The sequence below is a fragment of the Pedobacter psychrodurus genome (assembly GCF_032678585.1).
In the GTDB taxonomy this organism is placed as follows: domain Bacteria; phylum Bacteroidota; class Bacteroidia; order Sphingobacteriales; family Sphingobacteriaceae; genus Pedobacter; species Pedobacter psychrodurus_A.
In genome coordinates this window covers 1-57,671 of the sequence record NZ_JAVTSN010000027.1, presented here as the reverse complement: position 1 = coordinate 57,671, position 57,671 = coordinate 1, and the positions used below count along the sequence as shown (strand labels likewise).

Annotated in this window: 54 protein-coding genes and 2 tRNA genes (1 of these 56 running past the window's edge); 26 read left to right on the top strand and 30 right to left on the bottom strand. The window is 38.9% G+C overall.

Going from position 1 to position 57,671, the window contains the following annotated elements; all coding sequences use genetic code 11:
• From R2S57_RS17870 to R2S57_RS17860, 3 genes are all read left to right on the top strand, one after another.
• On the top strand, nt 1–1,478 hold the 3' portion of the coding sequence (locus tag R2S57_RS17870) for a 2-oxoglutarate dehydrogenase E1 component (protein ID WP_316846313.1). The gene continues 1,318 nt to the left of window position 1, outside the view; 1,478 of the gene's 2,796 nt are visible here — the last part of the coding sequence; the start codon falls outside the window, past its left edge; its stop codon occupies nt 1,476–1,478.
• An 85-nt stretch (nt 1,479–1,563) separates the two neighbouring features.
• Entirely contained in the window at nt 1,564–2,805 is a 1,242-nt protein-coding gene (gene odhB, locus R2S57_RS17865; protein ID WP_316846312.1) for a 2-oxoglutarate dehydrogenase complex dihydrolipoyllysine-residue succinyltransferase, read from the top strand.
• Nucleotides 2,806–2,885: 80 nt separating this feature from the next.
• Complete coding sequence (locus tag R2S57_RS17860; protein ID WP_316846311.1) at nt 2,886–3,245, top strand: DUF2809 domain-containing protein; 360 nt, start codon at nt 2,886–2,888, stop codon at nt 3,243–3,245.
• A gap of 186 nt (nt 3,246–3,431) precedes the next feature.
• On the opposite strand, the gene R2S57_RS17855 is transcribed toward R2S57_RS17860, so the two are convergent.
• From R2S57_RS17855 to ileS, 5 genes are all read right to left on the bottom strand, one after another.
• Nucleotides 3,432–4,115: a DUF1080 domain-containing protein gene (locus tag R2S57_RS17855; RefSeq protein WP_316846310.1), complete on the bottom strand. Its 684-nt coding sequence runs from the start codon at nt 4,113–4,115 to the stop codon at nt 3,432–3,434.
• Between the two features lie 202 nt (nt 4,116–4,317).
• On the bottom strand, nt 4,318–4,836 hold the full coding sequence (locus R2S57_RS17850; RefSeq protein WP_316846309.1) for a DUF4269 domain-containing protein: 519 nt from the start codon (nt 4,834–4,836) through the stop codon (nt 4,318–4,320).
• Nucleotides 4,837–5,350: 514 nt separating this feature from the next.
• On the bottom strand, nt 5,351–5,953 hold the full coding sequence (locus tag R2S57_RS17845) for a lipoprotein signal peptidase (protein WP_316846308.1): 603 nt from the start codon (nt 5,951–5,953) through the stop codon (nt 5,351–5,353).
• The gene (locus tag R2S57_RS17840; RefSeq protein WP_109930839.1) at nt 5,953–6,336 is read right to left on the bottom strand and encodes a TraR/DksA family transcriptional regulator; all 384 of its coding nucleotides are present in this window, start codon (nt 6,334–6,336) and stop codon (nt 5,953–5,955) included. The genes R2S57_RS17845 and R2S57_RS17840 overlap by 1 nt, the downstream gene beginning before the upstream one ends.
• Before the next feature lie 30 nt (nt 6,337–6,366).
• A complete protein-coding gene (ileS, locus tag R2S57_RS17835) occupies nt 6,367–9,768 on the bottom strand; it encodes an isoleucine--tRNA ligase (RefSeq protein ID WP_316846307.1) in 3,402 nt (1,133 codons plus the stop codon).
• An 83-nt stretch (nt 9,769–9,851) separates the two neighbouring features.
• Here ileS and R2S57_RS17830 point away from each other — a divergent pair, with 83 nt between their 5' ends.
• The 8 genes from R2S57_RS17830 to R2S57_RS17795 all read left to right on the top strand — a co-directional run bounded on the left by R2S57_RS17830 (nt 9,852) and on the right by R2S57_RS17795 (nt 16,922).
• A complete protein-coding gene (locus R2S57_RS17830; RefSeq protein ID WP_147303077.1) occupies nt 9,852–10,040 on the top strand; it encodes a hypothetical protein in 189 nt (62 codons plus the stop codon).
• Entirely contained in the window at nt 10,037–10,309 is a 273-nt protein-coding gene (locus R2S57_RS17825) for an isoleucyl-tRNA synthetase (protein ID WP_316846306.1), read from the top strand. Before R2S57_RS17830 ends, R2S57_RS17825 begins: the two co-directional genes overlap by 4 nt.
• Nucleotides 10,310–10,735: 426 nt before the next feature.
• Complete coding sequence (locus R2S57_RS17820; protein WP_316846305.1) at nt 10,736–11,401, top strand: DUF6134 family protein; 666 nt, start codon at nt 10,736–10,738, stop codon at nt 11,399–11,401.
• 1 nt (nt 11,402) lies between these two features.
• A complete protein-coding gene (locus R2S57_RS17815; RefSeq protein WP_316846304.1) occupies nt 11,403–12,407 on the top strand; it encodes an SDR family NAD(P)-dependent oxidoreductase in 1,005 nt (334 codons plus the stop codon).
• Between the two features lie 137 nt (nt 12,408–12,544).
• Nucleotides 12,545–13,336: an SDR family NAD(P)-dependent oxidoreductase gene (locus R2S57_RS17810; RefSeq protein WP_316846303.1), complete on the top strand. Its 792-nt coding sequence runs from the start codon at nt 12,545–12,547 to the stop codon at nt 13,334–13,336.
• 201 nt (nt 13,337–13,537) lie between these two features.
• On the top strand, nt 13,538–14,104 hold the full coding sequence (locus R2S57_RS17805) for an RNA polymerase sigma-70 factor (protein ID WP_316846302.1): 567 nt from the start codon (nt 13,538–13,540) through the stop codon (nt 14,102–14,104).
• A 4-nt stretch (nt 14,105–14,108) separates the two neighbouring features.
• A complete protein-coding gene (locus R2S57_RS17800) occupies nt 14,109–15,059 on the top strand; it encodes a FecR family protein (RefSeq protein WP_316846301.1) in 951 nt (316 codons plus the stop codon).
• A 6-nt stretch (nt 15,060–15,065) separates the two neighbouring features.
• Nucleotides 15,066–16,922 carry an STN and carboxypeptidase regulatory-like domain-containing protein gene (locus R2S57_RS17795; protein WP_316846300.1) on the top strand — a complete coding sequence of 619 codons (1,857 nt, stop codon included), beginning with the start codon at nt 15,066–15,068 and terminating at the stop codon, nt 16,920–16,922.
• Between the two features lie 83 nt (nt 16,923–17,005).
• Here R2S57_RS17795 and R2S57_RS17790 read toward each other — a convergent pair whose 3' ends face one another.
• Entirely contained in the window at nt 17,006–19,357 is a 2,352-nt protein-coding gene (locus R2S57_RS17790; RefSeq protein ID WP_316846299.1) for an efflux RND transporter permease subunit, read from the bottom strand.
• Nucleotides 19,358–19,477: 120 nt separating this feature from the next.
• Between R2S57_RS17790 and recO the strand changes: the two genes are divergently transcribed.
• The 3 genes from recO (at nt 19,478) to R2S57_RS17775 (ending at nt 20,506) form a co-directional block, all read left to right on the top strand.
• On the top strand, nt 19,478–20,203 hold the full coding sequence (recO, locus tag R2S57_RS17785; RefSeq protein WP_316846298.1) for a DNA repair protein RecO: 726 nt from the start codon (nt 19,478–19,480) through the stop codon (nt 20,201–20,203).
• A 94-nt stretch (nt 20,204–20,297) separates the two neighbouring features.
• Nucleotides 20,298–20,375, top strand: a tRNA-Val gene (locus R2S57_RS17780).
• A gap of 56 nt (nt 20,376–20,431) precedes the next feature.
• A tRNA-Val gene (locus tag R2S57_RS17775) sits at nt 20,432–20,506 on the top strand.
• Between the two features lie 147 nt (nt 20,507–20,653).
• Here R2S57_RS17775 and R2S57_RS17770 read toward each other — a convergent pair.
• Entirely contained in the window at nt 20,654–21,061 is a 408-nt protein-coding gene (locus R2S57_RS17770; RefSeq protein ID WP_316846297.1) for a VOC family protein, read from the bottom strand.
• Nucleotides 21,062–21,523: 462 nt separating this feature from the next.
• Here R2S57_RS17770 and R2S57_RS17765 point away from each other — a divergent pair, with 462 nt between their 5' ends.
• The 4 genes from R2S57_RS17765 to R2S57_RS17750 all read left to right on the top strand — a co-directional run bounded on the left by R2S57_RS17765 (nt 21,524) and on the right by R2S57_RS17750 (nt 25,652).
• Nucleotides 21,524–22,861 carry a DUF3472 domain-containing protein gene (locus R2S57_RS17765; RefSeq protein ID WP_316846296.1) on the top strand — a complete coding sequence of 446 codons (1,338 nt, stop codon included), beginning with the start codon at nt 21,524–21,526 and terminating at the stop codon, nt 22,859–22,861.
• A gap of 121 nt (nt 22,862–22,982) precedes the next feature.
• Entirely contained in the window at nt 22,983–23,894 is a 912-nt protein-coding gene (locus R2S57_RS17760) for a hypothetical protein (RefSeq protein ID WP_316846295.1), read from the top strand.
• A gap of 161 nt (nt 23,895–24,055) precedes the next feature.
• A complete protein-coding gene (locus tag R2S57_RS17755; protein ID WP_316846294.1) occupies nt 24,056–24,697 on the top strand; it encodes a class I SAM-dependent methyltransferase in 642 nt (213 codons plus the stop codon).
• 58 nt (nt 24,698–24,755) lie between these two features.
• The gene (locus R2S57_RS17750) at nt 24,756–25,652 is read left to right on the top strand and encodes an NAD(P)/FAD-dependent oxidoreductase (protein ID WP_316846293.1); all 897 of its coding nucleotides are present in this window, start codon (nt 24,756–24,758) and stop codon (nt 25,650–25,652) included.
• Nucleotides 25,653–25,667: 15 nt separating this feature from the next.
• Here R2S57_RS17750 and R2S57_RS17745 read toward each other — a convergent pair whose 3' ends face one another.
• Nucleotides 25,668–25,832: a hypothetical protein gene (locus R2S57_RS17745; protein ID WP_316846292.1), complete on the bottom strand. Its 165-nt coding sequence runs from the start codon at nt 25,830–25,832 to the stop codon at nt 25,668–25,670.
• A gap of 205 nt (nt 25,833–26,037) precedes the next feature.
• Entirely contained in the window at nt 26,038–27,492 is a 1,455-nt protein-coding gene (locus R2S57_RS17740; protein ID WP_316846291.1) for an amino acid permease, read from the bottom strand.
• Between the two features lie 674 nt (nt 27,493–28,166).
• On the opposite strand from R2S57_RS17740, the gene R2S57_RS17735 reads away from it, so the two are divergent.
• The 5 genes from R2S57_RS17735 (at nt 28,167) to R2S57_RS17715 (ending at nt 36,087) form a co-directional block, all read left to right on the top strand.
• On the top strand, nt 28,167–28,502 hold the full coding sequence (locus tag R2S57_RS17735; protein WP_055903176.1) for a PadR family transcriptional regulator: 336 nt from the start codon (nt 28,167–28,169) through the stop codon (nt 28,500–28,502).
• Nucleotides 28,503–28,517: 15 nt separating this feature from the next.
• Nucleotides 28,518–30,257 carry a PspC domain-containing protein gene (locus tag R2S57_RS17730; protein WP_316846290.1) on the top strand — a complete coding sequence of 580 codons (1,740 nt, stop codon included), beginning with the start codon at nt 28,518–28,520 and terminating at the stop codon, nt 30,255–30,257.
• A 45-nt stretch (nt 30,258–30,302) separates the two neighbouring features.
• On the top strand, nt 30,303–32,756 hold the full coding sequence (locus R2S57_RS17725; protein ID WP_316846289.1) for an outer membrane beta-barrel family protein: 2,454 nt from the start codon (nt 30,303–30,305) through the stop codon (nt 32,754–32,756).
• 203 nt (nt 32,757–32,959) lie between these two features.
• On the top strand, nt 32,960–35,410 hold the full coding sequence (locus tag R2S57_RS17720; protein ID WP_316846288.1) for a TonB-dependent receptor domain-containing protein: 2,451 nt from the start codon (nt 32,960–32,962) through the stop codon (nt 35,408–35,410).
• A gap of 314 nt (nt 35,411–35,724) precedes the next feature.
• Nucleotides 35,725–36,087 (top strand): hypothetical protein, encoded by a 363-nt coding sequence (locus tag R2S57_RS17715; RefSeq protein ID WP_316846287.1) that lies wholly within the window; start codon nt 35,725–35,727, stop codon nt 36,085–36,087.
• Nucleotides 36,088–36,818: 731 nt separating this feature from the next.
• Here the strand turns inward: R2S57_RS17715 and R2S57_RS17710 are convergent.
• From R2S57_RS17710 to R2S57_RS17665, 10 genes are all read right to left on the bottom strand, one after another.
• Entirely contained in the window at nt 36,819–37,103 is a 285-nt protein-coding gene (locus R2S57_RS17710) for a hypothetical protein (RefSeq protein WP_316846286.1), read from the bottom strand.
• A 1-nt stretch (nt 37,104) separates the two neighbouring features.
• Complete coding sequence (locus R2S57_RS17705) at nt 37,105–37,527, bottom strand: hypothetical protein (RefSeq protein ID WP_316846285.1); 423 nt, start codon at nt 37,525–37,527, stop codon at nt 37,105–37,107.
• Complete coding sequence (locus R2S57_RS17700) at nt 37,518–40,235, bottom strand: DEAD/DEAH box helicase family protein (protein ID WP_316846284.1); 2,718 nt, start codon at nt 40,233–40,235, stop codon at nt 37,518–37,520. Before R2S57_RS17700 ends, R2S57_RS17705 begins: the two co-directional genes overlap by 10 nt.
• A gap of 176 nt (nt 40,236–40,411) precedes the next feature.
• Nucleotides 40,412–41,164, bottom strand: a complete 753-nt coding sequence (locus tag R2S57_RS17695; protein ID WP_316846283.1) for a hypothetical protein — start codon at nt 41,162–41,164, stop codon at nt 40,412–40,414.
• Between the two features lie 27 nt (nt 41,165–41,191).
• On the bottom strand, nt 41,192–41,743 hold the full coding sequence (locus R2S57_RS17690; RefSeq protein ID WP_316846282.1) for a hypothetical protein: 552 nt from the start codon (nt 41,741–41,743) through the stop codon (nt 41,192–41,194).
• A 12-nt stretch (nt 41,744–41,755) separates the two neighbouring features.
• Nucleotides 41,756–42,142, bottom strand: coding sequence for a hypothetical protein (locus R2S57_RS17685; RefSeq protein WP_316846281.1), 387 nt, complete (start codon nt 42,140–42,142; stop codon nt 41,756–41,758).
• Between the two features lie 62 nt (nt 42,143–42,204).
• Nucleotides 42,205–43,179: a hypothetical protein gene (locus R2S57_RS17680; protein WP_316846280.1), complete on the bottom strand. Its 975-nt coding sequence runs from the start codon at nt 43,177–43,179 to the stop codon at nt 42,205–42,207.
• A gap of 65 nt (nt 43,180–43,244) precedes the next feature.
• Nucleotides 43,245–43,721, bottom strand: coding sequence for a hypothetical protein (locus tag R2S57_RS17675; protein ID WP_316846279.1), 477 nt, complete (start codon nt 43,719–43,721; stop codon nt 43,245–43,247).
• Between the two features lie 4 nt (nt 43,722–43,725).
• A complete protein-coding gene (locus R2S57_RS17670) occupies nt 43,726–44,142 on the bottom strand; it encodes a hypothetical protein (RefSeq protein ID WP_316846278.1) in 417 nt (138 codons plus the stop codon).
• A gap of 419 nt (nt 44,143–44,561) precedes the next feature.
• On the bottom strand, nt 44,562–45,716 hold the full coding sequence (locus R2S57_RS17665; RefSeq protein WP_316846277.1) for a TlpA disulfide reductase family protein: 1,155 nt from the start codon (nt 45,714–45,716) through the stop codon (nt 44,562–44,564).
• Between the two features lie 371 nt (nt 45,717–46,087).
• On the opposite strand from R2S57_RS17665, the gene R2S57_RS17660 reads away from it, so the two are divergent.
• Nucleotides 46,088–46,660, top strand: a complete 573-nt coding sequence (locus R2S57_RS17660; RefSeq protein ID WP_316846276.1) for a dihydrofolate reductase family protein — start codon at nt 46,088–46,090, stop codon at nt 46,658–46,660.
• Between the two features lie 170 nt (nt 46,661–46,830).
• Here the strand turns inward: R2S57_RS17660 and R2S57_RS17655 are convergent, their stop codons facing one another.
• The 9 genes from R2S57_RS17655 to R2S57_RS17615 all read right to left on the bottom strand — a co-directional run bounded on the left by R2S57_RS17655 (nt 46,831) and on the right by R2S57_RS17615 (nt 54,763).
• Nucleotides 46,831–47,019: a hypothetical protein gene (locus R2S57_RS17655; protein ID WP_316846275.1), complete on the bottom strand. Its 189-nt coding sequence runs from the start codon at nt 47,017–47,019 to the stop codon at nt 46,831–46,833.
• A gap of 932 nt (nt 47,020–47,951) precedes the next feature.
• On the bottom strand, nt 47,952–48,704 hold the full coding sequence (locus R2S57_RS17650; protein ID WP_316846274.1) for a hypothetical protein: 753 nt from the start codon (nt 48,702–48,704) through the stop codon (nt 47,952–47,954).
• A gap of 77 nt (nt 48,705–48,781) precedes the next feature.
• Nucleotides 48,782–49,333 carry a DUF2199 domain-containing protein gene (locus R2S57_RS17645; protein WP_316846273.1) on the bottom strand — a complete coding sequence of 184 codons (552 nt, stop codon included), beginning with the start codon at nt 49,331–49,333 and terminating at the stop codon, nt 48,782–48,784.
• Nucleotides 49,334–49,900: 567 nt separating this feature from the next.
• Nucleotides 49,901–50,449, bottom strand: coding sequence for a hypothetical protein (locus R2S57_RS17640; RefSeq protein WP_316846272.1), 549 nt, complete (start codon nt 50,447–50,449; stop codon nt 49,901–49,903).
• A 310-nt stretch (nt 50,450–50,759) separates the two neighbouring features.
• Nucleotides 50,760–51,350 carry a hypothetical protein gene (locus R2S57_RS17635; RefSeq protein ID WP_316846271.1) on the bottom strand — a complete coding sequence of 197 codons (591 nt, stop codon included), beginning with the start codon at nt 51,348–51,350 and terminating at the stop codon, nt 50,760–50,762.
• Between the two features lie 24 nt (nt 51,351–51,374).
• The gene (locus R2S57_RS17630) at nt 51,375–51,992 is read right to left on the bottom strand and encodes a hypothetical protein (protein ID WP_316846270.1); all 618 of its coding nucleotides are present in this window, start codon (nt 51,990–51,992) and stop codon (nt 51,375–51,377) included.
• Between the two features lie 808 nt (nt 51,993–52,800).
• Nucleotides 52,801–53,568, bottom strand: coding sequence for a DUF2310 family Zn-ribbon-containing protein (locus R2S57_RS17625; protein ID WP_316846269.1), 768 nt, complete (start codon nt 53,566–53,568; stop codon nt 52,801–52,803).
• A 141-nt stretch (nt 53,569–53,709) separates the two neighbouring features.
• Nucleotides 53,710–54,450 carry a DUF6261 family protein gene (locus R2S57_RS17620; RefSeq protein ID WP_316846268.1) on the bottom strand — a complete coding sequence of 247 codons (741 nt, stop codon included), beginning with the start codon at nt 54,448–54,450 and terminating at the stop codon, nt 53,710–53,712.
• Nucleotides 54,451–54,529: 79 nt separating this feature from the next.
• Nucleotides 54,530–54,763 (bottom strand): hypothetical protein, encoded by a 234-nt coding sequence (locus tag R2S57_RS17615; protein ID WP_316846267.1) that lies wholly within the window; start codon nt 54,761–54,763, stop codon nt 54,530–54,532.
• Nucleotides 54,764–55,559: 796 nt separating this feature from the next.
• On the opposite strand from R2S57_RS17615, the gene R2S57_RS17610 reads away from it, so the two are divergent.
• A complete protein-coding gene (locus R2S57_RS17610; RefSeq protein WP_316846266.1) occupies nt 55,560–55,970 on the top strand; it encodes a helix-turn-helix transcriptional regulator in 411 nt (136 codons plus the stop codon).
• 206 nt (nt 55,971–56,176) lie between these two features.
• Here the strand turns inward: R2S57_RS17610 and R2S57_RS17605 are convergent, their stop codons facing one another.
• Together R2S57_RS17605 and R2S57_RS17600 are read right to left on the bottom strand one after the other, a co-directional pair.
• Nucleotides 56,177–56,632, bottom strand: a complete 456-nt coding sequence (locus tag R2S57_RS17605) for a hypothetical protein (protein WP_316846265.1) — start codon at nt 56,630–56,632, stop codon at nt 56,177–56,179.
• A gap of 100 nt (nt 56,633–56,732) precedes the next feature.
• Nucleotides 56,733–57,173 (bottom strand): hypothetical protein, encoded by a 441-nt coding sequence (locus tag R2S57_RS17600; protein WP_316846264.1) that lies wholly within the window; start codon nt 57,171–57,173, stop codon nt 56,733–56,735.
• A gap of 128 nt (nt 57,174–57,301) precedes the next feature.
• Between R2S57_RS17600 and R2S57_RS17595 the strand changes: the two genes are divergently transcribed.
• Nucleotides 57,302–57,472 (top strand): hypothetical protein, encoded by a 171-nt coding sequence (locus tag R2S57_RS17595; RefSeq protein ID WP_316846263.1) that lies wholly within the window; start codon nt 57,302–57,304, stop codon nt 57,470–57,472.
• Nucleotides 57,473–57,671 lie beyond the last annotated feature (199 nt).

The window sequence follows — 57,671 nt, the reverse complement described above, 5'->3', positions numbered from 1 at the left end:
AACCTAAATTCACTCAGCCATTATTGTACAAAACAATTGAAAAACACCCTAATCCAAGGGAAATCTATATTGAGCAGTTAACAAAAGAAGGTAAGCTTGAAGCTGGTTTGGCAAAAGAAATGGAAAAAGATTTCCGTAATATTTTGCAAGAGCGCTTAAACGAAGCAAAAGAATATGTTGCAGGCAGTACCGAAGTTAAATTTGGTGGTGCATGGGCAGATTTGCGTATGGCTACCCCTAAAGATTTCGAAACTTCGCCGGTTACTGCGGTTAAAAAATCTACTTTATTAGAAATTGGTAAACGCATTACAACGTTGCCAACCAATAAAAAGTTCTTCAAAAAAATCGAAAAACTATTTGCTGAACGTAGCAAAATGGTTAACGAAACCAATATTTTCGACTGGGCAATGGGCGAGCAACTGGCTTATGGTACTTTATTATCAGAAGGCAAACGTGTTCGTTTAAGCGGTCAGGATGTAGAAAGGGGAACTTTCTCTCACCGTCATGCTGTATTAACGCTTGAAGATAGTGAGGAAGAATATGTACCGTTGGCAAATATTTCAGATCAGCAGGCACCATTCGATATTTACAATTCGCACTTATCAGAATACGGTGTTTTAGGTTTCGAATATGGTTATGCGATGGCAAATCCAAATGCCTTAACCATCTGGGAAGCACAATTTGGCGATTTCTTTAACGGAGCACAAATTGTTGTCGATCAGTATATTGCAAGTGCTGAAACCAAGTGGCAACGCGAAAATGGTTTGGTAATGTTATTGCCACACGGTTACGAAGGCCAGGGACCAGAACACTCATCAGCACGTATTGAGCGTTTTATGGAACTTTGCGCCGATTATAACATGCAGGTAACCAACTGTACTACTCCTGCAAACTTCTTCCATGTATTGCGCCGTCAGTTTAAACGCGATTTCCGTAAACCATTGGTGGTATTTACACCAAAAAGTTTATTGCGCCATCCGGCTTGTGTTTCTAAATTAGAAGAATTTACAGATGGTGGTTTTAAAGAAGTAATCGACGATGTAAATGTTAAAGTTGCAGAGGTAACCCGTATTGTTTTCTGTAGCGGTAAAATTTACTACGAGTTGTTAGAGAAACAACAGGCTGATCAATTGAAACACGTTGCAATTGTGCGTGTAGAACAATTATATCCAACGCCTGTTGATCAGATGGAAGCGATCCAGAAAAAATATAAAAATGCAAAAGAAGTTTTCTGGGTACAGGAAGAGCCAGAGAACATGGGCGCATGGCCATATTTATTCCGCAGGTTGTATAAAACAGCTTTAAAAGGTATTGATGTAATTTCGAGAAGAGAAAGCAGCAGTACGGCTACTGGTTTTGCTAAACAACATGCCAATCAACAAGCTTATATTTTGGCGAAAGCTTTAGAAGTTTCGGTAACGGAAGATGTAAAGGATATCGCTAAAAAAGCAACAAAAAAATTAGTTCAAATCGATTAAGCAAATGGCGCTAAGCGTTTAGAGCATGGCGTTTAATAATTGGAATAAGATCATTAGAAGATAAAAAAACATAACATTACAAAAAATGAGTTTAGAGATAAAAGTTCCACCTGTTGGTGAATCGATCACCGAAGTTGTTTTATCAAGATGGGTAAAAAACGATGGCGATGTTGTTGAAATGGATGAAGTGATTGCCGAACTAGAATCGGATAAAGCAACATTCGAATTAACCGCAGAACAAGCTGGAACTTTGAAAACCATAGCAGCCGAAGGCGATACTTTAGCCATCGGTGCAGTAGTTTGTAAAATTGAAGATGGTGGTGCTGCTGCTAGTCCTAAGTCAGAAGCCGAAAGCCCTAAGTCTGATGCACAAGCACCAGCCGCAGTAGCTGAGGTTCCAAAGACTCAAGACTCAGGACTACCGACTAAAGACTCTTATGCAAGTGGAACTCCTTCTCCTGCTGCAGGTAAAATTCTTGCAGAAAAAGGAATTGATGCTGCTGCTGTAAAAGGTACTGGTGTTGATGGCCGTATTACGAAAGATGATGCTGTTAAAGCTGAGGCAGGTAAAAAACCTGAAGCACCTAAAGCAAGTGCTCCGGTTGCAGTTGCTGCTCCTGCAGGTAGCCGTGGCGAGCGTCGTGAGAAAATGTCTCCACTACGTAGAACCGTTGCTAAACGTTTAGTTGCTGTTAAAAATGAAACCGCAATGTTAACCACATTTAACGAGGTTAACATGAAGCCGATTATGGATTTACGCGGAAAATATAAAGACCAGTTTAAAGAAAAATATGGTGTTGGTTTAGGTTTCATGAGCTTTTTCACTAAAGCCGTTACCGAAGCTTTAAAAGATTTTCCTGCTGTTAATGGCCGTATTGAAGGCGAAGAGTTGGTATACAACGATTTCGCTGACATTTCTATTGCAGTGTCTGCACCAAAAGGTTTAGTGGTTCCGGTAATCCGTAATGCAGAAAGTATGAGTTTAGCTCAGATCGAGAAATCGGTTTTAGAATTGGCTTTAAAAGCGCGCGATAGCAAATTAACATTAGAAGAAATGACCGGTGGAACATTCACAATCACTAACGGTGGTGTGTTTGGTTCAATGATGTCGACTCCGATTATCAACGCGCCACAATCAGCTATTTTAGGTATGCACAACATCGTTGAGCGTCCGGTAGCCGAAAAAGGTGAGGTGGTGATCCGTCCGATGATGTACGTAGCTTTATCATACGATCACAGAATTATCGACGGACGTGAGTCAGTTGGTTTCCTGGTTCGTGTGAAACAATTGTTAGAAGATCCGGCTAGATTATTATTGGGTATATAGACCTAAATATATTTTATAAAGAAGTCAAGTTTTAATGGCCAATGTGCTATAAAAACTTGACTTCTTTTTTTACCCAAAAAATGAAATTAACGTTTAACTCAAAATTCCTTTTTATTTTTCTGGTCATCTTCGTAATCGAAGTCTTAATTGGAAAATATCTTCATGACGCATTTATACGCCCTTTTGGTGGCGATGTATTGGTGGTTGTATTGATTTATGCATTCCTTCGGGCCTTCCTAAAAAACAATAATAAAAAACTGGCCTTAGGTGTACTGATTTTCTCTTTTGTTATCGAGTTTTTGCAGTCAGTTCATTATGTTACCTGGTTTGGTTGGGAAAACAATAAACTGATGAGCACGCTTTTGGGTACGTCCTTTAGTGTGTATGACCTGCTGGCCTATTTTGTTGGCTATCTGATCTGTCTGTGTTTTAAGGATTGAATTGATCATTTTGTGTGTTGATCAGGATTTGCAACCTAATTTAACAGTTAGCTTAATGAATATATTTTCCAGAGATTAAAAATCCTTAGTTCGGAAGAAATCTGTCTACACAGATTTCTTCCCGCCCGTACGGGCAGGCATTTCGCTAAGCTTCATCCGATAGCTATCGGATCGAGATGACGAAGGCTATTTAGACAATGCTTTAATCGGTTTTAAATCCAATTGTTTAAATTCTACTTCGCTGCCTTCTGCCTGTAGTGCAATCTGTCCGCTATTTACGGTACAATTTGTGCCATAGTTTACCAAGGTATTGTTTACCCAAACTTTAACCTCGTTATTCAAACACTGTATCACCATGGTATTCCACTCGCCAAGTGGTTTTTCGCTACCATCAGTTAAATTTTTAATCCGGCGGAGTTTATCTCCATTTATTCCCCAATTTTCTTTTGGCCCACGTCTGGCAAGCATATCAGGTACCGTGATATCTTCTTCAATACACCAGAAATCGCCTGCATCCTGATGTTGCATCTGAACTTCCAGCGATTTTGGAAACATTCCATACAGCGCCCTTGGTGTTGATGCATGTACTAAAACGCCACAATTGCCTGGTTTGCCTGCGAAACGATACTGCACGGTTAATTGGTAATTTTTATAAATCTTATCGGTTATTAAATGTCCACCTGGTGTGCCTAAACTTACCAGCATACCATTACGGACTATAAATGGATTGATGGTATCGGGTTTTTTGTCCATTGCGGGCACATCTACATGCCAACCATTGAGGTTTTTTCCGTTAAAAAGGCTTTTTTGGGCAAATGCTGAACTACCTAAGGTAATGAGCAATAAAAGGGAATAGTATAATTTCATCATATTTGGTTTTGTATTCCAAATATATCAAATATAAATGCAGAATAATTGTGAGAAGGTTCGTCATTTCGACTGGATCGGACAGCTATCGGGTGCAACGGAATGCCTGCCCGTAAAGGCGGGGGGAAGTCTATAAAACGGTGTTCCTAGATCTCTCCACTGCGGTCGGGACGATACCTCGCAGTCTGACATGGCCTTGGAAACTCTAATACTCCAATTTCAGCAATTCTTCATAAGCATTACCCTCAATCCCTAATAGCTTAGCAAACACCGGTTCTGTTTTATATCCCTGTTTTTTTAAAGCGACAATTTCCTGCCTAAATTTCTCTCCTTTTTCTAAAAGTAATCTGTGCTCAATCAGCATGTGGCGATAAGCATTTTGTTGTACAGTGCTTATGTTTTGTCCAAAGATTTCTATTTCAAAGCTATCGACGATAAAATTTGCTTTAATGGCATCAAATTGAGTGCTTTTAGCAATTGTAAAGTCTTTTTCAGATCCAAATAGTGTATTTAAGTGGGCAATAAATTCATCTTTATCCGAAATTTCACAGACAATATCCAGGTCACTGTTTTCGATATCGATGTTGATTGGAATGGTACCTACAAGGATTGCACGATAAGCGCTAAGTTTCTCTAAAATTTGATTGTCAGTTAATAGCTGGTAAGCTTTCTGTTGCCTTTCATTGCCAGACTTTAAATAAGATATATTGAGGAAGTTGATCATTATTTTGCTTTTATATTTAGCGTGAAAGATCCTAAAATAAATCCGATAGTTATCGGATCAGGATGACGGGTAGACAATTGATTTTTTCTTACTAAACCCGATAGTATAAATGCCAAATGCGTTTTAATTCTATATTGGTTTTTGAAGAAGAACCAGACCAACACAATTTTATTGCAAATATATTTTGTGGCATTTTTTTATGTGGCATAAAAAAGTGCCACAAGAAAAAGTGCCACAAGTTTGTGGCAATATTTTTAGTGGCCAAAAAAAGTGCCACAACTTAAAGTGCCACAATCTAAATGCTTTCAAAGAAATTTAAGAAATCTATAGTCGTCCATACTCTCGAACGCTAACAAATATCGCTTTACTGAAAAGTTGTGGCAGGCAGTCGGCTGGAAAAGCTACCCGAAATAACAAGATTTAAAAAACAAGAGCCCATTTCTTAATTAGAGATGGGCTTTTTAATATTATTGACAAAGATGCTGAAACAAGTTCAGCAGGACGATTCACTTTTTTAATCTTCTACGATCTCACTGTTGATGCTCACCTCATCCTTTACATCTTCTTTAAAGTAGTTTTTCTGGAAGATCAGGATCAATATCACTCCAACTGAAATGGCAGCGTCTGCGAGATTAAAAACAGGTCTGAAGAATACAAACTCATCGCCTCCCCAAATGGGTAACCAGGTAGGGAAATGCCCTTGAGCAATGGGGAAGTAGAACATATCTACCACACGGCCATGAAACCAGCCCTCATAACCATAAATCTTTCCATAAAATACAGAGTCGATAATGTTTCCCAATGCACCCGAAAAAATTAGGGCAACATTCAGGATCAAACCACGGTGGTATTTATGTTTAATTAAGTAGTGTAAACCATAGCCAATCCCAGCTACCGCCGCAATGCGGAAGAGCGATAAGGCCAGTTTACCAAACTCACCGCCAAATTCCATTCCAAAGGCCATTCCATTATTTTCGGTAAAATGGATAATACACCATTTACCAATAATATTGAACTCCTGACCAAGGTACATGTGTGTTTTAACCCAGGTTTTAACCAGCTGGTCGGCCAGTAAAACCAAAAAGATTATAATTAAAGGTTTTGTATAGCCTTTCATTAACTCTGCTTTAATTTGGCTTCCATGCTTAAAGTGGCATGAGGTACAGCGCGTAAACGTTCTTTTGGAATTAACTTGCCTGTTTCGCGGCAAATACCGTAAGTTTTGTTCTCAATACGTACCAATGCATTCTCCAGGTTATCAATAAATTTTTTCTGACGGGCAGCCAATTGATTGATCTGTTCTTTTTCCATTGTTGCAGAACCGTCTTCGAGTGTTTTATAAGCACCTGAAGTATCCTCTGTTCCATTTGCATTCGGGTTGCTTAAAGAAGTGGTTAACGAGTTAAGTTCTTCTTTAGAACTGCGTAATTTATCTTGAATTAATTCTTTAAATTCTTGTAATTCACTGTCTGAGTAGCGTGTTTTATTGCTGTTTTCCATGTTCTTTTTCTAATTTTCTAATATATGGATTTATATTTTATTTACTGAAATGCTTAACTCAACATCATCGATCACGATTTTGTTTGCATTATTTACAGTATCTGTTAATTCAAATTCATCGGCCAATATTTCCGCGCAAATGTAATCCTTGTTTTTGGCAACTGCATTGGCCACCAAGTTATCATTTTGTAATGAAACTTTAATCCTATCGGTTACTTCAAAGTTTAATTCTTTCCGTAAATTCTGGATGCGGTTAACCAGTTCGCGTGAGATACCTTCCTGTTTCAATTCTTCTGAAATAGTAACATCCAGGGCAACGGTTAAGCTACCCAGATTGGTCACCTGCCATCCCGGAATATCTTCAGCAAAAACTTCTACATCATCATTTAAATTGATGGTAAATTCTTCACCATTATTACCAACTACAATGATGAAGCCATCATTTTCTAAACGTTGGATATCATCTTGATTTGAATTTTCCAAAGCCTCTTTAACCAGACTCATCTCTTTTCCAACTTTTTTACCCAACGATTTGAAGTTCGGTTTAAGTTTTTTCTTCACGATGCCATGCGTATCGGTAATAAATTCGATATGTTTTACATTCGTTTCAGAAAGGATATAATCCGCTACTTTCGATATCTTTTGTTCGAAATCGCCACTTAATGATGGGATTAAGATTTTCTCCAAAGGTTGACGCACATTGATGCCCGATTTTTTACGCAGCGATAAAACCATCGATGAAATATCCTGAGCGTAAACCATTCTTTCGTTCAGGTCTGTGTCGATTAAACTTTGATCAGCCTCTTTCCATAAAGTTAAGTGGACAGATTGCTCCGCATACGCATCGGTAATGGTTAAGTTTCTGTATAACCAATCGGCAAAGAAAGGCGCAACAGGACTCATCAGCTGAGCCAGGGTTTCTAAACAGGTATAAAGCGTTTCGTAAGCAGCACGTTTATCATCGGTCATTTCGCCTTTCCAAAAACGGCGGCGGCTTAACCTGATATACCAGTTGCTCAAATGCTCATCAACAAAAGCCTGGATGGCACGCGTAGCCTTGGTTGGCTCGTAAGTATTGTAACTTTCATCAACTTCGTTGATTAAGGTTTGCAGTAACGATAAAATCCAACGGTCTAATTCCGTCCTGTCTTCAACTTTGCTCAGGTTGTTTTTATCGATCTCAAATTTATCGATATTGGCATACAAGGCAAAGAAAGCATAGGTATTGTAAAGTGTTCCGAAGAATTTGCGGCGCACTTCAGCAATTCCATCAATGTCAAATTTTAGGTTATCCCAGGGATTTGCATTGGAAATCATATACCAACGTGTGGCATCAGCGCCATATTCGTTAATGGTTTGGAATGGATCAGCGGCATTGCCCAAACGTTTAGACATTTTTTGTCCGTTTTTGTCTAGTACCAGTCCATTCGAAACCACATTTTTGTATGCTACCTTATCAAAAACCAATGTAGATATCGCATGTAGGGTATAAAACCAACCACGGGTTTGATCTACGCCTTCGGCAATAAAATCTGCAGGGAAATCTTCATTTCCATCAATGGTTTCTTTGTTTTCAAAAGGGTAGTGCCATTGCGCATAAGGCATAGCACCAGAATCGAACCAAACGTCAATTAAATCACTTTCGCGGCTCATTGCTTTGCCCGATGGAGATACCAAAACAATTTTATCAACTACATTTTTATGTAAGTCGATCAGGTCATAGTTTTCTTCAGACATGTTCCCGATCTCGAATCCTTTAAAAGGATTTTCTTTTTGGAAACCAGCGGCTATAGATTTTTCAATGGCATTGTAAAGTTCTTCAACAGAGCCAATTAATACTTCTTCTTTTTTATCTTCTGTTCTCCAGATGGGCAAAGGAATTCCCCAATATCTCGAACGTGATAAATTCCAGTCGTTGGCATTTTTCAACCAGTTTCCAAAACGCCCCTCACCGGTTGATTTTGGTTTCCAGTTAATGGTTTCGTTAAGATCAAACATTCTGTCTTTAACATCTGTAACCTTAATAAACCACGAATCTAAAGGATAATATAAAAGTGGCTCATCAGTTCTCCAGCTGTGTGGGTAACTGTGAACATATTTTTCTACTTTAAAAGCTTTATTTTCTTCTTTTAATAAAATAGCGATTTCTACATCAACCGATTTTTCAGGTGCTTCACCAGCACTGTAATATTCGTTCTTTACATATTTGCCTGCAAAAGGACCAACATGTTTGGTGAATTTACCCTGTAAATCTACCAATGGAACGGGAGTCTCATTCTCGTCTAATACCAACATTGGCGGTATTTCCGGAACGGCTTCTTTAGCTACTTTCGCATCATCAGCACCAAAAGTAGGAGCGGTATGTACTATACCCGTACCATCTTCAGTGGTTACGAAATCTCCTGAAATTACCCTAAATGCATTTTCAGCATTTTGGTATGGTAACGCGTAAGTTAAAAGTTGTTCATATCTAATGCCAACCAACTCGCTTCCTTTGCATTCGGCAAGTATTTGGAACGGGATTTTTTTGTCGCCAGCTTTAAAATTTGTAAAATCTTCAGCTTCATTGCTTTCAAAGAAAACTTTACTAAACTGCTTTCCAACCAGGTTTTTTGCCAAAATTACATTTGTTGGCAAAAACGTATATTGGTTAAACGTTCTGACTAAAACATAGTCGATTTTAGGGCCAACTGTTAAAGCAGTATTTGATGGTAGCGTCCATGGAGTAGTGGTCCACGCTAACAAATAGATATCGCCAAAGCCCTGCAAGAAAGAGGGTAACGTATCAAGCAATGCTTTAAACTGAGCTACAATTGTAGTATCGGTAACATCTCTATAGGCTCCGGGCTGATTTACCTCATGCGAACTCAATCCTGTGCCAGCTTTTGGAGAATAAGGTTGGATGGTATAACCTTTATAGATCAATCCTTTATCGTAAATCTGTTTCAAAAGCCACCACACCGATTCCATGTATTTCGACTTGTAGGTAATGTATGGATCATCCATATCTACCCAATAGCCCATTTTTTCAGTCAGGTCGTTCCACACATCAGTGTAGCGCATAACTGTTTTTTTACAGGCTTCGTTGTAGTCTTCAATAGAAATGGTTTTACCAATATCCTCTTTAGTAATTCCTAATTCCTTTTCCGTTCCAAGCTCAACAGGTAAACCATGCGTATCCCAGCCAGCTTTTCTTTTAACCTGATAACCCTTGATTGTTTTATAGCGGCAAAAAATATCCTTAATTGCGCGCGCCATTACGTGGTGAATCCCCGGCATGCCATTGGCAGACGGTGGTCCTTCGTAAAAAGTAAACGGATTAGATTTTGGGCGGGAAGAAATACTTTTTTCAAAGATATTTTCCTTTTTCCAAAAATCCAGTATTTCTTGCCCTATTTTGGCAAGTTCCAATTGTTTAAATTCGCTATACATCAATCAAGTACCTCAAAAAATTAAGGTTGCAAAGTTAACAGAATTGACTGAATTTTGGTAGTTTTGGTGTAAATACTTTTATCGTGAAATTATTTAATATCGGGCTTACATTGATGATTGTTGCCGTAATTGCCTTGCCAATTGTTGCGGTAATCAATCCATCTAACCGGGATTTCGTACTTTATACTTTTTATTTCTGTGGCTTGCTCGAACTAATCGGGCTTATTTTTGTTTTAATCCATATTGTAACTCTAAAAAGAAAGAACCCATGATCAAGCTGTTAAAATTGCAGAAAGCCGTTTTCGTCCTTATCGCAGGCGTTCTTTCGTTTATTGCCTACAAAATTTTAGATGCTTACGAAGTTAAAGGAAGTATTTATTTCCAGATGCTCGCCGGTGTACTCATTATTATTGGGGCATTGTGGCTGTTATATCCAATTTTATTCGCCAAAAAAGATAATGATGGCAATGCTGAAATTATTACCGATCCAACGGTCGAAGTTCCGGTAGATGAGGAAGAGAAAAAACCCGCAACCGAATAAACCTCACCCTGTTTACGTTTTTGCTTGATCTTCTGTATTAGTGTACCTCTCCTTGAGGAGAAGGAAACATAGTGCGCGCTTTTAACCATGATACTTAGTAAAGGTTTTTGAAAAGCAATGCCTGCATTTCATTTTAATGTTCGTCCTGCTGTTTGCTTTATCCCGATGAAAGATCGGGGCCGCTGCCATCAGGTTTAGGTAACTGGGGTTTGGGTAAGGAATTCCTGCCGCAATCAATCCCTGCTTTACGTCCTGCTGAACTTGTTTCAGCATCTATATTGCAATAAAACCCTACGATTCCGCTAAGAATGGTGACCTCGCTTAAGGCTACTTTTACTGACAAGAAATATAAATAAAAAATAAAATTCACGTAGGGGTAAATCTCCTGTGAGTTGTATTAGCTCTAAATTAACAAATAGAGATACTATGATTCCTGCATTAATTATTTGGCTCTGCAAGAAATATCTTGCTCCAAAAACCTACAAAACCTTCTCTTCTAAAAGTCCGGTCAATCCAAAAAGTGCTGCCACGGTTCTTTTTATGGTCTGTTCATTTTCATCTGCTTTTGCACAGCAAAGTAAATTTAACATCAAACGTAATGGCGAGATAATTGGCCAGATGTATTTTCAGCAAAAAGAGGAAGGCGATAATGTTTACCTAAAAATTACTTCAAAAGTACAAACCCGCTTTGTTTTTAAAATCGATGTAGAAACAGAAGATGTCGCACATTTCAAAAATGGCAAACTGCTTACTTCAAACGTAAACAGGGTTGTAAATGGCAATGCCAAAGAGGCTAAGAAAACAAATTGGATCAATAATGTTTATCAGCTTAAAACAGGTACTAAAACCAGTACGATCAATCAGCCCATCAGCTACAATATGATGCTTTTGTACACTAAAGAACCTGTAAATATTCCTGAAATCTATTCTGATAACTTTCAGTGTTTTATTCCTATTGAAAAAAATGGCGCACACCAGTACCGGATCAATCTTCCCGATGGGAACTACAACGATTACCATTTCGAAAATGGGCTATGTAAACTGGTCATTGTAAATCATTCCTTGTACACCATAAGAATGGAAAGGGTTTAATATGGAAACAGTAGCGAATAAATACCTAAGGGTTTTGGTTACCGGAGCATCAGGTTTTATCGGTCGGAAATTATGTTTTGCGCTGGCGGAGATGGGTTATGATGTAATTGCACTTTGCAGAAACGTAAATCATCCGTTTCTGATTCAGCACCGAAATATCCAGTTTGTAAAAGGCGATGTTTTAAATCCTGAAAGTTTGGAAAACGCAATGAAAGATTGTTATCAGGTTTATCATACCGCGGCTATGGCCAAAATGTGGTGCAAAAATGAACAGGATTTCTATGATGTAAATGTAATCGGTACAAGGAATGTGCTCAATTGCGCAGTAAAAATGGGTGTAGAAAGGGTGGTGCATACCTCCACTTGTGGGGTATGGGGACCAACATTAAATTTACCAGTTTCGGAGAACGACCCGAGGGCTGTAGGTTTCCCGATCAGTTACGAACGTACAAAATACCTGGCCGAGTTAGAAGTGAAAGAATTTGTGAAAAAGGGTTTGGAAGTGGTGATCGTAAATCCATCAAGAGTATATGGCGATGGGCCGATTACCGATAGCAATACAGTAAGTAAAATGGTTACGGGTTACCTACAGGGTAGCTGGCATTTTATTCCAGGTGATGGAAAGGCAATAGCCAATTATGCTTTTGTGGATGATGTAGTAGATGGACACATCGCAGCCATGCAAAACGGCAGGAATGGCGAGCGGTACATCCTGGGCGGTGTTGATGTTTCTTTTAATGGGTTTTTTGGAGCTTTAAGGCACATTACGGGAAAAAGAAGAAATCTGTATAAAATTCCGGTCGGTGTGATTAAAGCATATAGTTTGCTGGAATCGCTAAAATCGAGACTCTTTAACCTTACGCCGTTTTTTCTGCCAGAATTTGCTGATAGGTTAAAATGTAATCAGCAATATTCGAGCAATAAAGCCATAGCCGAACTCAATTACCGGATAACACCTTTCGTGATTGGTTTAGGTAAAACCATTAATCATTTTAAGCCTAATTAGATTAAGATTATCGTCTTCGTTTGTAACGAGGACGCAAGAGAATGTCGATTATATCGACTTTAGGACTTCGATAATCCACATTGCAAATGTAGATCTCAACTATCCCCATTACAAACGAGGACGATATAAAAATATATATGAAACAATTAACCGTATTAATTACAGGTGCAAGTGAAGGGTTAGGCAAATCTTTTGCTATCGAATCGGCCAAACGCGGGTTAGGCTTGGTATTGGTTTCGTTGCCCAACAGTGGCCTGGAACATTTGGCAAATTACCTGCGTGTAAACTTTAACAGCAGGGTATTCTGTATCGAAATAGACTTGACAAAAAGCAGTTCAGCAAGCGAAATATTTGAGAAACTAAAGGAACATAAGATCGAAGTGAATGTTCTAATCAACAATGCTGGCTTGGGCAACTGGAGCTGGTTTGAAGATAAAAATGTTGAGTTTTATAGAACGCAGATTGATTTAAACATTACAAATACAGTGTTGCTCACACGATTATTTTTAAATCATATTGATAAAAGTAAGGCAAGTTATATTTTAAATGTTGGCAGCTTGGGCGGGCATTTTATCGTACCCAAAAAGCAGGTTTATGGGGCAACCAAATCCTTTGTCGGTTATTTTACCCGTTGTTTACAGCTTGAATTGAGTGGCACCAATGTGCACATCAGTTTGCTTAGTCCAGGTGGTATTAATACCAAACCAGAATTATTGGTGATGAACAATGAACTGAAAGGTTTTGCCAAAGCCACTATTTTAGAAGCCGATTATGTTGCCCAGATAGCCATGGATGGCATGTTGAAAGGCAAAAAAGAAATAATACCGGGTTTTGCCAACCGCTTTTTACTTCTCTTGGATAAAATTATACCAGGCTTTTTAAAAGAAATTATAATTAGGCGTAAATTGAAAGCGATTTTAACAACATAACATGTGGAATTTAATCACGGATAAAAAGGATGAACACAGATAGTATTTTTGGCTAAAACCATTGGCTTAGACAAAGCATGAGCATCATCTGAGCGTGATGAGACATTGTTCGGATGGATTGTTGAATTGATTAAATCGTATCCGTGTGCATCAGTGTTCATCTGTGGTTAAAATATATAGATAGAAACATCATTAAGAAGTTTGGAAAGTAACGATACCCATCTTATCGGATTAATTAAAAGCGGAAATAAACAGGCTTTCGACGAAGTGTTTTTAAAACATTTCAAAAGCCTGCATGCTTATGCTTTTACCATAATTAAAGAAAGAGATGATGCTGAAGAGATCGTTCAAAACGTGTTCGTGCGTATCTGGACAAAAAGGATGCAGCTTAAAGAGGATGGATTTTTGAAATCATTTCTCTATCGTTCGGTACACAATGAAAGTCTAAATTACCTCAAACATCAAAAAGTAAGATCGAATTTTAATGTTCATTACGCTGATACCGTAAAAAACGAGATGGGGAATTTAAATACGGAGATTATGGCTACAGAACTGGAAAAGAATATCCATTCAGCAATAAACGACCTGCCCGAAAAATGCAGAAATGTATTTCAGTTGAGCAGGTTCGACCAGATGAAATATCAGGAAATTGCCGATGCGCTGAACATTTCTATCAAAACTGTCGAAAACCAAATGGGGAAAGCCCTAAAGATCTTACGCCTCAGGGTGGTCGATTTTCTGATCCTCATTTTTATTTTATTGAAATAAGCTTATGGATAAAAACTATACCCATATTAATGATGATATGCTTGCAAAATACTTGCTGGGGGAGGCTACTGTGCCCGAAAATGAGCAGGTTGAAGCGTGGGCGCAAGCAAATCCCGATCACCTTAAGCGATTGGAAGATTTCAGGACAATACTGGAGAAAAGTAAACTGCAGATTGATCCTGGGCTTAATGAATATCAGGCTTTGGAACGGTTAAATGCCCGTTTAGAAAAAGAAAAAAAAACAATCAGTTATACATTCATTTTACGGTGGGTAGCTGTGGTATTTATATTTTTTAGTGCCGGCATATTTCTCTACAATAATTTAATCGGCAATAAAATAAACGTGCGGAGTGGCGAAAACACGTTAACACAGCTATTGCCCGATGGATCTACCGCCATATTGAATGAACAATCTTCAATAGCCTTCGTTGGTGGTTTTTTTAATAAAACGCGCGATGTTAAACTAAAGGGGGAAGCTTTTTTTAAAGTTAGTGCCGATAAATCGAAACCATTTATCATCAGTATTAATGATGTTCGGATAACTGTAGTAGGTACAGCATTTAATGTGAAAAGTGATGGAAAAACCGTTGTAGTCGTAGTAGAAAGCGGTATCGTAAAGGTAAACAATCAAAAAGATAGCGTGCGTTTAACTGCAGGAGAAAAAGTAGAAGTGCTTCAAAATCAAGCTCACCTCTCCAAAGGTGAAAGCCAGGGCAGGTTGTACAATTACTATTATACGAATGAGCTGGTTTGCGATGGAACGCCGCTTAGTGATCTGGTTCCGGTATTGAATGAAAAATTTAAATCCAATATCGTTATTGTAAATCCTGGCTTAAAAGCACTCCAAATCAGTACAACTTTTAAAAATGAATCGCTTAAAGAAATCCTGGATGTAATTGCAGAAACCTTTAAAATTAAGGTTGAATATGGACAGGGTATGATTAAACTTAAATAATGATTAATGCGTACGCTCAAAATTACTTTTCTGTTTCTCTTCGTTTTTAGTTCACTGATAAAAGCGCAATCCAATTTAGCCAGAAGTATTTCCTTAAATATTGAACAGCAAAAGTTAAGTTCGGTATTGGCCATGATAGAAGAGAAAGGTGGCTTTAGATTTTCTTATAACAGTAATATATTACCTGTTGATAGCTTGGTAACTATACACGAAAACAACTTAAACATTGCCGAAACGCTTGATAAACTATTGAACCATCGTTTTGAATACCGTCAATCGGGCAATTTTGTAATCATCAGATATGCACCACTCGAATTGCTGTTATTGGTCAACGAATCGGTGGGTAACCCCGAACTTTATACCATTACCGGTCAGGTAGTAGATAAACGAAGCAATAAACCTATAGAGGATGCCAGTATCTACGAAAAAAACCTGTTGGTTTCCGAATTGTCAGATGGAAACGGTTATTTTTCGATGCGCTTAAAAAACATTACACAGCCCATCTCCTTAACGGTAAGTAAAGAGAATTATAAGTCTACCATTACCCATTTCCTGGCTGAGGTAAATATTACCAATAGAAAAGAAGGTTCCGCCGAAAGGTTTATCAGCGGAAACCTGGGTGATATAGAAAAAACCTGGTTGGGCAATACTTTGGTTACCGCACAACAAAAAATCCAGTCGATTAATATTGGTGGTTTTATCTCAAAAGCCCCGTTCCAGTTTTCGCTTATTCCTGGTTTAAACTCTCATGGCTCCTTGAGTGGTCAGGTCGTGAATAAATTTTCGTTTAATGTTGTTGGTGCTTATAGCGCGGGGGTTGATGGTGGTGAAATTGGTTTGGGTTTCAATATCAACAAAAGTGATGTCCAATATTTTCAGTTTGCCGGAGGTTTCAATCTGGTTGGGGGAAATGTTCGTGGCGTGCAGATTGCCGGTTTTTTTAATGGCGTAATCGGCGATGTTCGTGCAGCCCAGGTTGCCTTAGCCTATAACCGGGTAGGTAAGGGTTTCGAAGGTTTCCAGGTAGGTGGAATTTATAATCACGTTAATCAGGATGTGAAAGGTATTCAACTTTCATTAGGACTTAATACTATAGGTGGAACCTTAAAGGGTTGGCAAACAGGTGCGTTAAATCTGGTTAATAAAGAGACGAAGGGTGTTCAGATTGGAATTGGCGGTAACATCGTAGCTGGTAGAACAAGTGGAGTACAGGTGGGGGGTATTGCCAATATCAACAAAGAAAGCAGTGGAGTAAATCTTGCCATGCTTGCCAATTTGACCGGACAAACGGCTAGCGGACTTCAAATTGGCGCAATTAATTACGCTAAAAAGTTAAAGGGTGTTCAATTGGGGATACTAAATGTTTCGGGTCAAAATGATGGCTATTCAATCGGACTGGTCAATATTGCTTTAAAAGGTTATCATAAATTCAGTTTTGGCACTAATGAAAGCACAACGTATAATGTAGTATATAAAGGAGGAAGTAAGCGGCTTTACAATATGCTCATGTTCGGCACAAATAAAAAGTCAGCCGAAAAAATATACACTGGCGGCTTGGGTTTTGGCAAGGAGATGAAAGTATTCAGAAGTGTTTCCTTAAATCCGGAAATAAGTAGCCAATATGTGTACCAGGGCAGCTGGGATTACCTTAACCTGCTGAATAAATTTGAACTTCCGCTAAATATCAGGTTAAATAAATGGCTGGCCATACAGGGCGGTCCATCGGTTAATGTGTATTATACCAAACAAAACAACAAAATTGGTGAGTTTGGGCTGTTGCAGGAAAAACATAAAGATTTCGCTTTCAACGATCCAAGATATACAGGATGGTTAGGCTGGAATGTGGGATTGGTAATTTTATAAAAAAGCCTTGGGTTTAAACCCAAGGCTAATAATATCGATTTATTTAGGCATCCGGAACTCCTAACTGAAAACTCCAAACTCAATTAATGGTCAAACTCACCAGCATTCTTCGCCGATTCTTCATCTGAAACCAGTTTTCTTACTTTCTTTTTATCCAGCCATAAAACCAGTGCAGGCAACAGTGTTAAATTGAAAATTAACGCCACCAATAAGGTGATAGACAGGAGCAAGCCCAATACTACTGTTCCTCCAAAAGTAGATGCTGTAAAAATGCCAAAGCCAAAGAATAAGATCAAAGCGATGTGCGTCATGCTCACGCCGGTTTCAGTAATCGTATCGGTGATCACTTTGGGCACGCTGAAATTGGTGAGATTTAATTCCTGTTGATAACGCGTTAAGAAATATATAGTTTGATCTGATGCTAAACCAAAGGCAATAGTAAAAATTAATATGGTGGAAGGTTTTAAGGAAATCCCAAAATAACCCATTATTCCCGCAGTGATAATCAAGGGTACAATATTTGGTAATAAAGAGATGAACATGATGCCCAAACTTTTAAACTGTGCCAATCTTAATATGGAAATTAACACGATGGCAAGGGCAATACTTTCTACCAAATGCCTTAACATATAATCAGTTCCTTTGGAGAAGATAATGCTCGATCCGGTAAGTTCTACATCAAATTTAGATGGAGGCAAAATACTGTCGATTCGTGGTTTTAATTCGGCCATTATGGCGTCTAAACGCTTAGAACCCACATCAGCCATCTGGAAACTGATCCGCGTACTTTGATTTCCTTTACTGATGAAATTGGTTAATAAACTCGCATTTCCTTTACCGCCATTAGCAATATAGGCCAGAATAAAGTTCTTCTCTAAGTTATCAGGCAGACGGAAAAAGGTAGAATCGTTATTGTAAAACGCCTGGGTAGCATATTTCAACCCCATATTTACCGAAATGGAACGCGAAAACTCAGGATAAGCAGAAATCATCTTTTCCAGTTTTTCCATTCTTTTCAGATTGGTTAAATTGAAAACGCCATTTTTTTTCTTGGTATCCACACTTACTTCCAATGGTAAAATGCCCTCAAAATTTTTCTCAAAGAATTTTAAATCCGTTAAAATTTCAGAGTTTTTAGGCAGATCATCAACCACATATCCATTAACGTTGATCTTCATCACGCCGATAAAAGCAATAATGGAAATGATGATGGTTCCGATATAGATCAATCCACTTTTATTTTGAACGAGAATATCCGTTTTTACCAATAGCTTGTGCAAAAAGCCCTCTTCAACATGGGTTTGTGCTTTAAGTTTAGGCGCAGGTAAATAGCTGAAGATAATCGGGATTAAACACAGGCACATTAACCAGGTAATCATAACGTTTATAGAGGCTACGCTACCAAACTGCATTAAAAGTTCGCTTCCGGTAAAGTATAAAACACCAAAACCTATTGCTGCGGTAATGTTGGCAATTAGGGTAGTAATAGCAATTCTTTCTATTGTTACGCTTAAAGCGCGTTGTTTGTCGCCATCTTTTCTAAGTTCGTTCTGGTATTTGTTTAATAATAAAATACTGTTCGGAATACCGATAATTACAATTAGCGGTGGAATTAATCCTGTTAAAATAGTAAGTTCAAAGCCAAATAACACCAATGTTCCTATACTCCAGATTACACCCATTACAACCACCAAAATAGGGAAGAACACGGCATAGAATTTCTTGAAAAAAAACAGGAGTATTAATGCCGAAACGAGGATTGATAAGCCTAAAAACAATACAAATTCGTTACTCACCAATTTACTCACCGCAGTACGGATGTAAGGTAAACCCGAAATATGCACCTGGATTTTGGTAGCTGATTGAAAAGCCTTCGCTTTAGCTTCAATTTCCTTCAAAATAGGGTTACGCGCTGCAGTATTTAAGATTTTGGTATCAAAGGTAATCGCCATTAAAGTTGCATTCTGGCGGTTGTAAACCAATCCTTCGAAAAATGGATTGCTATAAATGGCATTCTTGATCGAATCCATTGCTATATCAGTTTTAACCAATCCACCAGGCAATGGCTTTAATATAAATTTTTGGTTTACAGTATCTTTTTCCAGTTGAAAAATCCTCCCTGAAGATAATACCTGTTTAATGCCTTTAAGCTTTTGGATATCATTAGAAAGCTGTACCCATTGGTTGTAAACCTCTTTTTTGAAAATCTCCGGCGATTGTATCCCTACCACCATCACACTTCCATCCTCACCAAAGGTTTTTTTAAAGGTATTGTATTTTACGAATGCACTATCCGTAACGGGCAGGATTTTGCTCCCTGTGTACGAAAGTTTTACGTTTTTGGCCTGATAAGCCATGAAAATAGTGCCTAATACAAAAAATACGATGATTGCGATACGGTTCTGAAGAATGAATCTCGATAGCTTAACCCACATGTGCAGCTTAGTTTAATAATAATATAGCGGCAAAACTAATCTTATTTGTAAAATGCGATTACTTTTTGCGCAATTAAATTTGCACAAATAACATACTTTTGAAAAAAATGTTTTAATCGCATGTTGCACAAAGTTAGGGGCATTGTTTTAAAGACCACAAATTACAGCGAAAGTAGTGTGGTGGTGCAGGTGCTTACCGATAAATTTGGCATGCAGTCTTACCTCATCAACGGTGTAAAAAAACCAAAGGCGAAGATTAAAATGAACATGTTACAGTCGCTCCATTTGTTGGATATGGTGGTGTACCATAAAGCCAATACCAATATTCAGCGGATCTCAGAAGTGCGCCAAACCCCTGTTTTTAAAAGTATCCCCTATGATATGATTAAAACCAGCATCGTTATTTTTTTGAATGAGGTGCTCTATAAAAGCATCAGACAACAATCTGCAGACGAAAGTTTGTTCGATTATATTTTTAATTCGATCGCCTGGTTTGACGAGATTGAAGAAATCAATCCCAATTTTCACTTATCATTTTTATTAAAACTCACGCGTTTTTTAGGTTTTTCGCCCAACGAGAAAAGGAGGAACGACCAGATTTATTTCGATCTTCAGGAAGGAGAGTTCACCTCGCGACTGCCAATCCACTCTAATTATTTACAATTGGAGGATGCCATTAGCTTTGTTTCGCTTTTTAATACGCCACTCGAAAAAATTTCTGAAATAAAAATGAGCAATTCACAACGGCGTTTTTTGTTAGATAAGATATTGGTTTTCTATACCTTACATACGGCGTCGTTTGGAGTAGTACAATCGCATAAAATCCTTGAAACTTTGTTAAGTTGAAAAAAAAGAAAAAAAGATTTGCAGAACAGTTTTATAGCACTATATTTGCATTCCCAAACGGAGGATGGGGCATTAAGTTTGACAAAATATAAAAGGGAAATTAGCTCAGCTGGTTCAGAGCACCTCGTTTACACCGAGGGGGTCGGGGGTTCGAACCCCTCATTTCCCACCAAGCCTTTCAGTATAACTGGAAGGCTTTTTTATAAAACTTTTAAGATACACCCAATAGGGAAATTAGCTCAGCTGGTTCAGAGCACCTCGTTTACACCGAGGGGGTCGGGGGTTCGAACCCCTCATTTCCCACTTAAGTCCTTCAGTTTTACTGAAGGACTTTTTTTTTGTCCTGTCATTCTGAACGCAGTGAAGAATCTTTTTAAGATTTTATCGTAAATACTCTTTTTGTTAAGGATTCTTCATTGCGTTCACAACAACAAAAACCAATAGACGCCCCTATTTAGGCTCCCATAATTCAATCTTATTGCCCTCCGCATCCATAATATGGATAAATTTCCCATAATCATAAGAAGCAATCTCATCAAGTATGATTACGCCGTTTTCTTTAAGTTTTTCTATAAGCCCTTCGATATTCTGCACCCTGTAATTAATCATAAACTCCTTTTTTGATGGCGAAAAGTATTCATCTCCTTGTTTAAAAGGACTCCATTGAAGCGATTCTACCTCATCAGGATTATTAAGGTTTCTGGATTCAAAACTCGTGGTACCCCAGGCACTCATTTCAAATCCTAAGTTTTTGGCATACCAGTCTTTTGTTTCCTTTGGATTGTCTGAAAAAAAGAAAATGCCGCCAATTCCGGTCACTTTTGGTGTATTGTCTTCTTTATTTTTTTGTTCTTCCATGTCGTTTATTTTTTGATGGTTGTATTGCAAATGTAAGCACTGTTATGGTCTGTGTTCCCATTGATGCTCTTTTTTGATTCCGGCTTTTTCTTAATTCAAGGTAGCGGAAAATTTTCGATCGTTACGCATGTTTTTCTCCACACAAACGATTGATTATAAGTTTAAACGAGATATAATCCATGATCTTTATTGTTGTATTGGTGTTTGTGAAAACATGGAGAAGAGCAGATAAAAGAGCACAATTCAAATCACAGCTCCCCTGTAGTATTAATGCTTCTCAATTAAGATTGTTTAGTTAGGCTTTTGAAAAATGTAAGTCATTTTAAAACAAACGTTTGCGTTATGTTTTGTTCTGAAAAATGGTTGAAATACCTAGTTGTCGTATTAAATTAGAGAAAGCAAGTCTATGCTATAAGTCTCTGTTTGATACATCGTTACTAACCATAAATCTCAACCAAATCAATGAAAAAATCTATCAAATCAATTTCGGGCCTGGCTATACTGGGTTTCGTTTTATTTACCAGTTCCTGTAAAAAGCAGGAAAATCTGACCGGTACAAATGGAGCATCCCCAGATCAAAATAAAAAGTCCGGTCTGGCCAATGTCCAATCGCTTGGCGGTACATCGTTAACCGTTTCGATGGGTGGAAATGCATTTGTAACTACCTTGGCTTCTGGAGGAGCCGAAACGGTAACCACCACAAAACTGGCAAACTGGACCAATGCGAATAGTATTTTCAGTTCTTATTTCAGGATCGGGAATACGGGTGCATTAACCGTAGCCGTAAAAGCTTCTGTACCGAGTGGCACAAGTGTGTTAAAAGTTACCATTAACGGAACGCCATTTAATGTAACAGCAACCGGAACTGCCAATACCACCTACACGGTAGGTACGGTAAACATCACTACACCAGGTTATGTAACGGTTCAGTTTCAGGGCGTGAGCAAAACAGGTTCTTATTTTGCCGATGTTTCAGATCTTGTAATCAGTGGAGCAGCAGTAGCATCGAACGTTTATTATGCCAATGATCCTGCCAATTACTACTGGTCGAGGAGAGGCCCCTCTGTTCATTTAGGGTTTTCGGCACCTGCAAATACAGAGTGGTTTTATAATGAAGTTACTGTACCAACAGGAGAAGATAAAATCGGAAGTTATTATATGGCCAATGGTTTTGATGGGGGCTATTTTGGGATGCAGGTGAACTCGGCAACCGAGCGCAGAATGCTCTTTTCGGTGTGGAACCCAACTGGTGGAACAACAACCTGGACGAGAAAGGGAACCAATGTAGTAGCCACCAATTTTACAGGAGAAGGCGAAGGCGGACAATCTTACCTGATCTACAATTGGGTTGCCGGAAATACCTATAAGTTTTTAACACAGGGCAAGCCAGACGGAGCAGGCAATACCGTGTATTCATCATGGTTTTATGCACCAGAATTAGGCGTTTGGACATTTATGGCATCATGGAAAAAACCAAATACCAATAGTTATTTAACAGGTTTATACTCTTTCCTGGAAAACTTTAACGATAAGAACGGTTATCTGGGTAGAAAAGCCCAATACAATAACCAATGGCTGCGCAATGCGGCAGGTATCTGGACAGAGATTACCACTGCCAACTTTACTGTTGATGCTACAGGTGGCAACCAGCAAAGAATGGATTTTGCCGGCGGTGTTTCTGGTGGTAAATTTTACCTGCAGAATGGTGGTTTTTTTTCCAATTATGTTACCCCGAACCAATCATTTACCAGGACAGCTACGGGTACGGCGCCAACGGTTAACCTCACCACACTTCCTTAGCTTCAAATATCTAAAGCGCAAAACAGGGGATGTATACTGTTTTGCGCTTTATTTTAATCTTGATAATTATTTACCAAATTCAATTATATATCCGAAATTGCCTGCTGAAAAACAGCGGCAAATGCTCGGTAAAATGATCAGGTTTATTTTCTTTGGAAACTACTTTGTAGGGATTCTGGCTGTTGCCCTAACATTAGAAGCATCGTTCCAATTGAGGTTACCGCTTATTTCCTTAAATTACCATGTGCTGTTATTTCTGGCGCCAACCATTTATTATACTTACGCCTACAATAAGGTTTCTACCACACCGTCTACAACCAATCCGCGCAACCAATGGTATTTCAAGCATAAAAAATTTATCAACTTGAGCCAGGCCATACTCTTTATCATTTGTATGTTGCTGGCGGTAAACTTGCTCTATCAAAACTTTCAGCATATTTTAGCACTGCCTATCAGCTATTGGGTGGCCATATTGATTATTATCACCGCAGGGACGTTATATTATGGTTTGTTACCCAAGTCTTTCCTCAAATTTAACTTACGCAATACAGGTTGGTTTAAAGCTTTTGTAATCGGTTTTGTGTGGGCCTGTTGTGCCAATGTGCTGCCATTAATTATGCTCAAAATTGAAACAGGGATAGGCTATCACGATTCTATACTTTGGACCTGGTTATTTATTAAAAACTGGATGTTCTGTACCGTAAATGCCATCATTTTTGATATTAAAGATTACCCGACAGATGCCAATAAACATTTACGAACCTTTGTGGTGCGCTATGGTTTGAGGCGTACGATCTTCAATATATTGATTCCGTTATTGGTTATCGGTTTAATCTCTTTGGGCATATTCGCTAGTTATAAAGCTTTTGCCCTACCGTTGGTTCTGTTTAATGTATTGCCTTTTATATTAACCATTTATGTGGCTTATTCAATGCATAAAAGAAAAAATATCCTCTACTATCTGATGGTAATTGATGGATTGATTTTGTTTAAAGCGATATGTGGAATTATCGGAATGCAGTTTGTTCGATGAGCTGAAAGACTAAAGCGTATTTTATTCTTGATACTTGATTCTCGCTACTTGATGCTTGATACTCGCTACTTGATGCTTGATTCTCGCTACTTGATGCTTGATACTCGCTACTTGATTCTCGTTACTTGATACTTTATTCCCACTACTTGATACTAGCTACTATGAACAACAACTACGATAAAATAGCCGGTCATTATGATACTTTGAGCCGTTTGGTATTTTTTAAATCGCAGGTAAATGCACAGATTAATCAACTTCAGTATATCCCCGAGAATGGCAATGTATTAATTGTGGGAGGCGGAACCGGCTGGATCTTGGAAGAAATTACAAAGGTGCATAGCAGAGGATTGAAAATTATTTACGTAGAGATTTCTGCCAAAATGATAACACTTTCTCAAAAGCGTAATTGTGGGCATAATGATGTGACATTTGTAAACCTCGGTATTGAAGATTTTAAAAGCGATCTCATATTTGATGTGGTATTAACCCCTTTTCTATTCGATAATTTTGCAGAAGAACGCGCAGCAAAAGTATTTGAACAGTTAAATGCGTATTTAAAAAAGGATGGATTATGGTTTCTGGTCGATTTTTCCCTGAATAAAACCAATGGTAAATGGTGGAAATGGTTGATCTTAAAATCGATGTACGGCTTTTTTAAATTATTGAACATTGTAGAAGCAAATAATCTTATTGATATGAATCCTTACTTTCTGAAATCCCATTATCAGATTGTTGAAGAACGGCTGTATTATGGCGGTTTTATCAAGGCCACAATCTTTAAAAATAAAATGACATTAATTTAATGCAACTATATTGCATTAATGAGTTGAGTTCTGATCTTTGCATTAAAAGATATTAGATATGGATTTTGATATAATTATAATTGGTGGCAGTTACGCAGGTTTATCTGCTGCTTTAACTTTGGGCCGGTCAACCCGAAATGTTTTGATCATCGATGCTGGTTGGCCTTGTAATAAACAGACCCCACAATCGCATAATTTTTTAACCCACGATGGCGATCAACCTGCAATCATTGCTAAAGCTGCAAAAGCCGAGGTTTTGAAATATCCAACCATCAAGTTTTTAGATGGCCTGGCCATTTCAGGTGAAGCAATAGCTGGCGGTTTTAGTATTGGTTTAGAAAATGGCGAAAGCTTTAAGACACGAAAGGTATTATTGGCTACAGGTTTGAAAGATATATTGCCATCAATTAAAGGCTTTGCCGAGTGTTGGGGCATTTCGGTTATCCATTGTCCGTATTGTCATGGTTATGAGGTAAGAGACGAAAAAATTGGCCTGTTGATAAATGGCGACCATGCCTTTGATATGGCCAAAAACCTGCACCATTGGAACAAAGATTTAACCATTTTAACCAATGGCAAATCGCAGTTTACCGCAGAGCAGACAGCAAAACTAGAGGCTAAATCGATTGCCATCCTGGAGGATGAAATTATTGAGGTGGAGCACGTTGATGGTTATCTTAAAAATCTGGTGTTTAAAAATGGCGAGAAATTAGCCTTAAAAGCTGTTTATGCAAGGGCTGAGGTAGTACAGCATAACCATTTATACCATGATCTGGGCTGTGAATTAACAGAACTAAATACAATAAAAGTTAATGAGCAGCAGCAAACCGCTGCTAATGGCGTTTATGCCGCAGGAGATTGTACAACGATGTTTAGATCGTTATCCATTGTTACTGCAGCAGGAACTATGGCTGCGGTAATGTTAAATAAGGAAATGATTTCTGAGGATTTTTGATTAATCATCTGAAATTTAAAATAAGATTGCACCAGCAATTGTAGCAATAAACATCGCTGCCATAACGATTCTATCGGCAGTAATCCATTGATCTCTTGTAAGTGGTGTAACGGTTTTTTTAACGGTTTCTGCTTTATGCCTCGAAAGCCTGAAAACGGATGTGTCTAATTTAATTAGCATAGGGATGAGTTTAATAGGGTTAATTTCCTTAAGACAAATCCCACGCCAAAAACATACAAAAATGTTGAATTGTGGATAACTTGTATTTTTTTGTTATTTAACTGATATTTATGCGGTTGTAAATACGGTCGGCATAAAAAAGAACAATAAGGTTGTACAGAATATCGAACAACCTTATTGTTCTATGTGTATAGTAATGAGTTTATTACAAGCTTTTCACAGATTCTCCTTTTGTGGTTAATTTACTGTTCTTTTTACCATACCAAAAGTAGATGGCTAAACCTATAATTAACCAAACGGCCAGCCTTAACCACGTTTCCCAAGGCAAAAATACCATCATGGCAATACAGGTTAAAATGCCCAGAATCGGAACGAGTGGTACGAATGGAACTTTGAAAGGACGTTTGGCTTCAGGATCTGTTTTTCTCAGGATCAGGATGCCGACGCACACCATCAGGAAGGCCAGCAATGTACCGATACTGGTCATTTCGCCAACCACGTTCATGGGTACAAATGCAGCAAACAAGGCAATAAATATGCACAGGATAATATTCGATTTATAAGGTGTTTTAAATTTGGTATGTACATCAGAGAACATCTTTGGCAATAGGCCATCTTTACTGATCGAATAGAACATCCGCGACTGCGCCATCAAATCGATTAAGATTACCGAAGTATAACCGATTAATATGGCCAAAATAATCGCCTGACTTAACCAGGCATAAGGTGTTTTTTCGATAGCAATGGCCACCGGTGCACCGCTATTGGCAAATTCTTTATAATTGGCCAAACCTGTCATCACATGACCGAACAGACCAAATAAAACAGTACAAACTACTAACGACCCAATAATACCGATTGGCAAATCCCTGGCTGGGTTCTTCGTTTCCTGAGCAGAAGCAGCAACCGCATCGAAGCCTATAAATACAAAAAATACGAGACCAGCACCTCGTAAAACACCGCTCCAGCCAAACTGGCCAAATGTCCCGGTATTTTCTGGAATGTATGGATGGTAATTCGCAGGATCGATATATTGCCAGCCCAGTGCAATGAAAACCAGTACCACCCCAACTTTTAAAAATACGATGATTCCGTTTACAATCGCTGATCCTTTAGTCCCACGGATCAATATAGCGGTCATTAATACCACAACCAATGCTGCAGGGATGTTAATGATGCCCTTAACGGTAGAACCATCGGCGAGTTTAGCAGTTTCGAAAGGGGATAAGGTTAATTGCGGAGGCAGGTAAATATGCAAACTGGCCAAAAACTTGGTTAAATACTGCGACCAGCTAATGGCTACCGTGGCACAACCCACAGAATATTCCAATACCAGATCCCAGCCGATAATCCAGGCGAAAAGCTCGCCCATAGTGGCATAAGAATAGGTGTAGGCACTGCCGGCAACAGGAATCATCGATGCGAATTCTGCATAACACAATGCTGCGAAACCACAGCCCAATGCTGCAATCACAAAAGATAAAGTAACTGCCGGGCCAGAGTGGTTGGCTGCGGCCAAACCGGTAATCGAAAATAAACCTGCACCAAGCGTTAAGCCCACTCCAATTAGAATCAGGTTGATAGGACCTAAGGTTCTTTTAAGCGTTCCCTCGCCGCTTTCGTTTGCCTCAGCAACAATGCTGGCAATAGATTTTTTCATGAAAATAAGTTAAGACGCTGCAAAATTATTAAAATATATTAAATCTATAGTATTTATATATTATTCGTGGCCCACTTCCGAAGTTTAGGTGGGAAGAGGCGAAGGGGAACTTCGGAAGTTTACAAAGGACTGGCTGCAAGAACTTCGGAAGTCTATAAGCGGTGTGAACGAATTTATTCTTTTTGGAAATTTGCGTGCTGCTTTTCATAGTAACTGCCGTCCCGCCATCGCTTGTAGTCTGCTCCAGAAAAAAATCGGGATGCGGGCTACCCACTCTGTCGGGTTTATTAACAAAGGTCTGTAGGAGTATCGCGCTCATACCATAAACAGTAGCTCCAGCCCAGGCCAACTAAACCTGATGGCGCCAGATAGCTCCCGATTTTCTGCCTGGCCAACTTACGAAGTTTAAGCGGGGATGAGCTAGGGTAGAACTGTAAGTTTAGCGTAAGGCCAATCGGGACTATAGGCAACAGCAGGACTGCAAAAACCGAAGGATTGCAGAACCTGTCTTTTCCAAAAAACAGTAAAAATTTTGATGATTTACAGAATTATTTCCAAAAATAAAAATTTAATTTAAAATTATTATTCTGATAATCAGTTAATTGTGTATTTACTTTGATTTGTTTTAGTACTATGTATTGCATGGTAGTATATAAAACATATATCTTTGTTATATGATAGCAGAAAATACGCAAACACAAATGCGGAAGGGAATTCTGGAGTACTGTGTTTTATCAATCATCTCCCGTGGCGAAATATATGCTTCGGATATTATTGCCGAATTAAGGGCGGCAAAGCTATTGGTGGTTGAGGGCACACTATATCCATTATTAACCAGGCTTAAAAATAATGGTTTGTTAAGCTACAACTGGGTAGAATCTACCTCAGGCCCACCGCGTAAATATTATACCTTAACCGAAGATGGTCGGGGCATTTTATCACAATTAGATCAAACCTGGCAGGAGCTGGCTTATGCTGTAGGTATTTCACAAAAAGGAGCCAATTCATAATTAGTAAAAAAGGAAATGGAAAAGACCATCATCATAAATATAGGAAACACGATTATTCATATTGAAGAAAGTGCTTACGAACGCTTAAAGGCCTACTTGAACGAAGTAAAACAGTATTTTGCCAACCACGCAGACGACCTTGAGATTGTAACCGATATCGAAAACCGGATTGCTGAACTCTTAACCGAGCAATTGGAAGAGCAGAAAAAACAGGTTGTAGATTCGGCTAATGTAAATTCTGTTATTGCTCAGATGGGCAAGGTACAGGATTTTGATACCGTAGAGGAAGGTGAAGAAGAACCTGTAATCAATAGTACTTACCAACACCAGTACGCCGAGAAAAAATTATACCGCGATATGGACGACCGCGTAGTAGCAGGTGTTTGTGCCGGTATTGCGCATTATGTAAACGCCGATCCAAAATGGATTAGGGTGGCTACCGTGCTTACCTTTTTTCTGGGCGGATCGGGTATTTTAGTATATGCCTTGCTTTGGATCATCATGCCAAAGGCCAAATCGCGTATCGAGCGTATGGAAATGAAAGGCGAACCTGCCAACCTTCAGGGTTTTCAAAAGAACCTGGATGAAGAATTGCTGGCCGTTAAGGAACGTTTGGGTGAAGTAAACAAACATGCACAACCGATATTTGCCCGCTTAGGTAATTTTATCGGCGAATTTTTCGAATGGCTTGGCCGATTTATATCGGGTACAGGAAAGGTGATTTTTAAAGTAATCGCCGGGTTTATCGTTGTATTTGGCGTACTCTTTTTACTGGCACTGATTATTGGTACAGCCGCTTTTCAGGGATTTTGGGATGCGAGTATTTACGAGTATTTTCCCTTCTCTATTATTAATGAAAGCAATAGGGGGATCATTTTATTTGGGGCATTTATTGTTTGCTTTGTACCGATTTTAGCCCTGGTGCTGTTTTCGATCAGGGTAGCCTTTAACAAACAGGCCATTAATAAAACATTTTCTTTTGCGCTGTTGATCATCTGGTTGGCAGGAGTGGCCGTAACGGGTTATCAGGCCGCCAAAATATCTTCGGAGTTTAAACAACATGCTGAGTTAACACAAACTGTCGACCTCAAATCTTTCCCAACTTATACCCTCAATATCGATAAGAGTAAATATTTCAGTAAAGAAGATAGTGTGGCTTACCACATCGATGCCAATAACCGCCACCAGATTGTGGTCGACGATTTCGAAGATGGACCATTTGTTTCGCCGAACCATATCCGTATCGATATCAACAAAAGCGAAACGGGCACTACGCGTTTAACTCAAAAATATGAATCGCAGGGAAAAACCTTTCAAAGTGCCTTGCAGAACGCGCAAAATATTAGCTACACCTACCAGCTGAAAGATTCGGAATTGATTTTTAGTCCGAGGTTTCAATTGAGAAAAGGAAGCATTTGGCGAGCCCAGGAGGTAAGGTTAACGCTTGAGGTTCCGGTGGGTACGAGGTTGATTTTAAAGGAAGATGCTTACCGTTACATCAACAATTATTGGACCTGGGATTGCAAAAACAGCGAAAATGACCATAACGATTATACGGTTTGGATCATGACCGAAGATGGCTTGAAATGCGTTGCGCAATTAAAAGAAGAGGCTATCAAAAAGAAAAAGCTGGAAGAAGAACTGTTTAATTTAGAGTTGTTGCATAAGGATAGAACTACTGATTCTCTTTACCAGGATTCTGTGTCAAACAGGATTAAAGAAGTTAAAGGGGAGTTGGGAATTGAGCCGGAATAATTGATCCGATACACGTCACCATAAACTATCTATAAGAAAAAAACCATGAAAACATTACTTACGCTAATTGCATGCTTTATGGCATGTGGGGCATCTTTTGCCCAAAAATTAAATACACTCACGGGGAAAATCGTCGATGAAAAGACTGCCCCGGTACCGTTTGCCATTGTTCGGGTTTTAAATTATCCTGATACTACGGTGGTTAAAAGTGTATCAACAGATATCGATGGCGCATTTACAGTCGACCAGTTAAAAAGCGGTGATTATATACTGTCGATCTCGATCGTTGGTTTTAAAAGTAAAAAGACGGAACACTTTTTAATCAATAATGATTTAAAACTGCCAAACATCAGCATTGAAAGTGTAAGCAAACAGTTAAAAGAGGTGAGTGTTCAGGGTAAAAAGCCTTTTATCGAACACCAGATCGATAAAACAGTGCTGAATGTAGAGAATAGTATTGTTTCATCGGGTAGTACCGCACTCGAAATTTTAGAGAAAGCACCAGGCGTGCAGTTAGACAGGCAAAACGAACAGATTTTATTAAATAATAAATCGGGTGTAATGGTGATGATTGATGGAAAAAACAACTTTTTATCGGCATCAGATTTAACCATCTATTTAAATAGCTTAAGTAGCAGCCAGATTGCGACCATAGAAATTATCACCAATCCGTCGGCTAAATATGATGCGGCCGGTAATTCAGGCATTATCAATATTAAATTGAAAAAGAATAAGGCCTTTGGTACAAATGGGAGCATTTCATCAACCTATCGCAATGCGATAAGAGCTCATTTGCCTACCAATATTTATGGGTCGGAGCTTAACTTCAATTTGAATCACCGCGTAGAGAAATGGAATTTTTATACCAACGCAAATGCATCAAAGAATAATAATTTCTCGGATTTATTGTTAGACCGGACCACGAGTTCTAATGGTTTGCAAAGCGCGTTTAATCAAAATTTTCAAAAAATATATACCGGATCGCGTTTGGCCGCAAAACTCGGTGCAGATTATAATGTGAGTGAAAAAACTACCATCGGTATCATGTTAGATGGTAGCACAAGTACGCGTAAACTGGATAATTTTTCTAAAACATTTATAAACGAAACGAATGCTGGTGTAATCAGTAACAATTCGCTCATCCAGTATTCTGATGCCAATACCCCAAACAAAAATTACAGCGCGAATTTTAACATCAAGCACGATTTTAAAAAGGAAGGTGCCAGTTTAAATTTTGATGCCGATTACTCTGGCTTTGATTACTCGGGACTTGAAAATTTTAACACCAACTTTTTTGATGAAAACGGGGCGGTTTATAACAATACGATCATTAAAAATGATAGTAAAACAGCCATCGATATTTATGCTGCCAAAACTGATTTTACCTGGCCAATATCAAAAACAACAAAGCTGGAAACCGGTCTGAAAAGCACTTACGTTAAAACCAATAACGATTTTCTTTCATCGGCACTGGTCAATAACGAATGGCAGAATATTGTAGGGCAAAGTAATAACTTTATCTATAAAGAAAACGTAAATGCCGCTTATGCAAATTTATCTAAAGATTTAGGCAAATGGCAAATTCAGGCTGGTTTACGGGCAGAGTATACCCAATCTACAGGAACATCGGTAACCAATAATACCGAGGCTAAGCAGCATTATCTGTCGTTATTCCCAACCGTTTTTATTAGTCAGAAGATTTCGGAGAGCAGTAATTTACGTTATTCGTATGGTAGGCGGATCGATCGGCCAAATTATCAGCAATTAAATCCTTTTAATTTTTACATGGATCCTTATACCATAGCAATAGGAAACCCTTACCTAAAGCCTCAGTTTACCAATAATTTTGAAGTGAGTTACAGCTACAAAAGCGGCCTGTCTTTCTCCCTGAGTTATTCCAGAACAAAAGATCTTATTTTGGACAGTAAAACGGCACAAAACGATAGCACGAGGATTGTTACCGTTGGACAGGGCAATATCGGTAGTGGACAATATTATACAGCAGGGCTGTATTTTCCGCTTGCCATTGCCAAATGGTGGAATTTACAGAGCAATTTCAATCTGTTTTACAATAAATTTAATGATGATAACCTGGAAGGTACACCCTTTATGCTAAGTAAAGTAGCGTATAATTTTAACCTAACGAACTCGATTACCTTGCCGGATAACTGGACTTTAGAAACCAATTTTTGGCTAAATTCTCCAAAGGTTAGGGGATTGGAACGGACCACTATTTATCAATACGCCTTAAATATGGGGGTACAAAAAAGTTTCCTGAACAAAGCTTTAAAAGTAAAATTAAATGTTGACGATATCTTCCAAACCAACTATTGGAAAGGAACGCTCGATTATCAGAATGTGAATTTAAGGGTACAGAACAATTACATCAGCAGAAGGGCTTCACTCAATATCAGTTATAGCTTTGGTAACCAAAATTTAAAGTCAAACCAAAACCGAAAAACCGCTGCGGATGATATTAAGAATAGAGCAGGAGGGTAGTCTTGAGTTTGGAGTTTGGAGTTTGGAGTTTTGAGTTTGGGTGAAAAACTAAGTTCGTCCCCCTTTGAAGGGGGTAGGGGGATGAAGCCTAGGTTTGGAGTCGGAAAGTCAGAGGTCGGAAAGTCTGGGCGAAAAACTAAGCCCGTCCCCCTTTAAAGGGGTAGGGGGATGAAAAAAACGAAACGCTTAAAAAGAAAAAAACCATGAAAACATTATTTACGCTAATGGCATGCTTTATCGCATGTGGGGCATCTTTTGCCCAAAAATTAAATATGCTGTCGGGGAAGATCATCGATGAAAAGACTGTTCCGGTGTCGTTTGCCATTGTTAGGGTGTTAAATTATCCCGATACCACGGTGGTTAAAAGTGTATCGACAAATATCGAGGGAGCGTTTACAATCGACCAGTTGAAGAGCGGCGAATATTTGCTTTCAATTTCGATTGTGGGTTTTAAAAGTAAAAAAACGGAGCATTTTTCAATTAATGGAGATATAAATCTGCCAGCTATCAGCATCGAAAGTGTAAGCAAACAGTTAAAAGAAGTGAGCGTGCAGGGCAAAAAACCTTTTATCGAACACCAGATTGATAAAACAGTGCTGAATGTAGAGAACAGCATTATTGCTACAGGCGGAACAGCTTTGGAGGTTTTAGAGAAAGCCCCGGGGGTACAGATCGACCGCCAGAGCGACCAGATTAAACTGAACAATAAAAGCGGTGTGATGGTAATGATTGATGGAAAATCGAACTTCCTTTCTGGTGCTGATATTACCACTTTATTAAGCAACATGAGCAGCGATCAGATTGCTACGATCGAACTGATTACGAATCCATCTGCAAAATATGATGCTGCAGGAAACGCAGGGATCATCAACATCAAGTTAAAACGCAACAAAGCTTATGGTACCAATGGTACGCTTTCTGTAAATACAGGACAGGGTATTATGCCCGATTCGCCAAGCGATTTGTTCCGTGTAGGCGTAAACCTGAATTTAAACCACCGGCAAGGCAAATGGAATATCTTCGGCAACGGGGCCGTGGCACGTAAAGCCCAGTTTAACAACACGTTTTTAACCCGAACCACCTTATCAGAAGGTTTGGCCAGTTCACTAACGCAAAACTTCGACCGCAAAAACAAAGGCCTTGGTTTTCAGGGGAAATTGGGTGCAGATTATTATGCTTCCGAAAAGACAGTTTTCGGGGTAATGTTAGATGTCAATACCGTAAATACCAAGCTCACCAATTTTAGCAATACGAATATTAGTGCGGTGCAGAATGGTGCGTCGAACCTCAGTTATATTTTACAGGATGCCAATTCAAGTTCTCCAGTGGGTAACTTAACAGCCAACTTTAACATCAAACACGATTTCGATAAAAAAGGTATGGGTTTGACTTTCGATATGGATTATTCGGGTTTCAGCAATAAAAAAGACGAAAACTTCCTGGCCAATTATTTAAACAGCGGCGGCAGCTCGACCAATAAAACCACTTTGAGAAACAATACAGATGCCGAGATTAATGTATATGCGGCAAAAACGGATTTCACTTTACCGCTTTCTAAAACCTCAAAGTTAGAAGCAGGCTTAAAAAGCAGCTATGTGCTTACCAATAACGATTTTATTTCGGAGCAGTTGATTGGTGGCATATGGCAAAACGATTTGGGCAAATCGAACAACTTTGTGTATAAAGAAAACATCAATGCCATTTATGGGAGCTTCTCGAAAGAGTGGAAGGTATGGCAGTTGCAGCTGGGCTTACGTGCAGAACATACCCATTCGAACGGCACTTCGGTTACCGACCAGAAAGAGGTAGACCGGAGTTATCTTTCGCTATTTCCAACGATCTTTGTGAATCAGAAGATCAGCGAAAACCACAACATCCGTTATTCTTATGGCAGAAGGGTAGACCGCCCAAATTACCAACAGCTTAATCCCTTTGTGTTTTATATGGATCCTTTGGCAGTTGATCAGGGCAATCCTTATCTTAAACCTCAGTTTACCGATAATTATCAGATCAGCTATAGCTATAAGGAAATTTCTTTCTCGCTGAATTATTCGAACACCAGGGATATGATTACGCAAATCAGCAAACAGGATGATGCCACACGGGTAATCAGTGTAATCCGCCAGAACCTGGGCCGTTTCCAGAATTACTCTGCCGATTTATACATTCCGATCAAGGTGACCAAGTGGTGGAACATTCAAAATAATGTAAGTGTTTACTATAGCAAATTTAACGATGGAAATATTGAAGGTGCAGCCTTCAGTTCAGGCAAGGCTGCGGTAAATCTTTTTACTTCCAACTCTTTTACCTTACCTCAGAACTTTAGTTTCGAAATTAGTGCCTGGCTCAACTCGCCAAGGGTAAACGGCGTAGAACAGACGACCATTTATCAGGGCGCCTTAAATGCCGGAATCCAGAAAACTTTAATGGACAAAAAACTTAAATTACGCTTAAATATGGACGATATTCTGCTCACCAACCACTGGGAAGGCAAACTGGTTTACCAGAACATCAACATGAACGTAGTAAACCATTATACCAGCAGAAGGGCAAACTTCAGCATCAGTTATAACTTCGGAAACCAGAATGTAAAATCAGCACGATCTAGAAATACCGCTACGGATGATATGAAAGGAAGAGCCGGAGGCGGTTAGTCTTGAATCTAAGTCCCCCTTTAAAGGGGGTAGGGGGATGAAGTTTGGGTTTTGGGGTCGGAAAGTCCGGGGTCGGAGGTCAGAAGTCTGGGGGAAAACCCAGTCCATCCCCTTTGAAGGGGGTAGGGGGATGAGTCTTAAGTCCGGAGTTTGGAGTGAGAAAATCCGGGGTCGGAGGTCAGAAGTCTGGATGAAAACCCAGTCCATCCCCTTTGAAGGGGGCAGGGAGAAGGTCAAAAGTTTCGATGAAAAACGGAGTCCGTCCCCCTTTGAAGGGGGTAGGGGGATGAAAAAAACAATTAACCAATAAAAAAATGAAAAAAATATTCTACAGTATCGCAATTTTAGTTACCACTTTAGGCTACGGATGCCACAACAGTGGAGGACATTTATCACTTAGCACATTGGATAACACCACCAATTTTAAATTTGAGGCGGAATACGATGAGAACAAAACAGGCAAACTCGAAAAATATCTCGACAGCGCCTTAAACAACGAACTTCCGTTGGATCAGAATATCGATCTGTTGGTGAATGTAAATGGCAGCGATAAGTTTAACCTTAAAGCCAAAAAGGGCTGGTTAGTGATCGACTTTGATAAAAGGAACAGCTCTTCGGCTGGTTATATGAGCGTAAGGAAACTGACTGAAGGAATTAAAAGGAAGTTAACAGAGTAATCGTGGTTTAACCGCAAAGTTCGCAGAGAAAAGGTGCAGAGGACGCAAAGTTGGTTGGTCTTCGACTCCATCTCCTGGCCTACTGTCTCCCGCTGATTACGCAGATTTACGCTGAACCAAATCCATCATCCATTTTACCTCTTTTTTAACCACAGGAGTACACAAAGAAAGGCGCGGAGGACACAGAGCTGGGAGGCCTTCAACTACATCCGATAGCTATCGGATCAGACTGACAATCTATAAAGAGAAACCTATTTAATCTGCGCCATTTTCTTTGATTTGCAGAACAAACCCGTAGCTTATTTATCGTCACTCGGTTTGTCATCCTGAGCGTAGTCGAAGGATCTTTTTACCACAGCGTGCACAAAGAACACTAAGCTTGGGATGGTCTTCGACTCCAGCCGACGCCAGTGCAGGCCAGTCATGATGTAATTCACCACAGGAAGGACATGTATGGGTTGGAAGAAGGTTCATTGGGCTTAATTTAAATTGGGGAAAAGTTATGCAATATGTATAATAGTGCAAAGTGTATTGTTATAGAGAAATCAGAGCTTGGCTTAAATCTGCGTATATCTGTGTAATCTGCGGGAAAACCTAAAGGGTAATTGTTCCCGCAAATTTAAGATGATTAGCGCAGAAATTAAAGAAGAGAAAGGCACAGAGAATATAAAGTTGGGTGTCTTCGACTACGCTCAGACTGACAATTTATAATCCGTGTAAGAACTTAGCGCTTAATAAATCACAAAATAATCATCTAGTAATTTGCCATTTAATGCAAAAACCAACCTGTAATAACCTATTTTATTTCCATCTCGATTGATATCACTTTTGAAAGCAATAACATCATCACCAGGCAACTCAAATTCCAGGTTTTCAACATCAATCGATACGTTTTTATCGTTTATATTTAAATCTTCGGCCGTATTTTGATTTAATAAAGAGTTGAAAGATTTGGTGAATGTTTGATGTACATTGTGTATTGCTATAAAATCTTTTATTTGAAAGTCATTCATCATATTATTTCTTTCGATTACACGACAACAGTTTTATCGCTAAGCCACTAAACTTTATATGCACCTCTACTGATGTATTTATAAAACTTAATGTATATATGCCTGCAGATTTGACATCTCTTTCCAGTCTTACTTCGTCTGTATCAAATTCGAATGTCCTTTCATCTTCGTTAGAAAAATCGATTTGATAGCTCGTAACATGGGTTAATATTAATTCGTAGATATTTTCATTCAATTCAAGTTCGCCACTGCCTGGTTCTATTAACATCACCTTTAATTCAACCTTACTCTCCAGTCTCTCATTTTTAATGGAAGTGTCGATTGTAGTATAGTATTGGATTGTTTCGATCGCAACAAGATTTAACAAAAATGTAGGATTTAAAATTGCTTCAATTTCCGTCATTGGTTTTTCTTGATCTATCTCCATTTATTTACATGCTCCACTTTGCTTTGAAACTGTGCGGCCAATGATTTTATCCTTGATTGTAAGATCAATTTTCTGCCTTCAACGCTACGGGTAAATATTAAATCGCAAGCACCTACACCTAGCTCCCACTGATATTTGAAGTATTCAGCCAGGTTTTTATTTCTTCCGATAAGCTCTGGTACGGCATGGTAATCTTTCTGCCTTACAAACAACATAAATTTGTTTTTCCTGATAATTACGTAGCGTGGATTGTCAATAGGTGCAATTACTTCCTGTAGTGCGTTAATGAAGGTTGATTTTTCAAAAGTGGTTCCGCCTTCTAAATGGCAAAAAATGGCGCCATATTGGTCTATCTCACTTTGAACATAAATTTGTGAAGCATCGGTTTGGATTGCCCCTGCCTTAGCTAGTGCACTCAGAAGTGCTTGTCCAATTTGGTGAATATCTTTTGAAATATCTCGGTATTTTATATAAAGGGTTAGAGTTTTGTAGGTTAAACGGCCGAATATGATTATCCCAATAGTACCAATAATGCCCAGCAGTATGTACAGATCATGTGCCGATTTAAGATTCCTGCTTCCTCTAAGAAGGATTTCCAGGCTTTGAAGTCCGAAACCAGCCAAACCTGATCCTAAAGTAGCCACAAGATTGGCAATTGTTTTATTCAGGTACATAGCTTTAACTTTTTGATATTCTTCCTCTTCCTGAAATGGAATTTTAATTTCTTCGATAAGATTGACACCTACTTCGAGCGCAGTTTCCCAACGTTTTTTTAAACTTTTCCTATCGGCAGCGTAGGCGAACATTTCTATATTCTTTTTCTCTGCTTCTGCTATCTGGTTAATGTTCTCGGGCAAATTTAATCTGTTCAGCCCGTTCTCAATACTAGGTTCCTGTTTAAAGGAAACGCCAACAAAACTTTTGAAACGCCTTTTTAACAGATCAAAATCATCCCCTCCTGTTTTGGCTGTGGGATCTATTGTTACCAGATGCCAGATATTTCCTGTCTTATCCGTATTTCCATTTTGTGTTCTGATGGCTCTGCCGCGCATCTGATTGGAAGAAACAAAAGATCCAACAAAGCTCGCCAATATTAACGAATTGATGGCTGGGGCATCCCATCCCTCGCCAAGTAAAGATTTCGTTCCGATCAATACTTCAATTTCTCCTTCCTCGAAAATTGCGGTTACGAGACGGATCAGGTCATTTTTAACTTGTTCTGTTTGCTCGATGAAGATATAATCATGATCGAAAGGAACAGGAGATAGGGTGATTTTGGTAATGCCCCGTTTAATTGCTTTTGTTTCAAATGCTTTACATGCGGCTTTTGGAATAATTACCATCGAACCGGTAAGCACACCTATTTTTTTATCGTTTGTGTTTTCTCGTCTTAGTTTTTCGAAAATAGGAATTACACCCATTTTGGTTAATTCTATCTGATTCTCTGATGAATTGATATAGAATTCTTTGCGGATATAATCTGAAAGGATAACCATTCTTAAATGATGGGCTAAGTGCTTAAACTCGAAATCTACAATGCGGTTAATTCCACTGAGTTTGCTTATGCTTGAAGTTAAGAAGCTTGTAATCCGTTTATTATTAGAGAAATTGATCTGTCTTTTCTCCATAGCACCACATCGCCTCAACTTTGTTTCCAATTGCTTCCGATGTTCGTCCAATGCCTTGAAACGTTCCTTTTCCTGAAATAAATAGAAATCCAAAAGTGTCTCCAGCCAATTGTAGTCCAATGGTGGGATTTCTAATTTTGGATCGCCTATCACCTTGATATGGAGTTCATGGATTTCTCTGCCATTGGCATGAAGAAAAATTAAACATGCCGAATAGCAAGAAAGATTAGTATAGATCCATTCGAGGTGTTCGGTTGGATGTATCCATATGGGATGATTTTCAATGGCCTTTATAAGCGTTTCGTCATGCTTAATTTCATGAAACAGTAATTCGATGTCTGCCCTGAATTTGATGATATTTTCATTTTCTGCTGCGGTTGGAAAGGTAAAATGAACATAATCCTGATGCGGGCATAAATCGCCCTCAATTACCAATTCGGGTACTGATATTTCGGCATCAACCGGGCCATTAAATTCGATGTATCGTAACCATTCAGCTGGTGTAACGTCGTACGGTGGTGTGGCTGTTAAGCCAACAATAATTGGATCGAGTTTTTCTTTTACTTTGGTTAAGGTTTGCCACCACTCATTTTTTAAGTGATGGGCTTCATCCACTACAATCGTGTTAATGTTCTGCGATTTTAATCCGCTTACTATATTATCGAGATTAGGATTGGATGATTTTATCGTTTCCTCCTCGTCTTCTTCTTCATCAATTTCCTCTTCCTGAACACGTAAATTATTACAGGCTGCATGCAGACCTTGAAAAGTAACCACAGTCATAAATTTGGGGTCTCTGATATCTTTCGAAACCCAATCGGGTATAACCTCAACCTGAAGGAAAAGATCACAAAAACGCTGTATCCATTGATTACGGATGGCAATGGTTGGTGCCAGAATCAAAGTCGGTTTATTTAGGCGAATGGCTACTTCTAGTCCTAAAACCGTTTTTCCCGAACCAGGTGGTGCGATGATATGTAGATGTCGGTTTGCGATGTAATCGTCTAAATGATCGAGAACACGTTGCTGATATTTTCGCCAACTGGATGTAAATTGTATTTCTTCAGGATAAGAGGTCAAGGTTTCGCAGCTTTAGTATACTTTGGGGCTTTAATTTTTTAGATCATCAGATTTATCGTCTGTTACATCGCTTTGTCTTTTTCGATAAGAAAGTTTACCTTACTATTCATATAATTATAGTTGGATTCATTGCACGTTGATTATTTACAAGATTATTTTAAAAATTTTTGACCCGACTACAATATACTTCGATTCAGTACTTTTTCCAAGTCACCAATTCTTAGTAAATCTTCAATAGTTTTTTCGATGCATGCTCTTGTCAGTTCTTTCACAAGCAGATCAGGCGGTATCTGGTAACTGCCACCTAAATTTTGACCAGTTGCGCTGTCTTGATGAACAACTTTCTCTAAGAATTTATACGTCCAGATATTTAAGCCATAATGCCGCCCATCTTCCATATCAACGTGAATATTACAGCCCTCATCATCTATATTCCAGTCTTCAGGCGCTACCTCCTCAAATTCTAACCACAATTTAAATTTGTGATTCTCAGTTTTTATACCTTTAAGTTTATGATATAAATTTCTTAATTCTTTATTATCGGCCCATCCGCCACTTTCTGTCATCGCAATGATCAAGAAATTTCTAGCCTCTTCAATGGTATTGGCTTGCCCTTTTACAGTTGCATATCTCCAAGGACTTATGGCCTCAGGCATTTTATATTCGAACTGAAATTTTTGGTCACCATAAGTTTGAATAACAATATCCCAGCCACTTTCCCAATGATCTTCAGCTTGTATACAGAGTGAATAATGCGATGTACAACCATATATTGTTGTATCGAAAAATGTAGTATTTACCATCGAAAGAAAAGAAAGCATCGTTTTCCCTATGAGTTTCTCCGTAATGGTCGCTTTTTCGTTTGTTAGTTCCTGATAGAATTCTTCAAGTGTTTTTTTCTTTTGATCGGAGATTCTGATGATTGGCATATCGTTAAATTTCTTTTAACCATTAATTTATTTATTCGTTTCTACGGAATAACTGATCCAATACAGCCCCATTTGGCCTCTATTATCCATTGTTCCTTTGGGAAGTTCTTTTTTAGGCGCATGTAAAATAGAAGTGTCTACTTCTTTTACAAATTTTGTTAATGCATTAAGGCTTGCCGAAAAGGGTAGTATGGCGAATTTCCAACTGGAATAATACGATAACATCCATTTAAATTCTTTATCGATTTTATTGTTGGTTAAATAATCATTTAGGATTGAAAAGGATTTGAAAACGGTTGATCTGTCGAGATTTTGAATGCCTGAAAGCCAGGGCGGTTCAACAACGACATACAAATTCAAAAATATCAGACGCTTTAGAATCTCAAGTCTTGTTTCTTCTTGTGCTGTATTGAAAAATAAATCCAGATAGCTTTTGTGGATGCGTTGATATTTGCGGAAAATACCGCCCTCCTTGAGTTTTTTCTCTATTTCATTCATGTCTGTCATTTCTTGTAGAGATACAGTATAGTTATATAGCTCCAATTCTTGATTTGATAAGCTATCGATTGTTGTTCCCATAACTTTGACAATTTAATCGTTAGTGTTTTTTAAAATCTGTTGCAGATAACTTTGGAAATTGCTGTAGCCATTTTTTTCAGGATGTTCGAGGTCGAGCATTTCTCCCTTCCCCGTATCGAATATTTGCCAGCGGTAAATTTTAGCTACGCTTATTAACTCAAAAAGTGCGGCTTCGCCATAAAGATTAAATACTTTATTGCTTACCGGTTCGCTGTCAACAAAATAATCGATAACGTAACCTTCGCCTTTTATTTCTCTGTGATTTTCGCTAGCAGTAATGTTGGTGAAATGCTTTTCCAAAACGATACCGAAATCTACTGGTATAAGCAATTCTTCGTCAATTTCTTCAATAGCTTTTATTTTTTGCTTGGAGTTAAATATTACAATGTCCCAACTCATAACTGTATAATTTATATTAAGATCATATTTTGTGTTTATCCTTTTGCTTTGCCGTACTTCTTTTATTGCCCTATAATTTCAATGTTATCGCCATTTGTTATTGCAAATTGTTTGGTCTTTTGGTTAAAGGCTATTTTCGGAAGTTCTTTAATGTGATGAATGATTGATGAATTTTGCAATCCGCTAGGCAAAGTCTCATCCTGGTCTACTATTTCACCTGTTTCGAGATTTATAATTTTCGGAAACTTAAACAGATCCCAGGCATACTGATCGTTAATGGCAAAAAGGTTTCCAAATTCAACATTCATTTTAACTCGTTTAGAAATTTGGTCTAAGGTAATATCCCAAATGGCAATGTGTTTTTGTGGAAGATTCTCCAATAAATCCTCATCTATTTCCTCCTCACCTGATGAACCCAATAGTATACGGCTGTCATCAATAAAACTTGCTGTGGAGATTTCAACGCCAACGTTTGGATAAATTTCAGATTGATCTAGCAGTTTGGGGTTCTGGATACATTCCTCAATGTCGAATACTTTGATAGCGCCCAAAGGATGCCAGAACCAGCCTTTACTCATCAGGTATTTACCATTTGGGCTGATTTCGAGCCGCGAATGAAAAAAGTCATCGGGACTTCTTCCCTCAATAGTCGTTATGATTTGACCTGTTTCAACCTCTTCAAAATCAAGCCTGCAATATTCGGTTGGACAATGAATTAAAAAAGTTTTATTATTTAACGTTACAAATGCCGCAGGGTATTCATAGAAATCCGCATAGTAGTAAGAGCGGTTTATTTCCCTCAAAAGCGCTCCCTTTTTAAGTAAGAGCCCTTTTGTGCCAAGCTTTTGATAAATAAAGGCATATTGTCCGTCGCTCGACGTAATGGCGCTGTCGCCAAAACCAAAAGTATTTTCGCCTAATTGATCTGTTTTTCCATCAAGGTTATACCGCTTGCCAGCAGAAGTCCAATCGACAATTGAGTTGCCGACCCAACAGATGGTTTTTAAAAAATTGGTCGGTATCGTTTGTCGTTTCATTTTCACTGATAGCGTAAAGTTAAGTCCCTTAAATGATTAGACTTGGGATATTATTGCCATTCAAACTACCATTCACTTTCTAAAGTGCTATCCATCATCCAGGGTATCATTGTTTCAATTTCAATCTGAACGAGATCTTCTTTATCTTTAAAATAGGCGAGATCATTACCCATAGTAAAGCCAATATTGAAAGAGTCTGTAATGGGTGTAGTTAAAATCGTTTGTCCACCACCTGGGTAAGGAGTTGAACAATCATTACCTTTAAAGCTTCCCTTAAAATGAAAGATCACGCTGTAACGATGGTAACCATTTTTTTCTTTACACATTCGCCAAATCTCACTCTCTTTTTTATAATCAATACCCAGTTGGTCGAATAAGTGCTTAATTTGTTCTGGAAATGCAACATCCCTACTCTGTAAATAATTTAAACATTCTACACAATTGCAGTCTTCAGGGCTACCGTTGTTTACAGAATTATAGGTCGACCTTGTATAGTCTTCGTCGACTATCAGCGTCCAGTTTTTAAATATTATTGTAGTCACGTTGCTAATCCATTAAAATTGAATGCTTGGTTCGAAAAGAAACATACATCTGGTTTTGTTCGCTATTAAGTGTTTTGAATACTTTATATCCAGTCTCAGTAAGCAATTGATATTTTAACATTTGATATGCATATAACTGATAACCATTGCTTGTTTTTACCATATTAAATGTCCCTTTTGGAAACACCAGTTGATGCTGATTTACCGTGAATTTACCCTTGGTATAATCAGCTGTTCCAATTGATGAAGCTTTCATTGCGAATATCTCCACTTCTGTATTGCCGAACTTGCAAAGCACAAGAGCATAGGTTTTACCGTTCATTTCAGGTTTAACCAGGTAGAATTCTTCGTTGGCCAACGCGATGGGTTGCTTGCAGGAGATGATAAAGAATGTGGCAAAAATGAGAAGCGTATTTTTCATATGATAAATGTAATATTTTATCTCTGGAAGACGAATAAATAGTAATATCGCAGGAACAGGATTTTCAAAAGAGCTAGTGCCTGTTGTTAAATAAACCTGACAGAGCTAAATAGCCCGCAATGAAGTGAAACGAAATGAGGACTATAAGCGATGGCAGGACTACAGCACCTATGAAATATTGAATACCCGTTTTCAAAATGATAGATACATAGCAAATTTAGCAGAAATGGCCTTCGACTCCATCCGATAGCTATCGGATCAGGCTGACAATTTTAAATCTGCGATCTGTGTAATCTACAGGAAACCATTCTTGTGTTTTCTCCCGCGGATTAAGGAGATTTCCACAGAAATGAAAATCACCCTCATTCACGAACAGACAATTCATAAGTGCTCAGTGTTATTAATCTAATTCACTCTATTTATAATATACGCTCTATCTTTTGCATGATTTTAGTTTCCAGTTCTTTGTAAAATCCGTTATAAGAGTCGGCGATATTACCTTCCTTATCTATCAGATAAAAAGATGGGTACCCATCAAAGGGATAATTAATTTGCACACTTCGATCAGAAGTATAGCTAATGGTTTTTACATTTTGTTTTTGATCAAATTTAGCAATGACGTCCGTCTTATCTATCGGATACACATTAATGATAACCACATTTTTGTCTTTATACTTTTCGTTTAACCGGTTTAACATTTGTGCTGCGCCAACACAGTGCGGACAACCGATTAAGCTAAAATTAATTAATACAGTTTTTCCTTTTAACTCATCTATGTTAAGTTTTTTACCATCAGCATCGTTGGCAATAAGCGTTGGTGCGGCAACACCGTTTTCCAAAAACTGAACTGGTTTCCTTTTAGCGGGAGGTTTAAAATAATTGGGTATACTGGCTGTAGATAAATCAGAAAATTGCTTTTGATTAAGGGTATAATTGCTGTAGGTATGCGTTTCAACCAGTCCAAAAGCAGAACCATCGTCGGCTTCGCCAAGGAATTTATGGGTAATGTATACAGGTAGCCCGTTTTTTTTATCTACAATAAAGTTATAGATACTATAAGAACTAGCCTTATTTATAATGGTATCTGTTTGGGTGATGCGGATATTGTGATAGGGGATATTGTTAATCGTGGTATCGCCGAGTTGTTTCACTTTATTTGGGATACTTTTCGATAGTTTGGCCATTTGCTTTGCCCAATATAAAATTGTTCGGGTATTCTGCCCATTAACGCTTTCCTTCTCAACAATGTAAGTACTGTCTTTTAAATACAATACAACTAATTTATTGCCGTCGAAAGCGTAAGTTGCATCCTTTGCTTTTAGATAAAAATAACCTTCATCAGATTTTGACCTGCCCTTAATAATAACTTCAGATTTAATGGTATCGGCATAATAGTCATCCTGAAAGGAAAACTTAGTTTGAACTATATCGATATATCTTAAATTTTTAAGTGAAAGAATTTTCTGAGCCGATTTTTCTAACAGCTGGGCATTTGCAATCGGAGGCACAATTAAAAATAGTACACAGTATAAGGCAAATGATGCTTTAACAAATAACGAAAGGTTTAATTTCATGCTTTATAGATACTGGTTAATTTAGTTGCTACAAGATAAGGTTTTAGTTGGGATATGAAGTAGTAACCTTAATGCCCTCAGTAAGCGAATTGGAAAAGCGTATCGCTAGTTAAACCCTCCCAAAAGCTATCGGCCTTAGTTTCTAAACCTGACAGCAGCGGTTCCGATCCTTCATCGGAAGTAGCGAATGGCAGGACTACAGCCCCCGAAAAGCACAGAACCATTCGTTTCCAACCCCTTTTACAATAGGAGTGTAAAGATGGATCAATGCAAAATGGTCATAAAAAGGCCTTTATATTGTCACTTTTGCCCCTCATGGGGCTAAGTGCGTTCATCGTACCTTTATATCATTACTAAGAGCACAGGAAAAAATGAGAAAGATCAAAATAATGGAACACATCTCGCTTGATGGCGTGATGCAACACGAGAATAGCGCAGGTTTCGAACATGGCGGATGGACCAATGCTTACAGAAGTTTGGAAGGCTTAACGGCCGTACTCGAAGCACAGGGCACCACTATCGATCTGCTGATTGGCCGCCAAACATACGATAGCTGGACGCAATACTGGCCAAAAGCGGGCGATAACCCAATGGCGAATGCTCTAAACGCAGCAACCAAATATGTGGTTACCCACTGGCCAGAAAGCCTCGAATGGGGGCCTGCAAAAGATTTGGGTACAGATGTAATTGCGGGCATTCGCGACCTCAAATCAACAGATGGCCCCGACCTGATTGTATATGGAAGTTCGACAGTGATCGCGGTGTTACTCGAAGAAGGCTTGGTTGATGAAGTGATTTTAATGGTTTACCCGGTATTACTGGGCAGTGGCAAACGTTTCTATTCGAATACTGCCAATGCGCGCGAACTGGCTTTTGTAGACACGAAAACTACGCCAACTGGTGTGCTGATTAATACTTATCGGTACGTAGGAGCGCTTGGTTAGTCCGAAGTCTGGAGTCAGAAGTCCAGAGTCATAGAGTTAGTCTGGGGTTGGAGGTCCGAAGTTCGGGTGTAATTAGTCCGAAGCCGGAGTGGTTGAAAGATTAGGGTTAGACATAAGCTAAAAAACGCCCATACTCCGCAGCATGAGCGCTAGTTGTTTGATTATTGTCTTTATTGCTTCACGTCGGCAGGCGCATTGGTCGTCGAATCGGCTGTAGAATCGTTGTGTGTACTATCCATCTTACTGGTATCGGTGTATTGGTGCAAGCTGTCGGCATTTTTCTCATCTGCTTTATTTCCACTACATGCCGAGAAGGTTAAACCCAAGGCGGCAACTAAGATTATCATTTTCGTTTTCATATAAAATGGTATTGGTGTATTAATACAATCCTTTTTAAAAGGCAATTGTTTTGTAATTGTTAAAAGAGGGGAGTTGTGCATCATTGAGATTAGTCGGGAGTCAGAGGTCCGGGGTCGGAGGTCGGAAGTCTGGGCGTATAATAGCAAGCCGGTAAGTCATAGCGATGAGTCGGGAGTGCAGGGTCGGAGGTCGGAAGGCTGGGTGTATAATAGAGATCAAGAAAAAGATTGGTTTGGCCTGAGAAGGGTTTTGGAGCGCAAAGACGGTAATTCTTAGGCTAGCTTCGGTCCTGCTATCCGTTTCCCCCGAAGAAACCTGTGAAACAAGCAAGCACAAAATATAAATCAAAAACTAGTGCTTAAATCGGGGTTCACTTCCATCAGGGCTATTTAACAATCGTTCGTGCCTCGAAAACGCAAACGAGAATTGAAATGTCATTGTGATTAGTCGGGAGTTAGAGGTCGGATGTCGGAAGTCTGGGCGTATAATAGCAAACCGGTAAGTCATTGCGATTAGTCGGGAGTGCAGGGTCGGAGGTCGGACGTCTGGTAGCAAATCGGTAGGTGATTAGTTAAGAGTCGGAGGTCTAGGTGTATATAAGCACCAGGTGCATTATTGCGAAGGTGAAGGGAGGGGGATGAAGTGATGAGTGTGTGTAAATGTAAAATTGTCATCCTGAGGGATAATTTATTTTATAAGAATCAATATGAATGACAGGAGATATTAATGGAGAGAAATACCCTCATAGTATCGTCATCCGATAGCTATCGGATGACGACCTCTCTAATAGACTCTGTCAATGGTAGCCTATCGAAGGACAGTTTAAATATTTTATAAAGAATTTCGACGGCGCAATTTTTCCTCGGCCTATAAACAACAACCACAGATACCAGGACAGAACGCTAAGCCTTGCATTTAATGGAGTAGACTCTTAGCGGAGATATTGTTTCAAGTCTACTTTTATGCTTTTGTAGTTTGGTTCCGTTCCTTTAATATGTTTTTCTGTAAAATACCTAATGGTAAGCTTTTGGTCATCAATTGTGCATGTATCAAAAAGAAACTCTGGGAACATATAATTATTATTATTATTCATGCCTTTTTCGATATCTCCCTTTTTAATTTTGATCTTAAAAGATTTTTGAGTGTCGATATTATATAGGCTTAGCGAATAAAAATCAAATCTAGAAATACGGTCGTAATTACTATTACTAACAGAGACCAGGAATGGCATTCGACTATTATCAGAAACATAAATGGCCGACCCAAATTTTTTAATGAGTTTACCCGAAGATTTGCTGTACAGGTAATAATCGTCTGGGTCGCAGCAACCAGAAATAACCCTGTTTGTGTATAAGAATGTCGTACTAAATTCCTTGAAATCTGTATGGCCAAGCCGATTGGTTAATTGGACTAAACCATCACCTAATTTAAAGATTGTTTTTTTCTCTCCAGCGCTGTTTTCAAAAGTTAACCAGGAAGAGTCGCAGTTATAACTCCAATATAGTTTCGCGCCATTATCTAGAAGTTTTGGCTTACAGGAAATAATTTGGGCTAACAATGTATCCTTCGTGCAACTACAATTTTGACTCGGATTTTCCTGGGTTAAGTGAACTTTAGCAGGGCGTTTATTTGTACAACCTGCTAGCATAAAAAATAGTATTAAGATATTTAAACAGCTTTTCATAAGAGCAAACATGTAATGTGCTAAAAAGGCGATTTGTTAGTGAGATTCTAGAAACGTTACGTATGAACTGGTTTGTTCTATGATCCTTTGTGTTGAGTTCTCATGATCTGATCTACAATTTCTACCGCTCTCTTGTAGGTAATGCCATTATCCTGATCAAATGTTAAAGCGTGTTCCTCTTCAATTACTTTAATCTCAGGGATTATACCCACTTGTTGTTCGATGGCAATGGTTCTGATGTTCAAGGTATCGCCATAGGTTGGAACAATCGTTTGTAGCCAGCCAAAGTAGGGTTCATGATTAATTCTTTCTGGAAGCTCCCATAATTCCATCCTTTTATTGAAATTGTCAGCACTTATAGACGTCCATACATTGAATATTAAATTTTCACTATGGTCGGTTATAGGAATGGTAATACGGCCACGGTGAAAGAAATGTTCCTGATCTACCACACACCAACTTTCGTTGATATCGATCCGCTCCGCAACTTCATCCGGTGGAACAGAGAAATAATAATCAGGATAATCGGAACCAAAACATAGGGGCAATTGGTTATACACCTCACCGCAGCAAGAACAGGTATAACTGTGTTTCTTTTTGGCTTTGTTGAAAAACGAGAATAGTTTCAAAATGAGATTGATGGTTAATTTTGTTGCTCCAAGGTAGCTATTTTAACACAAATTATGAAAGTGTTTACACACTAGAGGTATGGATGGGAATGCTTTGGATGTGCAATTACCAGCCCATGTTTATAAGAGTGATTAATGTGTGGATTTATGATAAGCACAAGTCTGGCCTTTGCTAGAACCCTCGTTTAGACTTGCGCTAGATGAGGGTGTAAATGTAAAATTGTCATCCTGAGGGATAATTTATTTTATAAGAATCAATATGAATGGAGATAAATCCCCTCATAGTATCGTCATTGCGAGAAGGCTTTTTCAGCCGACGAAGCAATCTTTCTGGCAAGGATCACTAACATAAAAGATTGCTTCGTCGTTTCTCCTCGCATCCGATAGCTATCGGATGACGATCCCTCTACTGCAATCTGTCATTCTAAGTTTCTCCAAGAAATCTTAATTTGTAGTCAAAGAATAAATGTCTTTAACTTCTTGTCCCACTTCGGTAGGCTAGGCTAATAATAATTATGTATATGTTCATGAGACATATGCACTAACTTAAGCTAATCTGTTTACCCATCATTGTTGAGCAGCAAAAAGTATCCAGTTAAAAGGTTTCAGCAGTACCTTTTGCTTGCTATCATCTGCTGTACTCAAAACAGGCACCATACTGTTATAACCCTGTATAAATTCCCAGAGATTTAATATTTTTTCGTCGTCATTATGCATGAGCAGTATCGGCCAGATCACAAGTTTGTTGTTATATTTTCGATCAATGCTTATATTTCTTCGGTTAAACTCCTGTATAATCCTTGCCTTGAGCTGCTCCGTTGGACCGAGTATAGCCACAAGATGCGCATTGATGTTTTGGCTAAAAGTAAGGTTGGCGATTTTCGATAAACTATCGAAAGCTATCGCGATGCTAAAAGTGTAAGCATGATTTACTGGCGTGGCATAGATTGAGTCTTTATTAACCTGGCGCTCGATGATATTTATAATGGTGTTTTGTAAATCAGGAGTTGGTGCCTTGCGTTTGATTACGGGCACTTCATCAGCTGGCATTGGTCTGTTTTGTGCGTAAGCTGCCGAAGTCAGCGAGAGTATTAAAATGATGAGGGTTCTTTTCAAGATGTTAAAGTATGGTATATTATAATGCCGCAACCAAGAATGAGGTTAGCGCAATTAAATTTAAGTTTAACAAATGAGATCTACAAGAGGTGTTTAGCAGGATCATTAAATGGACCTTCACCAAAGACTACCGCTATGCTATCTTCTTTACCATATAAGACACATAAGGCCATTTAAGCTGATATGCCCTTATGTGTCTTATATGGTTCAGCCTAAAATAATTAACCGTAATGCTTTGTGGTACTATGGCTATCGGATCCGGCAAGCCTGAGCGGTGCGGAATGTCTAGTTAAATTATTGTCGACCGTTTTCACCGAACTATTTCTCCTTCAACTAAGTCCGATACGATATTCCCAATCACATAAACAAAAGTTTTCTCCCGCCATTTTTGTCCCCTCAACATGTTACGATGGTCGAAGCCTAAGATGTGCATATATTCATGTGCGTAATGCCCGGCCAGTTCGTTTAACTCATTTTGGGTTACCCAGGTTTGTAATTTATTCGGACAAACAGCGGTAACGCCGTCGCCAGTTCCATCTATGCCCAGTGTAGAACCTTCACAGTTGTTTTTCCAATTCGATTCATCGCCATCTACCCTTAAAGTTCTTGCACGTAAATCAACTACGCCGTCTTGTCCGCCCTCGCCTTGAACCTCGTGTGCTTTTATGATTCGATCATATAACTGCTGGTTGGTATAGCCTTTGGTTTTTATAAAAGTGGTATCCAATACTTTTCTTTTGAACTCGTCCGAATTCAAAACATGTTCTAAAGCAGCAGCCGCTTTTCGCGCGAATGCTTCGTTTTGGCCATAGCCTACTACCGAATGAAGCACCACTTTTACCTGACCATAAGAAAGCAAGGTAGTGAGTGAGATTAAGGTAGTTAAAAATACAGAGCGCATATTTTTGGGGTTAAACAATTAAATTTAATCTAAAAAAGGTGGTAATTCTGTCGGGATGCCTAAGTCGTTTAACTCTTTTCTGGCTATGTTCAATTCCGCAATGATTACTTCTTTAATGTATTCTTCCTGGTATCTGGCCTGAATATCGACGAAGGTATTGTTTCTTCTATGTCCGCCGGTTTGCCAGGTGATGGAGGTGGGAAAGTCTTTAGTGGGTTGCCATACCGGACCACCTTTCCAATCGCCATTGGTTGTTCTTTTTAAAGAATCTATAATCAGATAAAAGCCGGGTTGAACGGTTAATGTTCTCGAACTGCTGTTGCCGGGCTGGTTCCAATCTACCTTGTAATAATTACACATGGTTTTACGGTATTCCGCCCTTCTTGCGGCCATGAAGGCTGAAAAAGTTTTGACCACTGCTGCCTGAAGCTTTGCCGTTCTTTGTTCATAGGTGTTTCCTGCATTTGGATCGGTACTGTGCATGTAGTATTGATGCGCCGTACGCACCTGACTGGTTATTTTTCCTTTCATCACTTCATCGAAAGGCGTTACCGGGTTTTTACAGCTTCGGGGGATATCTTGTGCCTGGATTGAATTGAAACACGATAAGAAAACAAAAAGGGAGAGGATTAATTTTTTCATGATACGGATTGATTTGATACCGCAATTTAGGTACTCATCAAATCTTCCGCCATACCCGTTAGTGGGTATATTAAGGAGTGCTTTTGGTTAAAGGATTAAATCTTTTAAAGCTTAACCATATAAGGTATTTAAGTACCATATAAGTTTGGCGCTTAATCGTTATTTCGAGCAGAAGAAGAGGGATAGTGGAAGGGTTTGGGGCTATTTTTCGCGCAGATTTAATTGAAAAAGGCGCAGATTAACGCAGATTTTGAGATTTGCCCTAGCGAGGGAACTCCATCCTTATTGAGGAGAGCTTGTGTCGGTTCTTTTGGCAGGCAGGGGTGGTTATAAGGTAATATTTGCTTATTCTTCCCTCTTCGCAGTCTTGCCTCGGCTCACCGCCGCCGAAGAGGCTCTTACCTTTTTCTTGATAAAGGTAACCAAAAATCAAGGCTTGGAACTGATGTCGGATAAATTCGTCAAAGCTTTTTTGGTCGCCAGCACAAGCCCCCGATGAAAAATCGGGGAGGGCGTGCTGCCTCGGGGTAATGGTAGTTTGAAAGTGGGTGCTAAAGCTTTAACGTCCTGAGCGTAGTCGAAGGATCTCCTTCCATCACTTCCGATGCCCGATAGCAGGGAGCCTATTGCAGAGTGCAGATAGCAAGGAGCACATTATAGGGTGCAGGAAAAATTGGTAGCGCCTGGGCTAGTCACAATTGACCAGGTGCTATTTTTTTATTGTGGTATCATTTGGTGTTTTTAATATGTACTGATGTGGCTGAGCGATGAATACATTAATTTAATGGCAACTTTACCCGCATTTTAACTAACTGTTTGATGATATTGTTGAAATTATTCTGCAATGGTCGCATTTAAAATCATACTGATTGTTCAGTGGTGTTTTTAGGTTCCATTTCTGAGTACAACCTGGGCAAGGTCTTGTCAGTTGGTCGCCTTTATACTTCTTGTAATTATGTAAATAATAAAAAGTTGGAATTGAAGTCAGTTCTTCAATCTTCCTGCATATTTCACGCCCTTGTTTGGATAGCTGAGAGGTAATTTCTTGCATTTGCCTTAAAGCCCAATTTTCTCCAACCTCGCAGTTCATTTGTAAACTATCACAAGAAATGTAGTTGGTTTCCCAACTTAAAATTGGCATGTAACCATGGTCGTAATAAATTGGCAGTTTATAGAGCGGTACTAGTTTAAAGCAAGTACCACAGGTTAATGGAGAGTCGATTGAGATATAATTTGTAACAAGAATAAAAAAATCCGACTTCTTGCAGGTACACGGTTTCTTATAACTTTGGTAAGTTTTACCAACTGTTTTGTATACCAGTTTTGAATTGCAAAGCTCCTCTAATTTCTTCGATTGCCTGTTTACATAAAAGTTGTTGTTTTTTTTATGTAATGTGTTTTTTTCATAAGTAAAAGGCAAGCAAACTATTTTGTTGTGATCGATATACTGAGACTCAATTTTTCCTTGTGTTTGCCCGTTGCCACGATAAAAAGCCATGAGCAATCCAAACTCATCAATAAGTTCGTCCTTATTTATGTTGGTCTTGATGTCGATAGATAGTTTCTGAATGTACATGCTGCCTTTTTTTGTTGCTAATATGCTGACTAACTACCTTTAGATACCTCATTACAATCACTCATCCTTTCCTGTTAATCACACCCAAATTAATAAAAAAGAGCTATATCGCTATAGCTCTTTTTTGTTGGTTGTTCACAATTAAATTGTAGTTGGCGCAATGGGTTCCTCACCAGTTTCTGTTGCACGGCGGGTTTGCAACAGTGTATAGGTGCTGATGTTCTGGTTAAGCAGGTTTACGGTAGCGGCCCATGGCTCGGCACCATCGTTAATATCGAGGTTCGAGTTTATCCGGGTACGCAATTTGTAATACAGGTTGTTGGCAATATTGCGCAGTTCTTTCAGTTTCTCTATTGGTGCGGTAGCCAGTTCTTCGTTACGTTTTACATATGCCGCGTTAAAATCGTTATTGGCCGTTTCGAGTTCGGTTAACCAGCTGCCCAGGTTTAAAGCCTTTACCGCCGCCTGCAGTTCGGGTTTGTTTTTCCAATCGTTGGCAATATTGCGCAGGCTTGTGGTTTCGCTCTGGTAATTATCTTTTGCTATGCTTGTTCCAAATAGTGCCAGATGAGCCAATAGGATTTTGGCGTGTTTGTTTATTACAGCATCCGGACTATAAGTTAAACTTTGAATATGTAAATTAATGCCATTTATGGCATCGTCCCTACGTTTATCCAAAGCTTCTAATTCTTCGGTTACCAAACTGGCCTGACTGATTTTAAATAGCTTTTCAACATTATCGGTTGCGGCACGCAAGGCTTCGTACTGTGCACTAACCTTAAGCTTTTCGGGATTGTTTTTCGATACGATATTTAAGGTATCGGTCATGAACTGGATATACTCTCCATTTCTGAGCGGTTGTAATACTATACTGTTAATCATAGGTTTTAATTTTGTGGTTTTTACTGTTTTAGTAGATTTTACTTTGATTTACCCCTGCCCGCGGCAGGAAGGTTTCAAACTAACTTTGATTTGCCGCTGCCCACGGCAGGAGGGTTTCAAAGTAACTTTGATTTATCGCTGCCCACGGCAGGAAGGTTTCAAAGTAACTTTGCTTTGTCGCTGCCCATAGCAGGAAGGTTTCAAAGTAATTTGCCCCTTTTAACCAAAAAAGATGCTTTTCTGAGTGTTTTTGTACTGCTGCTGCAGCTTTAGCAGAACGCGGAGGTTCCCTAATCATGCCTGTTATTGCCATAACTGAATTAATTTATGGGTAATAAAACCCGTTAATAAAATGTGGGATGATTGGACTGGGCGTAATGAAAAACTGCTGCTCAGTAGTTGTAGGGATATAATGGTACTAAAATAATAAAAAGGTTAGTTAATGTCAAGGGGGGAGAGCGTTTGGCGTTGGGCGGGGTGGTCAGGAGTCGGAGGTTTGGGGTTGGAGGTTTGGATGTATAGTATATAGTGGCACGTCATTACGAACTGAGGGGTTGGGTAGGGTGCTAGAGTGAAGCCTGAATGGCAAGGCAGGCGTGGCTATTTAACCGCAAAGCGCACAAAGAAAAAAAGTGCAAAGTACCGCAAAGTGGGACTCTGCGGCATCAGCGGGAGAATCAGGCGGTGGGTTTATTTGAAAATTGAAATCTGGTTATTGGAATTTATCTATAAACCTATGGCGCATTTTAACCACAGAGATCACCGGGAAAAGGCACGAAGATCACAGAGTGTGACTCTGCGGAAATCTGCGGCGTCGGCGGGAATCCCGGGTGGTGGGTTTATTTGAAAATTGAAATCTGGTTATTGGAATTTATCTATAAACCTATGGCGCATTTTAACCACAGAGATCACCGGGAAAAGGCACGAAGATCACAGAGTGGGTATCAGAGAAAGCTTTACCAGCATTAAATTGAACCATGTAAGAAATATAAGGAACATATAAGTTTACAGTTGGCATTTTGCAGTTAACCAGTTTGTACAGTTAACCGGTTAACCCCTTTATCCAGTTACCAATTTAGAACTTACAGCTATTTTAAATATATTTGACTATGGAAACCTCTGAAAAAACAAAAAACATTCATCTCGGCCGTAAAATTAGCCGCATCCGCGAACTCCGCGGAATGAAGCAGGAAGCACTTGCGGCCGCCCTCGGCATTAGCCAGCAGGCCATTAGCAAGCTAGAGCAGAGCGAAGAAATTGAGGATACCACACTGGCAAAAGTAGCAATCGCTTTAGGGGTTACTGCCGAAGCGATTAAAAACTACTCTGATGAAACAGTTTTGAATATCATTTCCAATACGTTTACAAGTAATGACAATTCTACTATCAACGCAATAAACATTCAGCCAACTTTCAATCCCCTTGATAAGTTAATGGAAGCCTTAGAAGCAAATAAAGAACTTTATGAAAGATTATTGGCCAGTGAGCGGGAGAAGGTGGAGTTGTTGAAGAATAGATAGTTTTTAGCCGCTTTGCCTAAGGCGATCGTCATGCTGAACTTGTTTCAGCATCTATCAAGGGTATTTTATCAAAGCACAAGTCTGGCCGTTGCATGGGCTAAGGCGCGAAGACTTGCGCTAGAATGGGTTTAGGATGAATGCAAATCTCTAAGCACCTTTGGATTTAACCTTTGATAATTTGAACGAAGACTATGATTATGAAAAGCTCATAATCCGTATCCTAAAAATGATCTACCGTTTTTGAAGCGTATCCATGAATCTATTTTTGAACCCTTCATGTGAAAGTATTGAAGAAAACCCTTACTGTCGGATGCAATATATGTCGTCTTCTGAGTTTCATTATCAAGAACCATTGTTTTCAAGCTATCGGGGGCAGTGAGATAGTTTCTAACTTCAACGGATGAAATTTCCACTGTTTCAAGTTTGCCGCTTAATTCTTTTAAACTTTCAAGATAGGCCGCTTTCACTTCCTGATAACTACGGTCGTTTTTATTTGTTGTATCTTTTTTGGACAAAGTTGCTACATGATTTTTTATTATATCATCATAACTCCATTTACTTTTCTTCAGATCAGATAGAAATCCTTTGATGGTACGTGCTGGTGTTTGCGCCATAGTATTACCGTAGGCGAATAGAAATAGAATAAAAATTATTTTTTTCATAGTTTCTAACTTTTAAGTTAATCCTTTACTAGCGCAAGTCTTAGTGGGTAGGGCCTCGGGATGAATGACTTGTGCATTTAATTTTACCTATCCCAAACCTTTACTCATATTTAAACTCAAAAGGCTGGTGAAGGCGAAACCTTCCCGGTTGCCCATCTGTGGTGCCGGGTGTGTTTTTCGGCAGGAGTTTCAGGATCCTTACGATTTCATTTTTCATGGCTTCGGTGCCTGTACCTTTTACGGTGTATTTAGAAACACTGCCGTCTTTTTCTACAATCGTAGTCACCTCTAACTTGGTATAGAGTCTGTTTTTTTTAATCACATCCGAGGTTGCAAATTGATTGTTAGTGAACTGCGTATACTCGTCCTGACTTAGCGGTGATAGCGGGAACTTGTATTGGTGTCCTTCAGAAGGCATTCTATCATCGTAGATGGCGGTATCGGCCAGGGCATTTACTTTTGTGCTATCCTGGGCTTTGGCTTTTTGGCTGATGGTAATCAGCATTAAGAGTGAGAGGGTGAGTAAGATTTGTCTTTTCATTGAGATGGCGTTTTGATCAAATATAAACATTCAGGTGGTAATTTAAAATGACGATAAACTGCTTTTGAGTAAGGGCCTGGTTCAGGATGCTATTATTCTTTATCTTAGTTTAAAAAAATATACGCCTTATGGGATTCATGTCGATCGCAATTTTAACCATTCAAATTCTGGTAGTGGTTACCATTATCTATTTTGTATTAAGCAGATTGGATAATATCAGTAAATCAAATGTCCAGCGCAATGAGATTTTGAAGGGAATTTATGATGAGCTGAGGAGGAGCAATGGGGATAAAGAGTAGGTATAGTTTAATCGATAATTTTATCCCGCTCTATGCCGCGGGGTATCAAACTTTTGAGGCATCAAAAGTATGCAAAACCGAAGCTTTAGCAGAGTTCATTCATGCCAAATAAAACAACAAAAAAGCATGAATAAATGCTTTGTTATCCGATAGCTCCTATGTTTACAATGTTTAATTTAGTAAACATAAAGTGAAAAGA

Excerpts from the sequence above, each read along its gene's own strand:
- R2S57_RS17650 (WP_316846274.1), bottom strand. The coding sequence starts at position 48,704 with ATGAAAAGCTGTTTAAATATCTTAATACTATTTTTTATGCTAGCAGGT.
- R2S57_RS17665 (WP_316846277.1), bottom strand. The coding sequence starts at position 45,716 with ATGAAATTAAACCTTTCGTTATTTGTTAAAGCATCATTTGCCTTATAC.
- R2S57_RS17730 (WP_316846290.1), top strand. The coding sequence starts at position 28,518 with ATGGAAAAGACCATCATCATAAATATAGGAAACACGATTATTCATATT.
- R2S57_RS17690 (WP_316846282.1), bottom strand. The coding sequence starts at position 41,743 with ATGGGAACAACAATCGATAGCTTATCAAATCAAGAATTGGAGCTATAT.
- R2S57_RS17850 (WP_316846309.1), bottom strand. The coding sequence starts at position 4,836 with ATGATCAACTTCCTCAATATATCTTATTTAAAGTCTGGCAATGAAAGG.
- R2S57_RS17605 (WP_316846265.1), bottom strand. The coding sequence starts at position 56,632 with ATGAAAAAAATAATTTTTATTCTATTTCTATTCGCCTACGGTAATACT.
- R2S57_RS17790 (WP_316846299.1), bottom strand. The coding sequence starts at position 19,357 with ATGTGGGTTAAGCTATCGAGATTCATTCTTCAGAACCGTATCGCAATC.
- R2S57_RS17595 (WP_316846263.1), top strand. The coding sequence starts at position 57,302 with ATGGGATTCATGTCGATCGCAATTTTAACCATTCAAATTCTGGTAGTG.
- odhB (WP_316846312.1), top strand. The coding sequence starts at position 1,564 with ATGAGTTTAGAGATAAAAGTTCCACCTGTTGGTGAATCGATCACCGAA.
- R2S57_RS17610 (WP_316846266.1), top strand. The coding sequence starts at position 55,560 with ATGGAAACCTCTGAAAAAACAAAAAACATTCATCTCGGCCGTAAAATT.
- R2S57_RS17800 (WP_316846301.1), top strand. The coding sequence starts at position 14,109 with ATGGATAAAAACTATACCCATATTAATGATGATATGCTTGCAAAATAC.
- R2S57_RS17705 (WP_316846285.1), bottom strand. The coding sequence starts at position 37,527 with ATGGAGATAGATCAAGAAAAACCAATGACGGAAATTGAAGCAATTTTA.
- R2S57_RS17695 (WP_316846283.1), bottom strand. The coding sequence starts at position 41,164 with ATGCCAATCATCAGAATCTCCGATCAAAAGAAAAAAACACTTGAAGAA.
- R2S57_RS17725 (WP_316846289.1), top strand. The coding sequence starts at position 30,303 with ATGAAAACATTACTTACGCTAATTGCATGCTTTATGGCATGTGGGGCA.
- R2S57_RS17735 (WP_055903176.1), top strand. The coding sequence starts at position 28,167 with ATGATAGCAGAAAATACGCAAACACAAATGCGGAAGGGAATTCTGGAG.
- R2S57_RS17635 (WP_316846271.1), bottom strand. The coding sequence starts at position 51,350 with ATGCGCTCTGTATTTTTAACTACCTTAATCTCACTCACTACCTTGCTT.
- recO (WP_316846298.1), top strand. The coding sequence starts at position 19,478 with ATGTTGCACAAAGTTAGGGGCATTGTTTTAAAGACCACAAATTACAGC.
- R2S57_RS17825 (WP_316846306.1), top strand. The coding sequence starts at position 10,037 with ATGATCAAGCTGTTAAAATTGCAGAAAGCCGTTTTCGTCCTTATCGCA.
- R2S57_RS17740 (WP_316846291.1), bottom strand. The coding sequence starts at position 27,492 with ATGAAAAAATCTATTGCCAGCATTGTTGCTGAGGCAAACGAAAGCGGC.
- R2S57_RS17795 (WP_316846300.1), top strand. The coding sequence starts at position 15,066 with ATGCGTACGCTCAAAATTACTTTTCTGTTTCTCTTCGTTTTTAGTTCA.
- R2S57_RS17625 (WP_316846269.1), bottom strand. The coding sequence starts at position 53,568 with ATGTACATTCAGAAACTATCTATCGACATCAAGACCAACATAAATAAG.
- R2S57_RS17685 (WP_316846281.1), bottom strand. The coding sequence starts at position 42,142 with ATGAGTTGGGACATTGTAATATTTAACTCCAAGCAAAAAATAAAAGCT.
- ileS (WP_316846307.1), bottom strand. The coding sequence starts at position 9,768 with ATGTATAGCGAATTTAAACAATTGGAACTTGCCAAAATAGGGCAAGAA.
- R2S57_RS17750 (WP_316846293.1), top strand. The coding sequence starts at position 24,756 with ATGGATTTTGATATAATTATAATTGGTGGCAGTTACGCAGGTTTATCT.
- R2S57_RS17680 (WP_316846280.1), bottom strand. The coding sequence starts at position 43,179 with ATGAAACGACAAACGATACCGACCAATTTTTTAAAAACCATCTGTTGG.
- R2S57_RS17600 (WP_316846264.1), bottom strand. The coding sequence starts at position 57,173 with ATGAAAAGACAAATCTTACTCACCCTCTCACTCTTAATGCTGATTACC.
- R2S57_RS17655 (WP_316846275.1), bottom strand. The coding sequence starts at position 47,019 with ATGAAAACGAAAATGATAATCTTAGTTGCCGCCTTGGGTTTAACCTTC.
- R2S57_RS17630 (WP_316846270.1), bottom strand. The coding sequence starts at position 51,992 with ATGAAAAAATTAATCCTCTCCCTTTTTGTTTTCTTATCGTGTTTCAAT.
- R2S57_RS17815 (WP_316846304.1), top strand. The coding sequence starts at position 11,403 with ATGGAAACAGTAGCGAATAAATACCTAAGGGTTTTGGTTACCGGAGCA.
- R2S57_RS17710 (WP_316846286.1), bottom strand. The coding sequence starts at position 37,103 with ATGATGAATGACTTTCAAATAAAAGATTTTATAGCAATACACAATGTA.
- R2S57_RS17715 (WP_316846287.1), top strand. The coding sequence starts at position 35,725 with ATGAAAAAAATATTCTACAGTATCGCAATTTTAGTTACCACTTTAGGC.
- R2S57_RS17770 (WP_316846297.1), bottom strand. The coding sequence starts at position 21,061 with ATGGAAGAACAAAAAAATAAAGAAGACAATACACCAAAAGTGACCGGA.
- R2S57_RS17615 (WP_316846267.1), bottom strand. The coding sequence starts at position 54,763 with ATGGCAATAACAGGCATGATTAGGGAACCTCCGCGTTCTGCTAAAGCT.
- R2S57_RS17760 (WP_316846295.1), top strand. The coding sequence starts at position 22,983 with ATGCTCGGTAAAATGATCAGGTTTATTTTCTTTGGAAACTACTTTGTA.
- R2S57_RS17845 (WP_316846308.1), bottom strand. The coding sequence starts at position 5,953 with ATGAAAGGCTATACAAAACCTTTAATTATAATCTTTTTGGTTTTACTG.
- R2S57_RS17765 (WP_316846296.1), top strand. The coding sequence starts at position 21,524 with ATGAAAAAATCTATCAAATCAATTTCGGGCCTGGCTATACTGGGTTTC.
- R2S57_RS17720 (WP_316846288.1), top strand. The coding sequence starts at position 32,960 with ATGAAAACATTATTTACGCTAATGGCATGCTTTATCGCATGTGGGGCA.
- R2S57_RS17755 (WP_316846294.1), top strand. The coding sequence starts at position 24,056 with ATGAACAACAACTACGATAAAATAGCCGGTCATTATGATACTTTGAGC.
- R2S57_RS17745 (WP_316846292.1), bottom strand. The coding sequence starts at position 25,832 with ATGCTAATTAAATTAGACACATCCGTTTTCAGGCTTTCGAGGCATAAA.
- R2S57_RS17810 (WP_316846303.1), top strand. The coding sequence starts at position 12,545 with ATGAAACAATTAACCGTATTAATTACAGGTGCAAGTGAAGGGTTAGGC.
- R2S57_RS17840 (WP_109930839.1), bottom strand. The coding sequence starts at position 6,336 with ATGGAAAACAGCAATAAAACACGCTACTCAGACAGTGAATTACAAGAA.
- R2S57_RS17670 (WP_316846278.1), bottom strand. The coding sequence starts at position 44,142 with ATGAAAAATACGCTTCTCATTTTTGCCACATTCTTTATCATCTCCTGC.
- R2S57_RS17660 (WP_316846276.1), top strand. The coding sequence starts at position 46,088 with ATGAGAAAGATCAAAATAATGGAACACATCTCGCTTGATGGCGTGATG.
- R2S57_RS17820 (WP_316846305.1), top strand. The coding sequence starts at position 10,736 with ATGATTCCTGCATTAATTATTTGGCTCTGCAAGAAATATCTTGCTCCA.
- R2S57_RS17860 (WP_316846311.1), top strand. The coding sequence starts at position 2,886 with ATGAAATTAACGTTTAACTCAAAATTCCTTTTTATTTTTCTGGTCATC.
- R2S57_RS17855 (WP_316846310.1), bottom strand. The coding sequence starts at position 4,115 with ATGATGAAATTATACTATTCCCTTTTATTGCTCATTACCTTAGGTAGT.
- R2S57_RS17620 (WP_316846268.1), bottom strand. The coding sequence starts at position 54,450 with ATGATTAACAGTATAGTATTACAACCGCTCAGAAATGGAGAGTATATC.